Genomic DNA, 56392 nt, shown 5'->3' with positions numbered 1-56392 from the left:
AACATGCAGGAGATGGGCACCACGGTGCAATACCGCCTGCCGGTCAAGCAGTTCATCCTGAACAACGAACGCCTGGGCATGGTGCGCCAGTGGCAACAGTTGCTGCACGGCGAGCGGTATTCGCATTCCTGGAGCGAGGCGCTGCCCGATTTCGTCAAACTGGCCGAGGCCTTTGGCGCCAAGGGCATCATCTGCAAGGACCCGGCGGACTTGGACGACGCGATCATGGAGATGATCGAGCACGACGGGCCGGTGATCATGGATTGCCTTGTCGAGAAGCACGAGAACTGCTTCCCGATGATCCCCTCGGGCGAGCCGCACAACAAGATGCTGCTGGGCGACGCCAAGGCGACCAATGCCATCGCCGGCAAGGGCGCGGTGCTGGTCTGATCCGGCAAGCTCTGAACCAACAGGAACGCGTCGGCCCCGGTGGTCGACGCGTTTTTCTTTGCCCCCTGACCGCACCGCAGGTGACGCGGCGCGATTTCGCCCAAGTTCCGGAATAGCCGAACCCCCATGGCCCCGTCCCGATCATCATACCGCGCGCCGTGGCCCGCAGGAATTGCCAGCCGAAACCGCCGCGTTCGACGGGCCGGACCGAAGACATGCGTATGGGCGGCACGATGAAGGGCGCGGCGGCGCGACTGCGTTGGCTGGACCGAGCCAAGGGCGCGGGCATCATCCTCGTGGTCTTCGGCCATGCCTGGATCGGCGCGCAAGCGGCAGGTCTACTGGCCGCTGGCCCGCTGGTCCGCACCGTCGAGGCGCTGATCTACAACTTTCACATGCCATTGTTCTTCTTGTTGTCCGGCGTCACCTTCGAGGCTTCGGCCCGTCGACGCCCGCTGGTTCGCGGCATGAAGGAGAAGGCGATCCGCCTGCTCTGGCCGCTGCTGCTGTGGACCTATGTCTTTGCCGGTTTCCGTTTTCTGGCCGGAGGCGCGGCGAACACTCCCGGGGGGCCGTCGGATCTCATCGGCTGGCCCCTTCCGCCGCGCGATCACCTGTGGTTCCTCTGGGCGCTTTTCCTGATCCAGATGCTGGGGCTACTCGTGGCGGCGCCCGGGGAAAGGCCGCGTCCCGCCTGGCTCTGGCTTTTCCTTGCGCTTGCTGCCGGCGGGCTGGTCTCTTTGGCCGGCCTGCCGCTGGGTCCCCTGACAGTAAATGCCGCGCTGCACCTGGGGATCTTCCTCCTGGGCATCTGGCTAGCGCGACAACCACCACTGCCCTCGGGCGTACCAATGGCGCTGAGGGCGTTGACCGTCTTCGGCGTCGTGCAACTGGTCAGCTTTTCCCTGCCTCAAACCGTGTTGGGCTTTCAGGTGGTCGCGGCGCTGCTCTCGCTCTGTTTCATAGTGATGATGAACGCCCCGCAGGGAGATGGCGGGCGCCTGGGCCGCATGCTGGAGCGGTTGGGACAGCTCTCGATGCCGATCTACCTGGCGCACACGCTGTTCACGGCTGCCACTCGGATCGTCCTGTTCAAGCTCACAACCGATGTGATGGTCCACCTCGTGCTGGGCACCGTGGCCGGTCTGATTGGCCCTGTCGTACTGTACTATGCGGCGCGCCGCGTTGCTTCCCCAAAGCTCCCGGGGTTCTGAGCGGCGCAAACCAAGTCCCGTGGCCCACCGCTAGCTGCCTGGCGATGGCCCGCGTCCGGGTGGTACTGCGTAAGGGCTTGCTCAGGAACTCGTCCATGTCGACCACCCGGATCTCTACCGTCCATTTCGGTGGCATTGCCAGTCGACTCGATGACCGCGCGAAGGAGCCCGCCCCTTCTGCCCGGTCAGCCGCACCAACAGGTGCCGAAGGTCCTCGAGCAGCGACGTCCGGGCCATTAAATGCCGTGAGAGCGGCGTTTTGCGCCGCTCGCTTCTGGTCAAAGTTGCCGATCTTGGCTAAACCTTCCGCGGCCCGTCGCCCGGCGGGCCGGCACTCCTCAGAAAGGCCCAGAGATGTCAGCACTCAAGATCAAGAAAGGCTCGAGCAAGCACTCCGCCTACAACCTCCGCCCGAACTTCTCGGACGTGCAGGAGACCCATACCGTCGCCGTGCTTGTAGAGAACGAGCCGGGCGTGCTGGCGCGTGTGATCGGGCTGTTCTCGGGACGTGGCTACAACATCGACAGCCTGACCGTGGCCGAGGTCGACCATGAAGGCCACCTGAGCCGGATCACGATCGTCACCAGCGGCACGCCGCAGGTCATCGAACAGATCAAGGCACAGCTGGGTCGGATCGTGTCGGTGCGCGACGTGCACGACCTGACGGTCGAAGGCAAATCCGTCGAACGCGAACTGGCATTGCTGAAGGTCGCCGGATCGGGGGACAAGCGGGTCGAGGCACTGCGGCTGGCGGACATCTTCCGCGCCAATGTCGTCGACTCGACCCTGGAAAGCTTTGTCTTTCAGTTGACCGGCACACCGGACAAGATCGACGCCTTTGCCGATCTCATGCGTCCTCTCGGCCTGATTGAGGTTGCGCGAACCGGCGTCGCCGCCCTGGCCCGCGGGGTCTGACTGCTATTGAAGGCGTGGTCAGGATCCGCAGGGTCCCGACCAGCCGTTTCAGCTGGCGCGACGCGCTTCCGGAAAGCGGACCACATTGCCCGCGGTCGAGGTTTTGCCCGGTCCGCGGGTTTTCAATTCGTGAACGATCGCCGGGGCGAACCCCGCGTCCACCCGGCGCAGGTTACGCGCCCTGCGAACGTCCCGCTCTTCACGCAGGTCGAACTGGATCAGGTCTCCTGCGTCGAGGTCCAGACCGTCGTGCAGGTTTTGCTCCGCTGCCGTGTAATAGGCGAGATTTCCATGGTCTTCGCACCAGATCACAGCTTTGCTGTCACTGGCATCCGCCCACAATACAACGCCAAACATCTGATCTTGCATAAGTACACCCACTGATGGTCGCATGATCAGGGTGAATGAATCCTTGCCGAGCCGACAGATTATTTTCCGTGTCGCCTCCTTGATTTTTGTGGCGCAAGGCGGCACTTTTGGCGCCAATGCGCATCAGCGATGACGCCACCTAGCATCAAATACTATCGCTGGTTGAGGTCAAACGACAAAAATGCTGCACTTCAAAGGCACTATGAGACAGGATCGGAACATCATGGCGGAGAAACGTGCCACAAATGCGACCAAACAAGGCCCGACTCCGTCCGAACTCCGCAGCATGCTTGGCGCCAACCTGAGACAGCTGTCACAACGCGCACCCTCGATCTCGGCCCTGTGCCGTGAATTGGGGATCAATCGCACGCAGTACAACCGCTACCTGGCCGGTGAGAGTTTCCCGCGGCCGGACGTGCTGCATCGGATCTGTACCTATTTCAACGTGGATGCGCGCATCTTGCTGGAACCGGTCGGCGACATCTCCAGCGGCAATAGCAGCATCTTCAACAATCCCGCGATCTCGGATTTCCTTGGCGGGGCAACCCGGCCCGTCGCCGAAGAGGACTTCCCCAGCGGGTTTTATCGCTTTGCACGGCGCAGTTTTCTGGACGAGAACATGTTTGTGCGCGGTCTGATCTATGTCTTTCGCAACCGCCAGGGCACCTTCCTCAAGGGGTTCGAAGCAAAGGATGCCATGCGCCAGCAGGGCCTGAATACAGATCCCGCCACGCGAGAGTTCCGTGGTGCGGTAATTCCACAGGAGGACGGCATTGCTGCCCTGGTCAGCCGTCACGGCTCGATCACCTCGTCCTTCAACTATCTGGCGCGCATTCCTTCGTTCGAGAACAACTTCTGGGCCGGCTACGTCACCCGAACGGTCCGGGAAAACGTTGCCGGGCGGCGGGTTGAGCGCCTGGTCTACGAATACCTCGGAAGCCGGATGAAGGACGTCCTGCCCGCTGCGCGCAGTTCCGGATTCTGCCTTGAATCCGACCTGCTGACCTATCAGCGCAACCTGCTGAAACCGGGCGAACCCTTCGTCTGAACGCGCTCGGCGCCATCCAAGGTCGCTTTGATACAATCCGTGTCGGGTTTGTTCGGGACAAGTGCACATTCTGCAACTAACGCGGAGTCCATTCCACGTCAGCAGAAGGCCCTTCCCCATGACCATTGCCCAGACCGATCTTGACAGCGTCCGCCGTCCCGTCGCCCAGGCCAATGGCCTGCCGAACGCACATTACATCGACCCGGGCGTCTTTGCCGAAGAGCGCGACGCGCTGCTCTTTTCCCAGTGGGCCGGCCTGGCCGTGGCTGCCGACGTGCCGGAAAATGGCGATGCCAAGCCGATCACCTTTCTCGGAATGCCGCTCTTGCTGCTGCGGGGCCGTGACGGCACCGTACGCGTGTTCCAGAACATCTGCCGCCACCGCGGCATGATCCTGGTCGACGAGGCCCGCAAGATCGAGGGCGCGATCCGTTGCCCCTATCACTCCTGGTGCTACGGGTCCGATGGCCGCCTGGTCAGCACGCCACATGTGGGCGGCCCCGGCCACAACACCCACGAGGCGATCGACCGGAGCACCCTTGGCCTGATCGAGGTCCGCAGCCACATCTGGCGCGACATCGTCTGGATCAACGTCTCGGGCGACGCGCCCGCCTTTGAAGAGGCCATGAGCGACGTCATGACCCGCTGGGCGGAATTCGAACAGCCGGTCTACCACGGGGGCGCCGACAGCACGATCACGCTGGAGGTCCAGACCAACTGGAAACTCGCGGTCGAGAACTACTGCGAAAGCTACCACCTGCCGTGGGTGCACCCCGGACTGAACTCCTATTCCCGGCTCGAGGATCACTACAACATCGAACAGCCCGGCGCCTATTCGGGTCAGGGCACGCTGGTCTACCGGCAGGTCACGAACGAGAACGGAGAGCCCTTCCCCGATTTCGAAGGTATCTCGGACAAGTGGGATACCGCCGCCGAATACATCGCCGTCTATCCCAACGTCCTTCTTGGCGTGCACCGCGACCATGCCTTTGCCATCGTCCTCTTGCCCGAGGGTCCGGGCAAGACGATCGAGAGCGTCCATCTCTATTATTCCCAGCCCAAGACCGACAGCGGGCTGCGACAGCGCAACACGCAACTCTGGAAGACGGTCTTCGAGGAAGACATCTTTGTCGTCGAGGGCATGCAGCGCGGGCGCTACGCCTCGGGCTTTGACGGCGGCCGCTTCTCGCCCGCGATGGACAGCCCCACGCATTGTTTCCACGACTGGGTCGCCAGCAAGATCCAGACCCATCGCAGCCTGTCGGAGGCGGCCGAATGAAGGCGCTGGACGACAGGCTGCTCGCAGCGCACGCGGCGGACGACCGCCCCGCGCTGGTGGGCCTGTATGCGCAGGCAGCGGAGACGGTGAACGATCTGGATGCCGCCTGCTTCTACCTGACCCATGCCTATGTCTTTGCGCTGGAGCTGGGTGACACGCGCGCCACGGCACTGCACGCGCGTCTCAAGGCCGAGGGGCGGGAGACCTGACAACATCGCCGAGAGGCGCTGTAAGGTGCCTCTCAGGCCACCACATGCGCCCCGGCCTCGTGCTCGGCGCCATAGGCGATCATGTCATACAGGTGCCAGGTCGCATGCCCCAGGAGCGGCAGCGAGATGAACAGCCCCAGGAACCCCGGCAGCATCGACAGCAAGGTGACCGCCGCCACGAAGACGGCCCAGGCTAACATCGGCACCGGGTGCCTCTGGACGTAGCTGAACGAGGTGATCATCCCGGTCACGAAATCGATGTCCCGGTCCAGCAGCATGGGCAGCGACAGAACCGAGATCATGTAGAGCACGACCGAAAAGACCGCGCCAACCCCCGTTCCCACGGCCAGCATCATCAGCCCATTGGCGGTAAAATAGATGTCCAGCGAGCTGGAGACATTGGTCATTGTCGACAGGCCAAGGAACAGCGCAAAGATCATATGCGCGAGAAAGAACCAGAACAGGAAGATCACCAGCACCACGGCCCCCAGCCAGGGCAGCTGCCCGCCGCCAGAGCGTTTCACCACGCTCAGGATCTCAATCCAGTCCAACGGCCTGTCCTGCTCGATCCTGCGGCTGACATCGTAGAATCCCACCGCCGCAAAGGGCGCGATCAGCGGAAAACCGATGGCCGCGAAGACCAGCCAGTAACTCTGCCCGGTGATCCAGGTGACCCAGGCCATGAACCAGCCGCCCAGGACGTAGACAGAGGCGAAGAGCACGGCAAAGCCCGGCGCGCGCCGCAGGTCGCTCCAGCCGCGCCGCAGCGCCTCGCGCAGCATCTCGACATCGACCGGGCCAAGGTCCGGAACACCTGGCTTGGGTGTGTCGGGCATCGCTTTCCTCCTGCCGATCGTCTCCTCCGGCATTCAGTAAACGAGATATGACCCGCGCAGGCAAGAACAGGTTTGGTGCAAATGCCACTGCAAAACACGCCAGCAGCCGTTCAGGCCGACACATCCTCCCTCGCGCACGCTTTCGTCGCGCCAGGGGCGCGGCGCATGTTCTTGGTTTGAAAACAACACGGAGGCAGCGACGGCACGGGGGCCGCGCACCTTCGCTGAGGGTCAGTCCTCGGCCTGGGCGTCCGCGCGGCTCTTGCCTGCCACGTTCATCGCCAGAGTCGCGGCCATGAAGGGATCAAGGTCACCGTCCAGAACACCAGAGGTGTCGGCGGTCTCGTAGTTGGTCCGCAGGTCCTTGACCATCTGGTAGGGCTGCAGGACGTAGGACCGGATCTGGTTGCCCCAGCCCGCGTCGCCCTTGGCCTCGTGCAGGGCGTTGACCTCGGCGTTCCGCTTGTCGAGCTCCAGCTGGTACAGCCGCGATTTCAGCGCCTTCATGGCGATGTCACGGTTCTGGTGCTGCGACTTTTCCGAAGAGGTCACGACGATGCCCGTCGGCGCGTGCGTGATCCGCACAGCAGAGTCGGTGGTGTTGACGTGCTGACCGCCCGCGCCAGAGGACCGGAAGGTGTCGATGCGGATGTCGGCCGGGTTCACCTCGATCTCGATATTGTCGTCGATCACCGGATAGGCGCCCACGGCGGCAAAGCTCGTCTCGCGCGTGCCCTTGCCAAAGGGCGAAATCCGCACAAGGCGATGCGTGCCGCTTTCGGATTTCAGCCAGCCATAGGCGTTCGGCCCCTTGATCTGGTAGGTGGCAGACTTGATGCCCGCCTCGGCGCCCGCCTGTTCTTCCTGAAGATCGACCTCGAAACCGCGTTTCTCGGCCCAACGGACGTACATCCGCGCCAGCATCTGCGCCCAGTCGCAGGCCTCTGTGCCGCCGGCGCCCGCCTTGATTTCCAGGAAGGCATCGTTGCCGTCGGTCTCTCCGTTCAGGAGCGCCTCGAGCTCTTTCTTGGCCGCCTTGTCCACCAACGAAGCGATCGCCGCCTCGGCCTCGGCGACGACCTCCTGGTCGTCCTCCATCTCGCCCAGCTCGATCAGTTCGATCTGGTCGGCGAGGTCTTGTTTCATGGCCGTATAGGTTTCCATCGCGTCGACCAGCTGCTGACGCTCGCGCATCAGTTTCTGCGCCGCCGCCGGATCATCCCACAGGTTCGGGTCCTCGACGCGGGCGTTGAATTCCTCCAGCCGGTGTTGGGCCGTATCCCAGTCCATGCGCTGGGCCAGCAGGTCGAGTGATTTCTCGATCTTTTCCACGTGGTTCTGGGTCTCTGCGCGCATGTCTTATGGTCCTGTCTCGGTCCTCTCGGGTGATGCGTGATAGCAAGGGGCAGGCGGACGGGCAAGCCGGGGAACCGCCCTGCCCGTCGGACCGGCCAAAGGCGTCAGTAAAGACCGCCCGAGCTGAGCGTGCCAAAGCCGGCCTTGGGGCCCACGATGGCCTTGTCGCCGGTCGAGGTCGTGACCTCCTGCGCGACGGTCGACCCGTCCGGCTGGATCACGTCGAAGGTGCCCGAGATCGCAAAGCCGCCGTCGAACATCACGCCAAAGATCGGCTCTTCGCCCAGACGGAAGCACTCGGACACGACGTTGGGACCGCTGGCATCGGCCGGCAGGCGCGCACCCGAGAAACGGTCGATCTTGATGAACTGGCATTCTTCGGGAACCTTGAAGTTGCCACCGCCGTATTTCTTGACCGCTTCCTGCATGAACTGGTTGAACACCGGACCGCACATGCCGCCACCCGAGGCACCACGGCCCAAGGAACGCGGCGTGTCATACCCGATGTAACAGCCCGCCACGATGTTCGAGGTGAAGCCCACGAACCAGACGTCCTTGGCATCGTTCGTGGTGCCGGTCTTGCCCGCGGTCGGCACGCTGAGGTTGACCGTGCGCGATGCGGTGCCGCGGTCCACGACGCCACGCATCATCGAGGTCAGCTGGTAGGCGGTGACCGCGTTCATCACCCTTTCGCGTTCGTCGGCAATCCGGGGCGCCTGTCCTTGCGGCAGGTCCGGGTTGTCACAATCCACGCAGACCCGTTTGTTGCCAAAGACGGACTCGTGCGAATAAACGGTGCTGCCATAGCGATCCTGCACCCGGTCCACCAGCGTCGGTTCGACCCGTTCGCCGCCGTTGGCGAACATGGCGTAGGCGGCGACCATGCGGAACAACGTCGTTTCGTCCGCGCCCAGCGAGTTCGCGATGGACAGCCCCATCCGGTCGTAGACGCCGAATTTCTCCGCATAGCTGGCGACGATATCCATGCCCACTTCCTGCGCCAGGCGAATGGTCATCAGGTTTCGAGAGCGTTCGATCCCGGTGCGCAGCGGCGTCGGGCCGTAATATTGGTGCGAGGCGTTCTTGGGCCGCCAGACGCCGGCGCCGGTGTCCACCTCGATCGGCGCGTCGACAACGATGGTCGCGGGCGAATACCCGGAATCCAGCGCCGAGGCATAGACGAAGGGCTTGAAGCTCGACCCCGGCTGGCGCATCGCCTGCGTCGCCCGGTTGAAGACCGAGTTCTGGTACGAGAACCCGCCCTGCAGTGCGATGACGCGCCCGGTGTGGGCGTCCATCGCCATGAAGCCGCCCTGCACTTCGGGCACCTGCCGCAGGGTCCAGCGGATGAAGGCTCCGTCGCTGTCCTGGGTCATCTGGCGGACGTGGATCACGTCGCCGGGTTCGAAATTGTCAAAGAGGCTGCCCTTGAACCAGTCGGTATCGGATCGCGGCACGGTCATGCCGCGCGGATCGTCCAGCGCCACGTCCTCGATCCCCAGAAGCAGCGAGTTGTCACGCACCTCGCGCACCACGGCCACATGCCAGGGGTGTTCCAGAACGATGTCGCGGGCCACGCGCAGATCCGCCAGCGCCTCGCGCCATTTGGCCTCGTCGCCCAGCGTGTCGGCCGGTATCGTCTTGCCAGTGCCACGCCATTCCCCGCGCGAACGGTCGTATTTTTCCAGCGCGCTGCGCAACGCCAGGGCCGCCTGGCCCTGCATTTCCGGGTCGAGGGTCGCGCGAACGGAATACCCGCCGGAGAAGAACTGTTCCTCGCCGAAGTCCCGACTCAGCTGGCGGCGGATCTCGTCGGTGAAATAGTCGCGCGGCGGCAAAGATCGCTGGTAGGGTTCGAAATCGCCGTTCTGGACGGATTTCAGCGGCATCGCGACCTCGGCCTGGTACGTGGCCTCATCGATGTAGCCGTTTTCGAACATCTCCTTCAGAACGAAATCGCGGCGTTCCCGCAGGCGGTCCTTGCGGCGGACCGGGTGATAATCGGACGGTGCCTTGGGCAACGAGGCCAGCGTGGCCGCCTCGTGCGGGGCCAGTTCCGACAAGGTCTTGTTGAAATAGACCTGTGCCGCAGCGGTGACGCCATAGGCGTTCTGACCAAGGAAGATCTCGTTCAGGTACAGTTCGAGGATCTTTTCCTTGTCCAGCGCACCTTCGACGCGGCTGGCCAGGATGATTTCCTTGATCTTGCGTTCGACGTGACGATCGCCCGACAGCAGAAAGTTCTTCATCACCTGCTGGGTGATCGTCGAGGCGCCGCGCGTGTTGCCGCGGGCCGTGTCGATGGCCGCCGACACGATGGCGCGCGGATCATAGCCATTGTGGGTATAGAACGACTTGTCCTCGGCGCTGATGAAGGCGTGCTTTACCATGTCCGGAATTTCCCGGGCGGGCGTGAACAGGCGCCGTTCCTGCGCGAATTCGTCGATCACGCGGCCCTCGGCGGAATAGATCCGGCTGATCGTGGGCGGCGAATACTGTGCCAGGTGTTCATGGCTGGGCAGATCGCGCCCGTACATCCAGAAGACGGCCCCGATGGTCAGCGCCACCATCATGGCGCCCATTGTCACGACCGAGAAGATCGCCCCGAAGAAGGAAAAGATGAAACGCAGCACATGCGGCTCCCGCTACCCGAATGAGGCCGTGTTTATAGCGCATAAGGGCATGGGTCAAAACACATCGACGCGCGTCGGGCGGCGGTTTGCCGAAAGGGCGCCTATTGCCGGCGCAGGCGCGACAGGGCTTCGTCCTCCAGCGCCCAGGCCGCGATCCCGTCCCGGAGCCCGCGCGCCATGCCCGCGCGCCAGACCGGATCCTGCAGGTTGCGCAGATCCTGTTCCGTGGACAGGAACCCCAGTTCGACCAGGACGGACGGGATGTCGGCCGATTTCAGAACCGAAAAGGCCGCCTGCCGCAGCGGGTCCTTGTGGACATGTCCCAAAGCACCGTCGATTCCGGCGACGATGTGTTCGGCCAGCGCCTGGCTGCGCGGCGTGTTGTCCAGCCGCGCCAGATCCATCAGGATCTGGGCGACCCTGTCATCGGTTCCGGTCAGGTCCAGCCCCGCCAGCAGGTCGTCGCGGTCATGCCGTTCGGCCAGCGCAGCCGAGGCCGCGTCGGAGGCCTCTTCGGCAAGGGTATAGACCGCCGCCCCATGCGCCACCCCCTCTTCCAGCGCATCCGCGTGCAAGGAAATGAACAGGTCCGCACCAACCTCATGGGCGTATTTCACCCGCCCTTCGAGCGAGACAAAACGATCCTCCTGCCGGGTCAGCCGCACATCGTAGTCACCGGACCGCAACAGAACCTCTCGCAGTTCCAGCGCGAAGGTCAGAACAAGGTCCGCCTCGGTCACGCCATCCCTCTGTGCGCCCGGATCGATGCCGCCATGCCCCGGATCCAGCACGATGGTCAGGGGGCGATCCGGGTCAGGATCGGTGCGGCGCGCCCGGGGGCGGGTCTGGACCCAGGACGGATCTGCCGGCGGCCCGGCGGTGCTGGCGAAACGCTCGGCATCGCCCTGGTCCAGTTGCAGGGTCAGCTCTGCCCCTGCGCCATCGGGCAGCACACGCATCCCGGCGCTTTGCACCAGCATCGGCTCCGCCAGTTCGGCCACCAGCCGGGACCATCCCGGACGAAACAGCCCAATGCGCAAGGCGCTGATCCGGTCACTCTGGTCCAGTTCGGCGGGATCGGCGCCCTGCCAGTCGACCTCGGCGAAATCCAGCACCAGGCGGTCCGGGTCGGTCAGGGTGAACATCCGCCAAGGCACGCCCTGCGACAGGGTCAGGGTCAGTTCCGTGCCGCCGAAACGACGATCCTCGATCCGTCCGTCGATCAGCCGCGCCAGCCCGGCATCCTGGGCGGCCGCACTGCCAGCCCAGAGGCTCAGCGCCAACAGGAGAGTAAATAATCTGCTCATGTGCCCCGGTTCCGGTGTTTGCCGCACTCTATGGGAATCCGGCAAGGTCGTTCAATCCCGGACAGGCCGGCTCAGGCGGCGCCCTTCCCGCGCGCGGCCATGAAGGCCCCGAGCCTTGCAAGGCCTTCCTTGATCTCGTCTGTCGACTGGGCATAGGCAAAGCGCAGCGTGCCGCCGCCCCGCACCGGGTCGAAATCCAGTCCCGGCGTCACCGCGACCCCCGCATGGTCCAGGATCTCGCGGGCAAAGGCCCGGCTGTCATGGGTCAGGTGACTCACGTCGGCATAGACGTAAAAGGCCCCGTCCGGCGGCGCGATCCGGTCGAATCCAATCCGTGGCAACCCGTCCAGCATCAACTGACGATTGCGCGCATAGACGGCAAGGTTTTCTTCCAGCTCGTCCTGTGCATCCAGCGCCGCAAGGGCCGCGACCTGGGCGGCATGTGTCGGACAGATAAACAGGTTCTGGGCCAGGCGTTCGAACTGGCGGACCATGTCCTCGGGCACCACCAGCCAGCCGATCCGCCAGCCGGTCATCGAGAAATACTTGGAGAAGGAGTTGATCACCACGACATCGTCGCTGATTTCCAGCGCCGAGACCGCGCCCTTTTCGTACTCGATCCCGTGATAGATCTCGTCCGACAGGAACGCTGCACCGCGCGCCTGCGCGTCCGCGATAAGCGCCGCAAGTTCCGGCTTTTCCAGCATCGTGCCGCTGGGATTCGCCGGGCTGGCAACCAGGAGCCCCTCGTAGTCGATGTCCGCGAGGTCGTCGGGCGTGGGCTGATAGCGGTTTTCCGCCGAGCACTGCACCTCGACCGTGGTCACGTCCAGCGCCTTGAGGATTTGCCGGTACGACGGATAACCGGGCGCGCCCAGGGCCATGCGGTCGCCCGCATCGAACAGCGCGGTGAAGGCAAGAATGAAGCCGCCGGAGGACCCCGGCGTCACCACCACCCGGCCCGGGTCCAGGTCGATCCCGTACCACTCATCATAGAGTTTCGCGATGCGCGCACGCAGTTCCGGCAGCCCAAGTGCAACGGTGTACCCCAGCGGATCGCTTTCCATGTCGCGCGTCAATGCGGCACGGGCAGCGGCGGGCGCGGGGGTGCCGGGCTGGCCCAGTTCCATGTGGACGATGCTGCGTCCGTTCGCCTCGGCCTGCCGAGCGGCTTCCATCACGTCCATCACGATAAAGGGATCAACCGCACCCCGCCTTGAATTCCGCATGCCCGCCTCTCTACTGTGTCGCCAGTGAGGCTTACGAGCACAAGGAGCAGCCCGTCAATGATCCGCCACACGATCCTGTCCCGTCTGACCGCCTTGGTGATGTCTCTGTCCATTCTGGCAGCAGCTCCGGCCCAGGCGGCCACCACGCTGCTGCGCGACGCGGACATGGAATATGCGCTGCGCCAGCTTGCTTCGCCCATCCTTTCCGCCGCCGGCCTCAGCCCGCAGCAGGTCAAGATCATCGTGATCGACGACGGGTCACTGAACGCCTTTGTCACTGATACGCGGCATATCTTTCTGCATTCCGGGCTGATCATGCGGCTGGACAGCGCCGAGGCCCTGCAGGCCGTGATCGCGCACGAGGCCGCACATATCGCCAACGGCCATATCGCGCGCCGCCTTGGCAACCTGCGGGCTGCGCGCACCGCCGCCGGGATCGGCATGGCGCTGGCCGCCGCTGCCGCCGCCGCCGGTGCCAACAGCCAGGCGGCGGCGGCGGCCGCCATCGGGTCGCAATCCTCGGCCATGCGGCTGTTCATGTCGCATACCCGGGCCGAGGAATCCGCCGCCGACATATCCTCTGTCCGGTTCATGATGCGCGCCGGTGTCGATCCGCGCGGCGCGCTGGAGGTGCAAGAGCTCTTTCGCGGCCAAGAGGCGCTGTCGGTCGGTCGTCAGGACCCCTACATGCGCACCCACCCGATGACCCGTGACCGGCTGCGCGCGCTCGAGGCGCTGGTGGCCGGACAGAAAAGCCCCGGCCGGGATGCCACCGCGCAATACTGGTTCAAGCGGGCACAGGGCAAACTGACCGCCTTCAAGCGCGCGCCTTCGTGGACGCTGCGACGGCTCAAGGACAGCGGAAGCCAGGACATCGCCCACATGCGCGAGGCCGTGGCCTGGCACCGCCAGTCGAACCTCAAGAAATCCCTCGCCGCGATCGACCGCGCCATCGCGCTGCGCCCCAGCGATCCTTACTTGCTGGAGCTCAAGGGCCAGATCCTGCTGGAGTCGCGCCAGTTCGGTGCCGCCGTGCAGGTCTACCAGGCGGCCGCCAATCGCGCCCCGCGCGAACCGCTGATCCTGGGGGGCTTGGGTCGATCGCTGCTTGCCACCGGCAACCATCGGCAGGCGTTGAAGGCGTTGGAGGCCGCCCGCGGGCGCGACTTCACCGATGCCCGCGTGCTGCGCGACCTTGCCGTGGCCTATGCCAAGACCGGCCAGCCGGGCATGGCCTCGGTCGTGACGGCGGAACGTTACGCCCTGCAGGGGCGCCTCAAGGACGCAAGGCTGCACGCGGAACGCGCGGTTGCCACCCTGCCCCGCGGCTCTGCCCCGTGGCAACGGGCACAGGATGTGCTAAGTGCGGCGAAACGGGCCAAATAACAAACAACACCATTGGGAGTCCCCATATGTTCACCTCGACCAAATTCCTTTGCGGCAGTGCCGCTGCCCTCTGTCTGCTTGCGGCCCCGATGGTGCAGGCGCAGGACGACGACGGCTTTGATTTCTCGTCCATGTCGCCCGACCAGCGCGCCGCTTTCGGCGCACAGGTGCGCGAGTACCTGCTGGAAAACCCGCAGGTCATCATGGAGGCCGTCGCCGTTCTTGAAGACCGTGAAAAACAGGCACAGGCCGCGCAGGACGACGCCCTTGTGTCGGACAACATGGCCCGCCTGCTGGACGACGGGTTCTCCTGGGTCGGCGGCAATCCCGACGGCGACGTGACCGTGATCGAGTTCATGGATTACCGCTGTGGCTATTGCCGCCGCGCCCATCCCGAGGTCGAAGAGCTGATCGCCAGCGACGGCAACATCCGCTACATCCTCAAGGAATTCCCGATCCTGGGCGAGGCGTCGATGGTGTCGTCGAAATTCGCCGTCGCCACGCATATCGTGGCTGGGGACGAGGCCTACAAGGCCGTGCATGATGCGCTGATCACGCTGGAAGGCAACCCGGGCAACGGACCTCTGCGCCGGATCGCGCAGACGCTGGGCCTGGATGCCGATGCGATCATGGCAGAGATGGACAGCGACGAAGTCGCCCGCCGCATCGCGGAAACCCGTGAACTGGCGCTGGCCATGAACATCAACGGCACCCCCAGCTTTGTCTTCGGCGAGGAAATGGTGCGCGGCTATGCGCCGCTGCCCACCATGCGCCAGATCATCGAAGACCAGCGCGCCGCCGAGTGATCCGGGCCGCACTCGTCATCATTGCCTTCTGCGCCGGCCCTTCTCTGGCGCAGGAGATGTCGCTGTCGGAGCGTCTCAGGGCGCTCAGCGCGCCGGCGCCAACAGACTTCTATGCAGACGAACGCCAAGACGACCTGGACCTGATCGCCCGCCATGCACCGGCGCTGTTCGGCAAGCAGGGCGCCGTGATCGCCATGTTCAGCGGGCCGGACTGCGACAATTGTGCCGCCGCTTGGGCCGATCTGCAGGACATGGCACGGGCGCAGGGCGTCTCTGCAAGATTGCTGGACACGGCCGAGCCAGAAAACGGCGCGCTGATGCAGGCGCTCACGCTGGACACCTTGCCCTCTTACGTCATGCGCGACAGGCTGATCCGGGGTGAGATGCCGGCCTTCGTCCTGGGCCGGTACCTGACGGAATGAGGCGGGTTACTCCGCCGCCTCGGTCTGTCCGGCCTCGATGACCTCTGCCCGCTTTTCGACCTCTTCGACGATATGGTCGATCATCTGGTCGTTGGACATCTTGTGGCTGGCCTTGCCGGCCAGGTAGACCATGCCGCTGCCCGCACCGCCGCCGGTAAAACCGACATCTGTCATCAACGCCTCGCCGGGGCCGTTCACGACGCAGCCGATGATCGACAGGCTCATCGGCGTCTTGATGTGTTCCAGCCTTTTTTCAAGCACTTCCACGGTCTTGATCACGTCGAACCCCTGCCGTGCGCAGGAGGGACAAGAGATGATATTGACACCGCGATGGCGCAGGCCAAGCGATTTCAGGATCTCGTAGCCGACTTTGACCTCTTCGACCGGATCCGCCGACAGGGACACGCGGATCGTGTCGCCGATCCCCATCCACAGCAGGTTTCCCAGCCCGATGGCGGATTTGATCGTGCCGGACATCAGGCCCCCGGCCTCGGTGATGCCAAGGTGAATCGGCGCATCGGTCTGTTCGGCAAGCTGCTGGTAGGCGGCCGCGGCCATGAAGACATCCGAGGCCTTGCAGCTGATCTTGAACTCGTGGAAATCGTTGTCCTGCAGGATCTTGATGTGATCCAGCCCGCTTTCGACCATCGCGTCGGGGCACGGTTCGCCGTATTTCTCCAGCAGGTGTTTTTCGAGGCTGCCGGCATTCACGCCGATCCGGATCGAGCAATTGTGATCCCGCGCGGCCTGGATCACCTCCCGCACGCGGTCCTGGCTGCCGATGTTGCCCGGGTTGATGCGCAGGCAGGCGGCGCCGGCCTCGGCGGCCTCGATCCCGCGCTTGTAGTGAAAATGGATGTCGGCGACGATCGGCACCGGGCTTTCGCGCACGATTTCCTTCAGCGCGCGCGAGGAATCCTCATCGGGAACCGACACCCGGACAATGTCAGCCCCCGCTTCAGCTGCGGCCTGCACCTGCTTGATCGTACCGGGAATATCCGTGGTGACCGTGTTGGTCATCGTCTGGACGCTGATCGGCGCATCCCCCCCGACGGGGACATTGCCGACCATGATCTGCCGGGATGTGCGACGATAGATGTTGCGCCACGGGCGGACGTGATTGAGGCTCATGCGCTCTGTCCTGTGTTTGCGTTGGTCTCGAGGCGGACACTAGTCGTTGCGCGCGCCACAGACCAGCCCGTGCGCCATCGCGCCGCGTGTCGTTACTGGTCCTGCAGTTGCAGTTCCGCGACGACCTTGGCCAGTGTCTGGTTCCGGGTCAGATCGGCGACCTGCATCTCGCGCTGGATGTCGCCGGCCGACAGGGCAAGATCACGCCCGAACTGACCGCTGGGCCCATAGGGGCCGTAGGTCTCGCCGTTGACGGCAAAGAAGACGCCGCCCGCATTGCCCGAGAAGATCGTCGGCGCCTGGTCGGTCTGCGGCACCTTGTAGGTGTCGCCCGGCTTCAGCAGCCGCGCCAGCAGTTTCTTGCCCGAGGGCGAGGTGATCTCTACCCAGGTTTCCGCCACGGCCACGACGGTGATGCCGGGCGCGGGTTCGGCGGTGACGCGCGGTACGTTGGGCTGCACGGGTTCCGGCGCGGGCGCCGGTTCCGCCACTTCGACGGGGGCGGGCGCAGGCGCGACCGGCTGCGGCGCAGGAACCGAAGGAGCGGGCGCCGCGGCAATGGCAGCCGCCAGCGCGATGCTTTCGGGCCGTGCAACCGGCGGGACGTTCGGCACGTTCCGCGCCAGGTCGGTAGGGATCGGTTTCTGAGCAGCGGGCTGCACCGGCTCTGCCCGGGCCACCTGCGGCGCGGTCAGGTTCAAATCCCCAAGAACGGAGGCCAAATCCCGGTCCTGTGCGGAATCAGCAATATCGTAGCGATCCACCACGTCCGCCCCGGCAAGAGAGATGTTGCTGGTCACACGCCCCGGTCGACCGGCGGGGCCGTAGGTCCGACCGTCGACGTTGAAGTAGACGGCACCGGATTCGCCGACACGGATACGCGGGCTGGAGGCATCACGCGGCACGGCAAAGGTTTCGCCCGCGTTCAAGACACGAGAGACCAGAACGCCATCGTTCTCGGAACGGACCTCGACCCAGGCGGGACGCACGGCGACGACCGTCACGCCGCTGGCCACGGCAAGCGGGCTGGCAGGCGACGGACCATCAGAGGACTCCGGGATGACGCCTTCGGCAACGAGACGATCCGCCAGCGCCGCGGCGGCCAGCGAACTGTCCTGCACATTCGGCAAACCGCGCGGACCGCCACCGCCGGCAAAGACACCGACACGCTCGGGGTCCAGGGTCGAAATCGGGGCATCGCGCGCCACCAGAACCGGAACATCCAGTGCCTGCGGTCGATAAAGACGATCAAAGGCCTCGGTCGTCGGCGGGGTAAAGACGCCGGCCTGCGTGGTTTCATCACCCTCGTCGCGCGCACTGGGGGCGATGGCCGCTTGAAGCGGGTCCAGTTCGCTAAGCACGATAGGGGTCTGGTCGACAGGCGTCACCTGAACGCGCTGCACCTCTTGCAACACGCGGTAACCGCCGTAACCGATGCCGCCGATCAGGGCCAGCAGCACCAACGAGGACCCCAACGCACCCGGTTCGACCCGGGACAGGATGCTGTCATTTGCAGGGGCGAAGGGCATGCGCGGTTCCGCGATGGAATCGCGGTTGCGCGCGCGTGCCTTGTCATTCTTGGGCTTGCGGATGACAGAGGCCTCTTGCGACATGCCGTGCGCAACGGAAAAGCCGCTTTCCGCGCAGAAATGCGCAAATGCCTCGTCCGGGTCCATCCCGAGGTATCGAGCATAAGAACGGACGTAACCGGCGATGAACCCCGGTGTGTCAAAGGCGGAAGGATCGCAATTCTCGATTGCTGCAATGTAGCTTGCCTTGATGCGCAGCTCTCGCTGAACATCCAGCAGCGACTTGCCCATTGTCGCCCGTTCACCGCGCATGACGTCACCCAGCTTCAGGGTGTAGTCATCAAAGCTTTGTGGCGACTGGTCATCGCCACTGTCGTCACGGTGCTGGGATTTGCGCCCGATCATTGCGAGACTGCCCCATTCTACCCATCATTTATGTGCCTGCCCGGTCCGGGCTACACGATTCGTGCAACCCGGTTATTGCGATAAGGCTAACACATCTCAAGCCATTTGACAGGTATTGGCGGGGTTTAGCCGGCGAGTTCAGCGCGATTCAGCGCACAATGGCTCCACAATTCGTCCATCGCGCCCACCAAACGATCCATTTCGTTCGGGCCATGCACCGGCGAAGGCGTAAAGCGCAGACGTTCGGTGCCACGCGGCACGGTGGGGAAGTTGATCGGCTGGACGTAGATGCCGTAGCCCTCTAGTAGCATGTCGCTCAGCTGCTTGGTGTGGACCGGATCGCCGACGATCACCGGCACGATATGACTGCCGTGATCGATGATCGGCAGCCCCATGCCCTTGAGCCGGGTCTTGAGGATCTTCGCACGTTCCTGGTGCAGATCGCGCAGTTTCTGGCCCTCGGAGGTCTTGAGGAAAGCGACCGAGGCCCGCGCGCCCGCCGCCAGCGCCGGCGCCAGAGAGGTCGAAAAGATGAACCCCGGCGCGTAAGACCGCACCGCGTCACACATTTTCGCCGAGGCAGCGATATAGCCGCCCATCACGCCATAGGCCTTGGCCAGCGTCGCGTTGATAATGTCGATACGGTGCATCAGGCGGTCACGTTCGCATACACCGGCGCCGCGCGGACCGTACATGCCGACCGCGTGCACCTCGTCGATATACGTCAGCGCGCCGAATTCATCCGCCAGGTCGCAGATCGCCTCGATCGGCCCGAAATCGCCATCCATCGAGTAGACAGATTCAAAGGCGATCAGCTTGGGGGCCGCGGGATCGTCCGCTTCCAGCTTGGCGCGCAGATCGTCCAGATCGTTGTGCTTGAAGATGCGCTTGGCGCCACCGTTGCGGCGCACGCCTTCGATCATCGAGGCGTGGTTCAGCTCGTCCGAATAAATGATCAGGCCCGGAAAGAGTTTCGGCAGCGTGCTCAGGGTCGCGTCGTTGGCGACATAGGCGGAGGTGAACAGCAAGGCAGCTTCCTTGCCGTGCAGATCGGCAAGTTCTGCCTCCAGAGCCTTGTGATAGACCGTGGTGCCCGAGATATTGCGCGTCCCGCCCGAACCCGCACCGGTGGCGTCGATGGCCTCGTGCATGGCCTCAAGGACAACCGGATGCTGCCCCATGCCAAGGTAGTCGTTGCCGCACCAGACGGTGATCGGAGTCTCGCTGCCGTCCGGCTTGCGCCAGGTGGCATGCGGGAACTGGCCGTTCTTGCGCTCGATGTCGATGAAGGTGCGGTAACGGCCTTCTTCGTGCAGACGGTTCAGGGCGTCATCCAGTTTCGCGGTGTAGTCCACCGGGCTCCTCCTTCTACTTTCGACCCTCGCCAAGGGGCCGGTGCTGCAGTCACACCCTATTCAATTTCATGAATAACTAACGACCGCGAGGTGATGTGTCCACCGTTTAGAACCGGACCATCCGTCGCATCCTTGATCTGAATCAACGGACTGACCATTACAACTTTGATCGTAGTTACATAATGTCGCGTATCGGAAACATGATTCATTGCCTTGACCCGGCCACGTCCTAACCTGCAAGACGTCTTGGCAGAACCGGAGCAGGCATGACAACCCGAAGCGACATCGAGGCCCTGATCGCGCGCGTCGCATTGCGTGACCGCGGCGCCTTTGGGGCCCTCTACGATGCCACCAGCGGCAAGCTGCTGGCGATTTGCCTGTCGGTGCTGAAAGACCGCGAAGAGGCCGAGGATACCCTGCAGGAGGTCTTTCTGCGCATCTGGAACAAGGCTGACCGCTATGCCGTCACCGGCCACAGCCCGATGACCTGGCTGATCACCATCGCCCGCAACATCGCCATCGACCGCCTGCGTGCGCGCCAGCGCTCGCAATCCGGCCAGGACAGGACGGAAACAGACGCGCTGCCCGATTCCCGCCCCGGGCCCGAGGCCTCGACCATTGCCGCCTCCGAAAGCCAACGCATCGTCAGCTGCCTTGATGAACTGCCGGACCAGCGCGCAAGAGCGGTGCGCGGGGCCTACCTCGAGGGGGCCAGCTATGCCGATCTCGCCGCGCGGTTCGAAGTGCCACTCAACACCATGCGGACCTGGCTGCGCCGGAGTCTGCAGAGCCTCAGGGAGTGCATGTCCCGATGAGCTCTGATCTGCCCGAAATGCCCGAAGACGACGACGATCTGCTCGCCGCGGAATATGTCCTGCGCCTGCTCTCGGCGGATCTCGAAGGCGTGGCCGCGCGCCGCGTGGACGAGGATCCGGAATTTGCCGCCCGTGTCCACCATTGGGAATCCCGCCTTGCGGACCTGGCCGATGAACTGGACGAGGTGAGACCCTCGCCACGGGTGCGGCGTGCGCTGCTGGCCTCTGTTGGCGGGGCGCCGGAATCGCGGGCCCGTCGCTGGTGGCTGGGCGCAGGGCTGGGCGTCGCGACGCTGGCCGCGCTGGCCTATGTCGCTCCCCTGCCCTTCCTGACCCGCGGTCCGGATCTTGGGGCTGAACTGGCCTCTGCCGACGGCGCCTTGCGTTATGAGGCTCAGGTGACCGGTGACGAACTGGTGCTGGCCCGGCTCGAAGGTGGCCCGCGCGAAGGCCGGGCGCTGGAACTCTGGCTGATCGCCCAGGACGATCCGGCACCGGTTTCGCTGGGTGTGCTGCCGGATGCGGATGTGGCCGAGGTCGCGCTGACGCCGGCGTTGGCAGCCCGGATGGCCGGCGGCACACTTGCCGTTTCGGACGAACCGCCCGGCGGTTCGCCCACCGGAGCCCCCACCGGAGAGGTTCTGGCCGCCGCGCCGCTTGTCGAACTCTGATCCCGCTGGACAGTCCCAAGCGGTCTGTTAGCCTCGCCGAAAAATCAGGAGTTCCCATGTCTCTCGACGCCACGCTTGCGCGCATCGACGCCGATCTTCCCGCTGCCCTGGACCGCCTCATGGCGCTCTTGCGGATCCCCTCCATCTCGACCGACCCGGCTTATGCCGACAAGTGTCGGCAGGCGGCGGAGTGGCTGGTCGAGGACCTGAAAAGCCTGGGCATCGCCGCCGAAACCCGGACCACGCCAGGTCACCCGATGGTTGTGGGCCATGTCGAGGGCGATGGCCCGCATGTCCTGTTCTATGGCCATTACGACGTCCAGCCGGTCGACCCGCTAGATCTTTGGGACCGCGATCCCTTTGATCCGGCGATCGAAGAAACGGCCAAGGGCAAGGTCATCCGCGGACGCGGCTCCTCGGACGACAAGGGCCAGCTGATGACCTTTGTCGAGGCCTGCCGGGCGTGGAAGGCGGAACATGGTTCGATGCCTTGCCGCATCACCTTCTTCTTCGAGGGCGAGGAAGAAAGCGGCTCCCCGTCGCTGATCCCGTTCCTGAAGGAAAACAAGGAAGAGCTGAAAGCCGACATCGCCCTGATCTGCGACACCGGCCTGTTCGAAAGCCGCGTGCCCGCGATCATGACCCAGTTGCGCGGGCTGCTGGGCGAGGAAATCACCCTTACAGGCCCGGACAAGGACCTACATTCCGGCATGTACGGCGGCGTTGCGCGCAACCCGATCCGCGTGCTGTCGCGCATTCTGGCCAACCTGCACGACGACAACGGCCACATCCAGGTGCCGCATTTCTACGACGGGGTGCCGGAACTCTCGGACGAGATGAATGCGCAGTGGGAGGCACTGAAATTCGACCACGGCACATTTCTGGGCGACGTCGGCCTGTCGAAACCGGCCGGGGAACAGGATCGCAGCGCTCTGGAAATGATCTGGTCGCGCCCCACGGCCGAGATCAACGGAATCATCGGCGGCTATACCGGCGACGGTTTCAAGACGGTGCTGCCGTCACAGGCCTCGGCCAAGGTCAGCTTCCGGCTCGTCGGCCAGCAGGATCCCCACGCCCTGCGCGAACATTTCCGGGCCTGGGTCCGCGCGCAGTTGCCCGAGGATGTCACGGTCGAATTCCATGGCCACGGCGCCTCGCCCGCCAGCCAGATGCAGACGACGCATCCCGCTTTCGAATCCGCGCGCAGCGTCTTGGGCGCCGAATGGGGGCACGATGCGGCCTTTACCGGCTGTGGCGGTTCGATCCCCGTGGCAGGGTATTTCAAGTCGATCCTCGACATGGACACGATGCTGGTCGGCTGGGGCAAGGACGACGACCAGATCCATTCCCCGAACGAGAAATACGACGTCGAGAGCTTTCACAAGGGCATCCGCAGCTGGGCCCGTATCCTGGACGCGATCCGCTGACGGCGCGCCGCGCCCCCGGTCGACCGGGGGCGCGAACCGGCGGACTTCTTGCGTACCTCGCGAATTGAACGCGAAAGCCCGGTTCTCGCCACATTCCGACGCCAATCCTGCCCGAAAGTTCCGTTAACGATAAATGCATGACCATGCCTTATCGCCCCACCGTCTTCCGCAAGCAGGATCACAGCGACTTCAGCCGCCGCGTCCGCCGTATCGACCCCGAGGCACAGGCCCGCGGCATCGCCGGGCGAGCCCGAGCACAGCCCAAGATGCTGACAGCCGGTCTGACCGGGTTCGGCGCCGCCTATGCGACCGCGGCCATCGCCACCAACCGCGACCGGATCGAATTGGCCCTCAGACAGGAAGGTCTGGCGGCGGACACCCAGCACCTTGTCCTTGCGGCCCTGACTGCGGCATTGGCGGCCACGCTGGTCATGCTGACCTTCCAGGTCTTGCGCGCGGCCCTGACCGCCGGCGTGGCGCGCAAGAATGGACGTGCCTTTTTCCTCGGGGCCGTGGCTGCCTTTGGCATGTTCTATACGCCCGACTTTGTCTGGCAGTTCGGTTTTGACCTGATGGACGGGCGGTCGCAAAATGTCCTTGCCAGTGCCGGATCCTTCTTCGAAGACAAGTTTCCCGGCCTGAACATCGACCAGATCAGCTTTACCTCCTCACGCGCCTTCTAGGTCAGATCAGCCCCATGAACCGGTCGGGCAGCAGGTACTGCTGCGCGTATTCCGGACGCTTGAAGGCATGGAATCCCGTCTCGCCACGCGGTCCCCAGGTCCGCGCCATGCGCTTGCGCACCCAGCCAAGGTCAAAGCCGTTTTCCATCGGCAACTCGGTGAAAGTCTCGAACAGAGCCCTGTCCTCTCCCCGTGCCTCGGCGAACCAGTGACGCCCGATGGCGGTCTCCTGCACGTCGGTCCCGATCTCCTGCGTGACGGAATTCCGGGCGTTCATCGTCTGCACGTAAGTGCCGAAATCGCAGAACTTCAGGTGAAAGAGATACAGCTCATCCGGCGTGATCAGCTTGTCATACTGGGTGAAATGCCCGCCGCGCGCGATCTTGACGCCCCGGCTGATGATGCAGGGCTTGGAATAATGCGGGGCCAGCCGCACATGGCGGCGCGGGCCTAGAATTGGGCCGGTGATTTCGTCGCGTTCGACGTCGATCCGGTGGATGACTTCCAAGCCCAGCGGCGTCAGCACGCGCCGGGGTTTCTGGGTCCGAAGGTAGTCCAGCAACGAACCGCCATGTGCGGGATCCACCACCACCAGCTCATCCACGTCGCCCACGACCACATGCGTGTAGTAGCAACGCAACCCCTGGACAAGATTGTTGAGAAGTCGCCAGCGCTTCATGTCGAAATTTGGATGAGGGTCGCCGGGTATCCCAATGATATTGCAACCTTCTGCAAGCTCCTCCACATCCGCGCCGCGACCGTGATTGACGATGTAGCAATTCTCGCGCCCGAAGGTCTCACCGTAGTGTCGCACCCAGGCCTTCAGGAAAAAGGCATCTCCGCGCACCATAGTCAGCGCCGCCGCCACCGATTGCATCTGCCCTGGCCTCTTTGTCGTTGTTTTGCCGCGCAGACTACCGCAACGACGACGATATGAGAATCGCATTCTCGGCAATGGGCGGCTAGGTTTGCCTCGGGATCAGCACGAGGCGGACATGATCGGACAGGCAGTCGCGAACACCGGGTGGCAGATGGCGAAGGGACCGATCCAGCCCCGGCGGCTCCAGGTGTTCGGCGAACGCTCTTCCGGTACGAATTTCGTCAAGCGGCTGGTGGCACGCAACAGCGCCCTGACCCCGACCGAGGATATGGGCTGGAAACACGGTTTTCCCCACATGACCGCGATCCCGGGCGACATGCTGGTGATCTGCTGCATCCGCGACGCTCGCGCCTGGTCGCTGTCGATGCATGCGAAACCCTGGCATTGCCCGCCCGCAATGCAGCTCTTGCCCTTTGCCGATTTCCTGCGCGCGGAATGGGGCACGATCGCGGATCGCAAACGCTATTTCCCGCAGGTGGCCGAACACGGCGGGATCGGGCAACCCCTTCAGCATGACAGGCATCCACTCACGGGACGCCCCTTTGCCAATCTTCTCGCCCTGAGACAGGCGAAACTGACGGGCCTGTTGTCCTTTTTCGAGCGGGAGTGTTCGGTCGTTTTCTGCCGGCTCGAGGCCGTGCAAGCCGACCCGGAGCATTTTGTCACCGCGCTGTCAGAGAGCTTTGACTTGCCGGTCCATGCGCAGCCATTCCGGCCGGTGGTCAAACGCCTGGGATCGAAGTTCCTGCCCGCCGTGCCCGAACGCCCCGAAACCCCGCGCCGGTTTCCCGAGGCAGACCTTGCCTTCCTGCGGGCGGAACTGGACCTCGCCACCGAAACCGCCCTTGGGTATGACTATGCCTGAGGAAAGATCAGTACGGCCCTGAAATCATTGACGTTTGTCCCCGTGGGCCCGGGGGAAAAGAGATCACCAAGAGCCTCGAAGGCGCTGTAGGGATCCTGCCCCTGGATATAGCCCATCGGATCCTTGCCCTGCGCCCGAAGCCGGTCAAAGCTGCCGCCATCGACAAAGGCCCCTGCGTTGTCCTCGGTCCCGTCGATGCCGTCGCTGTCCGCCGCCAGGGCGGTGATCCCGGTGAGTCCCTCGATGCCCTCGGCGAACCCCATCAGAAAGGCCGTGTTCCGCCCACCGCGCCCGGGGTTCTGCCCCAAGGTCACGGTGGTCTCGCCCCCGGACAACAGAACCACCGGCGCGCGGAATGGCCGGTTGTGCAAGGCGATTTCGCGGGCCATTGCCGCGTGCACGCGCCCCACGTCATAGGCCTCTCCCTCGATCGCGTCAGACAGGATCGCGACCGTCAAACCCGCGGCTTCGACCTGCTCCGCCGCCGCTTCAAGCGACAGGCGCGCCGAAGCGATGACGTGCACGGCATTCCCGTCGAAACAGGCGTCACCCGGCCTTGGCGCGGCGCTTGCTTCACTTGAGATGTGCCTCATAACATTTTCTGGCAAAACAATATTTCGCGCCTTTATCATGGCAAGCGCATCCTGCCGGGTCACCGCATCCGGTACGGTCGGCCCGGATGCGACCTGTGCAGGATCGTCGCCAGGAACATCCGACACCACCAGAGAGACCACTCTTGCCGGATGCGCTGCGGCGGCCAGCCGCCCTCCCTTGATGCCGCTGACATGCTTGCGGATGGCATTCATCACGCCAATCGGCGCACCGGATGCCAGCAACGCCCGGTTCAGCGCCTGCTCATCTTCCAGGGACAGCCCCGCAGGTGGCGCGGGCAGCAGAGCCGAACCACCACCACAGACCAGTGCGACCACAAGATCATGCTCTGTCAGCCCCTCGACCGCGCGAAAGACCGCCTCTGTCGCCCTCAGGCCGGCCTCGTCCGGCACCGGGTGCGCGGCCTCCATAACCGGCAAATGGCGGCAGGGGGTGGCATAGCCATAACGCGTGACCACGACGCCCTCGACCGGATCCTGCCAGAGCTCCTCGAAGGCGGCCGCCAGCTGCGCAGCCCCCTTGCCCAGAGCAACGACCACGGTCCGTCCTTTTGGCTTGTCCGGCAGCACCCCGGCAAGAGCCCGTTTGGGATCCGCCGCAGCCACCGCGACCTCGAACAGGTCGGTCAGAAAGCGTCGTTCGTCCATGTTCTGTCCTTGTTTCTTTCCTGTCGCGTCAAGGGGTTTGGCCGTCAGCCTTCGGCGTGCATCCGCGCGAGGCGTTCGACGTTTTCACGCACATGATCCAGCGGCGGGCAACTCCGGCGCGTCTCCAACGAGACATGCAACATGAACTGATCACCGGTGGCCAGCACTTCTCCGTCCGACGCACGTTTCATCTCGTGCCAGAGGCGCAGCTTTTTGCCCTCGCCCAAGGTTATGCGCGTTTCGACAAAAATCTCTTCTCCGGCAAGTGTTTCCGCCAGGTACTTGATGTTGGTTTCCGCGGTGAAATAGCTGTTGCCCGCGTCGATATAGGCCTGGTCGGCGCCGACATGCGTCATCAGTTCCTCGGAGGCGTCCGAGAAGACCTGCCCATAGCGCCCTTCGTTCATGTGACCGTTCAGATCGGTCCAGTCCACCGGCACGATCCGCCGCACGGTCACCATTGGCACGGTTTCCTCCAGCGGGCCACGCATCCGGTCGTCCTGCGCCCGGATCAGCCTGCCCGCCGCAGCGCCCTGCATCTTGAGCGCCCGCAGGATCGCCACGAGGTTGTCGTCCCGCAGCCGTTCCAGTTCACGGATCGACAGATGCCCGGATTGCGCGTCCGACTGCTCGGCGATCAGGTCGACCAGCTCGTCGGTGAACTCGGGCACATCCATCAACTTGGTCCAGGGCCAGGACAGGCACGGCCCGAACTGGGCCATGAAATGCCGCATCCCGGCCTCGCCACCGGCCACGCGGTAGGTCTCGAACAGGCCCATCTGCGCCCAACGCAAGCCAAAGCCATAGCGGATGGCGTTGTCGATCTCTTCGGTGGTGGCGATCCCGTCCTTGACCAGCCACAGCGCCTCGCGCCAGACCGCCTCAAGGAAACGGTCCGCGATATGGGCGTCGATCTCGGCCCGGACATGCAGCGGGTACATGCCGATATCGGTCAGGATCTCGCCCGCCTTTTCGACGAAATCAGGCGCTGCCCCCTCACCCGGGACCAGTTCCACAAGCGGCAAGAGGTAGACCGGGTTGAAGGGATGCGCGACGACGATCTGGCCGGGGCGTGCCGCGCCCTCCTGCAGCTGCGAGGGTTTGAACCCGCTGGTCGAAGAGGCCAGCACCGCGCCGGGTGCGCAGGCGGCCTGGATCTCGGCATAGACCCTGTGTTTCAGGTCCAGCCGTTCCGGGACGCTTTCCTGAATGAACTCGGCGCCTTCGACGGCCTCGGCAAGGCTGTCGTGGAAACTGATCGGGCCCGGCGCCGGCATCGGCGCCTCGAACAGCATGGGCAGGGCGCGCGCGGCCCCGGCCATGACCTCATCGATCTTGCGCGCGGCCTCGGGGTCGGGGTCGTAGACCCGCACCTCCCAGCCCATCAGCGCGAAACGCGCCGCCCAGCCGCCGCCGATGACACCACCGCCGATGATCGCTGCCCGTCTTGCCACGTCACACTCCCTGTTTGATTTCGTTTCCACCCTAAGCGGCCCTTTATCTGACCGAAAGTGCCCCGCGCCCTCTGCGCGCTCTCAAGGCGCCAGTGTTTCCGTATGCCCGTCGATCGCCAGGATCTGCCCGGAAATCTTGCGGGCCGCGGGCGAAGAGAGCCAGAGAACCGTCTCGGCGATTTCTTCTGCGGTGACCCAGCTGCGCAGCGAGACACCGCGCACATAGAGCGCACGCACCTCCTCGGGGCCAAGGCCCGACGCCGCGCTTTCCATCGCGACAACCCTGTCCATCCGGTCGCCCTCGACCGCGCCGGGGCAGATCGCGTTCACCCGCACGCCCGCCGGGCCCAGTTCCATCGCAAGCGTCTTGGTCAGCCCGACGATGGCCCATTTGGCCGAGGCATAGGGCGCGCGCAACGGGTAGCCATGCAGGCCGGCGGTCGAACTGGTCAACACGATCAGCCCGTCGCCCTGCGTGCGCATGACCCGCGCCGCCCAGCGGCAGGTCAGGAAGGCACCCGTCAGGTTGACGTCGATACAGGCCCGCCAGGCGTCCAGGTCCAGCGTTTCGATCCGGCCCGCCTGCCCGGCCGTTCCGGCATTGGCACAGACCACGTCCACCCCGCCAAAGCTCTCTTCGACCCGGGCAAGAAAGGCGGTCATGGCGACCTCGTCGGTCACATCGACGACCTCTGCCAGGGCCTTTGGATGCGCGGCGCGAAACTCGCTGACCACGGATGGATCGATGTCGCAGACCGCCACCCGATCGCCCCGGGCCAGAAATCCCTCGGCCATGGCCCGGCCAAGCCCGGCGGCCCCTGCGGTGATCAGAACCCGGTTCATCCCTGCTCCAACCGTTCGAGGTCATAGCCATACCAGACCAGGATTTCTCGCGCGGCACGCAAACGCTCACCGGGCTTGCCGCTCCGGTCCATGATCCAGACCCTTCGTCCGTCGGGATCGCCAAGGACCGCCGTCCTGTTGTCGGCGTCGATCCAGTAGACCCAAACCGGCGCACCATCGAGTGCCAGCCGTCCCTGCCCCTCATCCCTGACCGGCATCGCGCGCCCACCAATCACCGCTTGTCGTGCATCGAACCGCACCCGCGTGCCGGGTGGCAGCCCCGCGCCCTGCACAACCAGCCATTCCCCGCTGAGACGCCCCAAAGCCGCATCCGCCTGCGAGGCCACGGGCGCCGTGGGATTGCGCAGGGGCAGATCGCCTCTGGGCGGGGCGGCAGCGCATCCGGCCAGCGCGAGGACAAGACACAAGGCCCTCACGCCAAACGCTCCGCGACGACCCTAGCCAGAACCTTGCCAAAGCGGTGATGCGCCTCCGGCTCCCAGTGGACACCGTCCTTGGGCGATACGGTGACGTGATCTCCGGCGCGCAGGAAGCCGCACCCCTGCCGCTCGGCCGCTGCCGCGATGAACGCTTCGATCCCGTCCTGCCGCGCCTCCGCTCCGGCAAAGACCTCGCGCAGGGTGCCGGTTTCCTGCACCGGAGCAGGTGAGACAAGGACAATATCGCCCACCACACCTTCGGCGCGCGCCATGAGCGTCAGCCGTTCGACAGAGCGTGCGATTTCCCAGGCACTGACGGAAAAGCGGATCTTCAGGTCGTTGGTGCCCAGCATCAGCACCATCAGGTCGATCGGCTTGTGACTGTGCAGGATGGCAGGCAGCACCGTGGCCCCGTTGCGCATCCCGCCCTCGACCACGTCGTCATGCACGGTGGTACGTCCGGGCAGCCCCTCGTCGATGACGCGAAAACCGGCCCCCAGCTCGGCGGCCAGAACATCGGGCCAGCGATCGCCGGGCGGATGGCGCAGGTCGACCCCGGGCGCCGGAAGGGGCGCCGTACCGTGGGTGTTGCTGTCGCCGTAACACAGGATCGTCTTCATGCCGCCCTCCCCGCTTTGCGCCCATCCAGACGGCATCGCAAGGGGGCGTCAATCCCTCAAATGCAGGGTTTCAGCTTGTTTCTTGCGCTGCGACAAGGCACAACACCTGATGTTGACCCTGCGTCCGCACCCCAAGGCCCGCTGCCACACGAGAGGCCCATGCGCGACAGCGATGACCAAAATGCGTCCTTGCGCGGGGCGCGGCACGCGCGGCTGTTCGCGTTGTACCAGCAGGAACACCTGCCGGATGACGACGTGCCTGCCCCCATCGCGCGGGAACCGGCCCTCACGCCTGAAGAGGCGCGCCGCCTGCAAGAGACGGCCATTGCCTCTCTCAGCCGCGGAACCCCGTGGCGACAACGAATTTTTCGCTTGAATCGGACCGGCTCGCCGGCGGCTTGAAATTCGCGACTTTCCCGAACCGGCGCTTGAGTTCGGCCTGAAGGCTGCCTTCGGCCCCGCCCTGCAACACCTTGGCGACAAAGGTGCCGCCCTCCTCCAGCACGTCGAAGGCCAGATAGGCCGCCGCTTCGCACAGGGCGATGATCCGCAAATGGTCGGTCTGTTTGTGCCCTGAAGAGGCCGCGGCCATGTCCGACATGACCACATCGGCCTTGCCGCCCAGCCAGGCCTTGACCTTGTCGTCGGCACCGTCCTCCATGAAGTCCAGCTGATGGATCTCGGCGCCCGGGATCGGCTCGACCTCTTGCAGGTCGACACCCAGGACAAAGCCCTGCGCCTTGCCCTGCTTTTCCCCCAATGCATTGACCCGAGGCACCGCCACCTGGCACCAGCCGCCGGGCGCACAGCCCAGGTCGACCACCCGTGCGCCGGGCACGAGGAACCGGTACTTGTCGTCGATTTCCAGGATCTTGAAGGCCGCGCGGCCGCGGAACCCCTCGTCCTTGGCGCGTTTGACGTAAGGGTCGTTCAGCTGCCGTTGCAGCCAGCGCGTCGAGGAAAGCTTGCGCCCCCGCGCGGTCTTGACCTTGACCTTGAGGTCACGCTGCCCGCGCCCCGAGCTGTTCTTGCCGCCGGAATTACTGCCTGTGGGTTTCTTCGCCATCTCACCGCGACCTTGCTTTGGGAACCCCTTGCATACGCCAATGTGGCGCCACTCGAAAGACCGTTCCCATCCGCGACAGGCCTGTTGCCTTTTCAAGGCGAACGCGACCAAATGACGGTGCGATACCGCGACAGGAGAGCCCCATGGCATACTACGACATTTTCCTTGCCCCGATCCCGGATGCCAAGAAAGCCGCCTACGGCGATTTCGTCAAATTCACCCAGGACATGTTCATCGGTCTCGGCGCGACGGATGTCGTCGATCTCTGGCCCAGCGATGTGCCCGATGGCGAGGTCACGTCGCTTCCGCTGGCGGTCAAGCTGCAAGAGGGCGAAAGCGTCGCCGCCGGATACATCGTCTGGCCGTCGAAAGAGGTCCGCGATGCCGGCTGGGGCAAGATGATGAGCGACGAGGACCCCTTCGACATGCCCTTCGACGGCAAGCGCATGATCTTTGGCGGGTTCGAAGAGCTGTTGCGCACCACCGCCTGAGCGGTGCGCCCGTCAGAGCGGGCCGTCCTCCAGCACGCCATCGGCGGACATCTGGGCGTATAGCAGCCCCTCGCGCAGGCCCCGGTCGGCCACCGACAGCCGGTCGGTCGGCCAGAGCCGGAGCAGCGCCTGCAGGATCGCCGACCCGCTCATGATCAGCGCATGACGGTCCGGGCCGATGCGCGGGTCCTTGCGGCGGCCCGCCGGTCCCATCGCAAGGTACCGCTGGATCACCGCCTCGATCTGGTCCGAGGACATGCGCAGCCCGTCCACCTTGGTCCGGTCGTAACGGCGCAGTCCCAGGTGAGAGGCGGCGACGGTCGTGACCGTGCCAGAGGTGCCGACGATCTGGAACCCCTCGCGGGCCTGTTCATCCTGGTAGGGCGCGAACTCGGCCAGATTCTCTTCGAAATACCAGCTCATCAGCGCATATCGCGCGGCATCGTCCATGACGTCGGAAAACTGGTCACGCAGCGTCGCCACACCCAGAGGCACGCTGATCCAGTCCACGACCTTGGCCGAGGGGAACGGGCTGTCGGGCGGATGAAATCCCGCGTGCAGGCGCATGATCGCGCGCGGCCTTTCGCGGGGCGCGACCTTGCTGAGATCGATCCAGACAAGTTCCGTCGATCCGCCGCCGATATCCACCACCAAAAGCTGTTCAGTCTTGGTCGAGACCAGCGGCGCACAGGAAATAACCGCAAGCCGCGCCTCTTCCTCGGGCTGGATGATTTCCATCTTCAGCCCGGTTTCCCTTTGGATGTGACGGATGAACTCACGTGCGTTGCGTGCCCGCCGACAGGCCTCTGTCGCGACCAGCCGCATCCGCGTCACCTTGTGGCGTTCGATTTTCTGACGGCAGACGTGCAGCGCCGACACCGTACGCCCCATCGAGGCGCGGCTGAGCCGCCCAGTCTTTTCGAGCCCGTATCCAAGCTGGACGGACTTCGAGAAGCTGTCGACCACATGGAACTGGCTGCCCTTTGGCTGGGCAATCAGCATGCGGCAACTGTTTGTACCCAGATCCAGCGCCGCGTAGAGCGCGTTGGGATCTGGCCGTGACGGCGCGGGGCTCTCGACCGGTTTCGGGAAAGCGCCCGCAGCCTTGGGACGCTTTGGCGCCATGACGTCGCGCCTTTTCCGAGATCAACTTGCCCTCACGATACGCGCCGATCCCCTATCGCGCAAGCATCATGTATCCGGGGTCCCAGCGGATTGACAAAGTAATCGCGCAGGTAGTCGTACTGGGCGTCCAACAGCGGGCGCAGCCGGTCGAGCGTGCGCCCCTCCAGGTCGAAAATCGACAGCTTTGCGCCGCTGGAATTGGCATGCGGCATCCGGACCGTCACGCCGGTGCGCCGGCTCAGGTCCGCCGCCAGGTCGTCCAGCTCACCGGTGCGGTAGACCCGGTCGTAATCGCTGCGCAGGTCGGGCCCCAGGAACAGCTCGGCCCCAAGGACGTGGTGCTTTACGATGGATGACTTGCGCCGGTAGCGCGGCAAGCGGCAAAAGAAAGTGTCGGGATCCGGGGCCACCGGCAGGCCGCCTGCCGCGCGCACCCTGGGGCTGTCCTTGAGCGCCCGCCGTTTGACCACGATGTCCGTATAGCAGGACATCAGCCGCCCCGCCGGATCCCGCACCACGCAGAACCGAAAGAAATCGGCGTGTTCGGACCAGCGACCGGGATGAAACCGCCGTGTCTGGTAGATCCGGTGCCAGGTCTGGAAATCAAGCTTGTCCGGAACGGCCACGCAGGGGTCCAGCATCGCCAGCGCCATTTTCACCGATGAACACCCCGCCTTTGGCAAGGCGGCATAGGCCAGCTTCCAGGCGTCGATTGCAATGACCAAGGCGCGTCCCCTCCCCTTGCCTGCCCTGCGGCCGTCAGGGCCACGCGGCAAGAATCGGAGGCAAACCTTAATTTTCCTCATCTAGATGGTGAGAACTTCTGACCTTTGTTGCGGTTGGAACCCGGACGCACCCGGCATAAGCTGTCGCGCATGGTGCGGGACAAGTCGAAAATCGACCCGTGCCCATGTCGTACCGCGCGTAAAGAAGCAAGAAGAAGCAAGGGAATCGGACCTATGGCAGAGCTGACCATCGTCTACTGGCGCGACATCCCCGCCCAGGTCATCGTGGGCAAGGGCCGCCGTGGCGCCAAGGTCCAACTGCCCGAACGGTTCGAGCAGGCCATCGACCGCGCTGCCATGAAAACTGGCGCCGCCGAGACGGATGCCTATCTTGCAGAGTGGCGCAAGGTGGCCTCCGGCACGGTCGAGGGCGACCCGCAGGAAGCCGCAAACGCCGAAGCCGCTCGGCTCGAGGCGGAGTTCGATCAAGAGCGCATCAAGGCGCTTATCGCCAACGACGGCTGGGCCTGAGGCCCGGTTCACGACATGACCCTTAAGGAGACGCTCATGGCCCTCTTGAACTTCCGCAAGCGCGACGAGGCCCCCAGGACCGGCAACCCCGACATGGAGGCCTTCCTGCAGAATTACTCGATCGAGGTCATGCCGCGCACGGCCTCCAAGGTCGAGGATTTCCGCGCGCTCCTGCCCGAGGGCACCCGCGTCTACATCGCCCACATCGAGGGCACTCCGATCGAGGAAATGGTCGCCACGGCCAAGCGCCTGTCCGGCGAGGGCTACAACGTCATGCCGCATTTCCCGGCCCGCATCATCAAGGATGCCGCGACGCTGGAAAACTGGATCGCCATGTACCAGGGCGAGGCGGGCGTCGAACAGGCGCTGCTGCTGGCCGGTGGCGTGGCAGAGCCGCACGGCGACTTCCACAGCTCGATGCAACTGATGGAGACAGGTCTCTTTGACAAGGCGGGATTCAAACGCCTGCACGTCGCCGGCCACCCCGAAGGCAACAAGGACATCGACCCGGACGGCGGCGATGCCACCGTGATGGAGGCGCTGCGCTGGAAACAGTCGTTCAGCGAACGCACCGACGCGCAAATGGCCCTGGCCACCCAGTTCGCCTTTGACGCCGGTCCGATCATCACCTGGGCCAACCGCCTGAAATCCGAAGGCATCGACCTGCCCGTGCACATCGGCATCGCGGGCCCGGCCAAGCTGCAGACGCTGATCAAGTTCGCCATCGCCTGCGGTGTCGGCCCCTCTCTCAAGGTCCTGCAAAAGCGCGCGATGGACGTGTCCAAGCTTCTGCTGCCTTACGAGCCGACCGAGGTCCTGTCGCAGCTTGCGGCACACAAGGCGGCCAATCCGGATTTCAACATCGAACAGGTCCACTTTTTCCCGCTGGGCGGCATCAAGACGAACGCCGAATGGGCCATCGCCAATGGCGGCGCCGCGACCCTTCCCGCAGCGGCACACGGCTGAGGCATGACACGACCCGCCCTGCTGTTCGACCTGGACGGCACAATGCTGATGACCGATGACATTCATCGGGAGGTCTTCGTCGACCTGATGGTGCCCTATGGCATCGAGGTGACCGAAGAGTTCTACATGGCAAATGTGCACGGCCGGCTGAACACGGATTTCTTTGCCGAGTTCCTGCCGGATCTCGAAGACCCGCAGGGCCTGTCGGACCTCAAGGAGGCGCGGTTCCGCGACCGCCTGCCGCGTCCCTACCCGGCCATGCCCGGGGCCGAAACACTGATCGACCGGGCGCGCGCCGAAGGCTGGGCGCTGGCGGTGGTGACCAATGCCAACCGCCTCAACGCCGAGGCCATGCTCGAGGCCGTGGGCCTGCGCGACGCCTTCGAGGTCGTGGTGATCGGCGAGGAATGCACCCGGGGCAAACCCGACCCCGAGCCCTACCTGGCGGCGATGCGTGCGCTGGACATCGCGCCCGACCACGCCGTCGCCTTCGAGGATAGCCCATCGGGGCTGCGCGCCGCCGCTGCCTCGGGGGCCTATACCGTGGGGCTCCGGTCGGGGCTTGCGGATGCAGACCTGCGTGCCCACGGCGCACAGGAGACGATACAAGATTTCAACGACCCCGCGCTCGAGCTGATCCTCGGGCGCCTGACAGGAGAGCCAGCTCAATGACCCGCACCATCGTCGAGTCGAAAACAAAAACCGCCGTCATCGGCTTTGACGAACCGTTCTGCGTGATCGGCGAGCGGATCAACCCCACGGGCCGCAAGATCCTGAACGTCGAGCTGGAAGCCGGCGATTTCAGCCGCGTCGAGGCCGACGCCATCGCCCAGGTCGCCGCCGGCGCCACCGTTCTGGACATCAACTCGGGCGCCGTCTTCTCCAACAAGATGGCAGAGGACCCGCGTTACGCCGACAACAACTTCGTCGAGCCGACCCTGATGAAACAGCTGGTCGAAGTCGTCCAGAACGTCGTCGACATCCCGCTCTGCATCGACAGCTCTGTGCCTGGCGCGCTGGAAAACGGTCTGGCCGCAGCCGAAGGCCGCCCGCTGCTGAACTCGGTCACCGGCGAGGAAGAGCGGCTGGAACTGGTGCTGCCGCTGGTCAAGAAATACAACGTGCCGGTCGTGGCGATCTCGAACGACGACACGGGCATCTCCGAAGACCCCGAGGTGCGGTTCGCCGTTGCGAAAAAGATCGTCGAGCGCGCCGCCGATTACGGCATCCCCGCGCATGACATCGTGGTCGACCCGCTGGTGATGCCGATCGGCGCGATGGCCACCGCCGGCCTGCAGGTCTTTACGCTGGTCCGTCGCCTGCGCGAGGAACTGGGCGTCAACACCACCTGCGGCGCGTCGAACATCTCTTTCGGCCTGCCGAACCGTCACGGCATCAACAACGCCTTCCTGCCGATGGCGATGGGCGCCGGCATGACCTCGGCCATCATGAACCCGGTTGCCTTGCCGGTGAACGCCACCAAGATCGCCGAGAAAAAGGCCGAGGTGGCCGCCGCCGGGATCATCCTGCCCGAGGACATCGACGACGAGACCTTTGTCACCCTCTTCGGCATGGGCTCGACCAAGCCGCGCGCCGGCAAGGAGATGGAGGCCATCCGCGCCGCCAACTTCCTGACCAACAACGACGACGGCGGCGCCGCCTGGATCGAGTTCAACCGCCAGGCCCCCAAGGCCGGCCAGGAAGGCCGCGGCCGCGCCGGCCGCACCGGCGGACGTCGTCGGCGGGCCTGAGCCCACGGATCAAAGGCCCGGCTGGCCGCCGGGCCTTTTTTCTAGCAACGTCGTGAACAGAGGTTCTCGCAGGGGATCCCGTCGTTGTCCCCGTCGCGCACCTTTTGCCCGCATTGAACCAGCTTGAAACACGCTTCTTCGCAAGAGCGCAGGCGCTTGCAGCTCACGTTTCTGCAATCAAAAGCCTGTGCTGTCCGAAACTGTTCAATGCGCTCTGTCGGGGTTGGTTTGTGCGGATCGGCAAGGCCGGAACCTGCGGCAAAGACCATCGACAGAAAGAGCAATCGCCCCATAATACCACCATCAATCGTTAACGAATTGTTAACTTTTGACGCGACACGCTCAGCTAGGCAACGGGAAATATCTCCGAACCGTTGCCCGCTCGTCCGGCGGCCAGACGAAAAAATCGGTCAGAGAGCCAGCCCCAACTGGCGCAGCTTGGTGTTTTCCGCCGCACAGTAAAGCCCGTCCCGCAGCCGATCCGGCGTCAAGGGCAGTCGCAAAGAGGCGTCCGCGATGGCACTGCGCTCCAGAGAGGTATCGTCGCGCACGAACTCGGACGACATCACAAGGATTGTCAGCTTGGGGTTCGTGCGGCGCAAGGACAACAGGACATCCACCGCCTGTTCCAAGGGTCCGAAGACGTCGATGTTCACCAGAAAGGCGGCGCTGTCGCCGTCCACGCGTTCCGCGATCCGCAACGCATCGCGCACCTGGCCAAAGACCGTCACCGAGGCCACCCACTCTCCGAGTTCGCCAAGTTGGTCCGCAATGCCGTCCCGGGGCGCCTGCAAAATGAACAGGTCCAGATCCCAGATATCCAGTGCCCGCTCATCTACGGAGAGATCGGTCAGCGTGTCATAGGTGGCGAATGCCTGGTCCGCCTGGGCGGCCGTTCCTCTGCGGGTCCGAAGGAAATGAACTTCTGCACTTTCCGTCCAGAGCTCTTTGGAATTAATTCCCACCGGCAAAACCTCTCCCTGCGGGCCAAAGCCCGTTATTTCGTCTATGCAGGCTGTCGCCTTCTTTCAACTTAGTGGTGTGGAAACGATCCCAAAGCTGACCTTCGCGGTCAAGCTTCAGACTATCCGGAAGGCTAGTTTCCGCCTATCGCCCGCGTGCGGTTCCACATCACTTAAGGCTTAGTAAGCAGACCGAATCCGGAAAACAAGCATCCACCAGGCATGTTCTGAAACGCGACGAGTTAACTAAAAACAATGACTTCAAAGCATTAATCCATGTATCGAAAGACATTTCACCATTTAGGACCAAACCGAATCAGGGGGCCGCAGCCCTGAACCGGCCGGTGGCGGGATCCCGCCCATACGCGCCCGGCGCTGCGCAGCAAACGGCCATTTGTCCGGACGTTGGTCTAAAGTCGGGCCCTTGCCATATCCAGCACAACCCCCGCGTGATCGCTGGCATGTGGCCGGTGATGGCCGGTTTCCGGCAGACGCCTGGCCCCTTCCGGTCCAGCCTCGCGCCCCATGCCGGCCCGCAGAATCCGTGGCACAACCCCATCGAGCCGCGCGGCGAGCCTGGGAGAGGCGATCAAGGCATCCGGCGCGCCGTATCTCTGCTCATCGGGTTGGAAATAGGTCCACCGCTCTGCCGCAGGCAGCCGCCGCATCAGGTTTTCGCCAAGCACCTCAAGCGGCGCCACCGCCCTTTCCGTCGAACCGCCCGGTTCATTCAGATCCCCCGCCACCAGCCACAAGGACCCGGCCCCGGCCACCAGCCGGGCAAGCGCCTGCGCCTCCAGCCGCCGCACCGCCCAGGCCCGTGCCGCATCCGGACATGGCGCCTTGAAATGCACCACGAAGAGCGTCAGTTCGCCAAAATGCACCTCCAGCGCGTCGCGTCGAAAGATCGGTGCGTCTGCGGCCATGCCTTGGGGCGGTACAAGCCCCAGATCATCGGCCGTCAGCGCCGCATGGCTGGCAGCGTGATCCCAGGGGACGCGCGACATGATCGCCACGTCCAGCCCACGGCCATCATTGCCCGGCAGGCACAGCCGCCAGGGATAGGCCCGACAGACAGGCACCAGGTAACGGTCGTGAAAGGCATCCAGGCTGGCCCGGTCAAAAACCTCTTGCAAGGCCAGGACATCCGCATCCGCCTGCGCAAGCAGTGCCGCCGTCAACCGCCGGTCTGCCTGGTCCAGCGCCGGGCTTTCGTCATCGTCGCGGTCGCGCGCCCCAAAAACCGTGCCATCCGGCATAAGCCGCAGGTTCTGCATGTTCAGGGTCGCGATCCGCATGACACAGTGTCAGACCGCCCCACCACCGCGGTCAAGTCCGCCCGTGCCTCCGCGTTTGACCGGAATCGCCCGCGACGGAATACTGAGGATGCAATTTCGGAGCATGCCCATGAAACATCTTGTCCTGGCACTTTTCGGTCTGTTCGCCCTGCCCGCACATGCGGCCGAGCTGCGGGTGATCGGCATGACGAACGATGCCTTCGACATCCAGAGGCCTGACCCGAACATAGCCTGCACCCACCGGATCACCGGCCAGTTCGCGCCGGGCGATGCCGACCGCATGGCCCACGGCCTGCGCAGCTCGATCGAAGGCTGGCGGGACCAGGGCCAATACGGCGTCTCCGTCATCTGCCTGGACAGTCCCGGAGGCGCCATTTCCGAAGCGCTGAAACTGGGCGCGGTGCTGCGCGAGATGGCCATCGGGACCCGGCTGGAGGCGGGCGCGCGCTGTGAAAGCGCCTGCGCCCTGCTGTTCATGGCGGGCAGTTTCCACGCCCACGAAAGCGGATACTACAAATGGCGGGTGATGCATCCGACCGCGCGGCTGGGATTTCACGCGCCCTCGCTGCAGGTCGGGCGCGGCGATTACGACGCGGCAACCGTGACCCGCGCCTACGCCCTCGCGATGGAAACGCTGGCCCGCACCATCGAGGACCTGATGCAGAACCGTGGGTTCCAGGACGGCGAGCACCTGAAACCCTCGCTGATCGCCACGATGCTGCGCACGCCGCCCGACCGCATGTTCCACGTCGAAACGGTGGATCAGGCCGGCCGCTGGGGCATTCGGGTCGGGCCGTTGCGCGCCACGTCCCGAACGATGACAGAGATGGATTTCCGGCGCGCCTGTGCCAACCAGAAAGCCTGGGAGGCGGATGAAAGCGCCACGGCGAACATCTACTGGCAACAGAATTTCGTCAACTGGAAGACGGATCAATGGGGCGATACCGTCGAGGTCATCACCAATGACATGACCGGCGAGGGCTGCGAGTTTCCGGTCCCCAAGGGCGCCTCGCGCAGCAAGCGCGTACCCGTCTCGCAGGTGCAATACGGATATTTCTCGATCGTCGATGCCGAGGATCCGGAGATGCGCCTTGACCGGCTGCCCCATTGACGCGACCGGACAAGAGGCCCGCCGCATGGCCGGGAAAGGCCATGACAGTCGTTCAGCCCTCACCGCTCAGCGTCCTCGATCCCCGCGGGGAGACGTAAAGCCCGGCCCCGGTTTCAGGCCTTGGCCTTCTTCTTTTCGGCAACCACCTTTTCGGCCAGGTCACGGGCAATGGCAAAGGCGCCCTGGATCTTGTCCTTGTCGCGCTTCCAGTCGCGGCGCACCACGATCTTGTTCTCGCGCACCTTGGCAAGTCCGTCCTGCGCCTTGATGAATTCCACCAGCCCCTGAGGCGAGGCGAACTTGTCGTTGTGGAACTGGATCGTGGCGCCCTTGGGGCCGCCGTCCAGCTTGGCGATGCCCGCCTTCTTGCACATGGCCTTGATCCGCACCACCAGAAGCAGGGTGTTCACCTCGCGCGGCAGCTTGCCGAAACGGTCGATCAACTCAGCGGCGAACCCTTCCAATTCCACCTTGGTGGTCAGCCCCGACAGGCGCCGGTACAAGCCCAGGCGCACGTCCAGATCGGGCACATAATCCTCGGGGATCAGCACCGGCACGCCAAGGTTGATCTGCGGCGCCCATTGATCGTCCGCCTCGGCCAGACCGTCCATCTCTCCGGCGCGGATCTTGGCGATCGCCTCTTCCAGCATCGACTGGTACAACTCGTATCCCACGTCGCGCATCTGTCCCGACTGTTCCTCGCCCAGCAGGTTGCCTGCCCCGCGAATGTCGAGGTCCTGCGACGCCAGGCTGAACCCCGCGCCCAGCGTGTCGATGCTGCCCAGCACCCGCAGCCGCTTTTCCGCCGTCTGGGTCAGCTTCACGCGGGGTTTCGTGGTCAGGTAGCAATAGGCACGAGTCTTGGACCGGCCGACACGCCCGCGGATCTGGTAAAGCTGGCTGAGGCCGAACATGTCGGCACGGTGCACCACCATCGTGTTGGCGGTGGGAATATCCAGCCCGGATTCCACGATGGTCGTGGCCAGCAGCACGTCGTAGCGCCCGTCGTAAAAGGCGTTCATGCGGTCGTCCAACTCTCCCGCCGCCATCTGGCCATGCGCCACGACATAGGACACCTCGGGCACCTGTTCCTTCAGAAACTCCTCGACCTCGGGCAGATCGCTCAGGCGTGGGACGACAAAAAAGCTCTGCCCGCCCCGGTAATGCTCGCGCAACAGCGCCTCGCGGATCGTCACCGGGTCGAATTCGGACACATAAGTGCGGATCGACAGGCGGTCGACCGGCGGCGTTCCGATGACCGACAGGTCCCGCACGCCGGTCAGAGACAATTGCAGCGTGCGCGGAATCGGCGTGGCGGTCAGCGTCAGAACGTGGATGTCCGAGCGCAGCTGTTTCAGCCGTTCCTTGTGCTGGACGCCGAACCGCTGTTCCTCGTCGATGATCAGCAGGCCCAGGTTGTTGAACCGGATGCCCTTGGCCAGCAGCGCATGGGTGCCCACGGCGATGTCGACGGTGCCCTTGGAAATCCCGTCGCGGGTCAGCGCGGCCTGCCGGGAGGACACGAAACGCGACAGTGGATTGACCTCCAGCGGAAAGCCCCGGAACCTCTCGGCAAAGCTGTTGTAGTGCTGGCGGGCCAGCAGCGTCGTCGGGGCGATCACCGCAACCTGAACGCCGGACATGGCCGCGACAAAGGCCGCGCGCATCGCAACCTCGGTCTTGCCGAACCCCACGTCGCCGCAAATCAGCCGATCCATCGGCTGACCGGAGTGCATGTCCTCCATCACGTCCTCGATGGCGCGCAGCTGGTCGTCGGTTTCCTGGTAGGGGAACCGCGCGGCAAAGGATTCATAGGCCCCCGCCGGCGGGTCCATGATCGGCGCCTTGCGCAGGGCGCGTTCGGCGGCAATCCGGATCAGGCGGTCGGCCATCTCGCGGATGCGCTGTTTCAGCTTGGCCTTCTTGGCCTGCCATGCGCCGCCGCCCAGCTTGTCCAGCAGACCCTCGTCATGGCCATACTTGGACAGCAGTTCGATATTCTCGACCGGCAGGTACAGCTTGGCCCCTTCGGCATATTCCAGCGTCAGGCATTCATGCGCGGCACCGGCGGCGGTGACGACCTCCAGCCCAAGGTAACGACCGATGCCGTGATCGACGTGCACCACCAGGTCGCCGGGGCTCAGAGACTGGTGCTCGGTGATGAAATTCTCGGCCTTGCGGCGCTTCTTGGGCTGTCGGATCAGCCGGTCGCCCAGAACGTCCTGTTCCGAGATGACGGTCAGCCGCCCCTTGTCGCCCGCGGGGTCCCAGGGCGCGACAAAGCCCGCCTCCAGAGACCAGACCGCCAGGTGCAGCCCGCGCTTGTCGATCCTCGTGCCGTTGGCAACGGGGATCGCCTCGGCCAGACCCTCGTCCTCGATCAGCCCGGTCAGACGTTCCCGCGCGCCCTCCGAGTAGGAGGCGATGACCACCGGCCCATCCTGCAGACATTTCTGAACATGATCGGCCAGCGTCTTGAAGAGGCTGATGTTTTCCTGCTGGCGCTCGGGCGAGAAATTGCGTCCGATGCGCCCGCCCGCATCCACCACGCCCGGCCCGCTGGCCTGCGGCAGCGGATGGAACTGCACCTGACGCTTGCCTTCCAACGCCGCTTCCCAGGCGCCATCGTCCAGGTAGAGGGTTTCGGGCGGGATCGGCTTGTAAACCGTGCTGCCCAGGGTCTTTTTCTGGCTCAGGGCGTGGCGGCGTGTCTCGTACTGGTCGGCGATACTGTCCCAGCGCGACAGGCGCGAGGGCGTCAGCTGATCGTCCATCAGAACGGGCGCAGCGGGCAGGTAATCGAACAGGGTTTCCAGCCGCGCGTGGAAGAAGGGCAGCCAGTGTTCGACGCCTGCGTGCTTGCGCCCGGCGCTGACCGCCTCGTAAAGCGGATCGTCGGTGCCCGCCGCGCCGAATTCGATCCGGTAGTTCTGCCGGAACCGCGTGATCGCCGCCTCGTCGAGGATGACCTCGGACACGGGAGCCAGTTCGACCACGTCCAGTTTCTCGGTCGTGCGCTGGCTGACCGGATCGAACCGTCGCGCGCCGTCCAGGACGTCCCCGAAGAAATCCAGCCGCACCGGCCCGCCGTCGCCCGGCGGGTAGATGTCGATGATGCCGCCCCGCACCGCGTAATCGCCCGGTTCGGTCACCGTGGGCGCCTGGCTGAACCCCATCCGGACCAGGAAGGCGCGCAGGCCGGCCTCGTCCACGCGATCGCCGACACGGGCGGCAAAGGCCGCCTCGCGCAGGACCTCTCGCGCTGGCAGGTACTGCATCGCTGCGGAAAGCGTCGTCAGCAGGACAAATCGCGACGGCCCGCCATGCACCAGTCCCGCCAGCGTCGCCATGCGGGCGGCGGAAATATCGGCATTGGGCGACACCCGGTCATATGGCAGGCAATCCCAGGCCGGAAAGTGCACCGCCGGCATCTCCGGCGCAAAGAAGGCCAGCGCATCGCGCATGGCCGCCAGCCGCTTGTCGTCGCGCGCGATGTGGATGACCGGCCCCTTGGCCCGCTCCACTTCGCGCAGCACCAGCCGGGCGTCGTAACCCTCGGGCGCACCGCCCATGATGATCCGCTGCTCTGTCATGGAGGCTCAAATGGCGCGCTGTGCGGGCGCCGTCAACCTGCGCTTTGACCGGATCAGAAGGGCAAGACCGTCAGGTTCATGTACATCCCCCACAACGCGGTGACAAAGATCGACACCATCCCGATCAGCTGCGTCAACATCCGGTGGATGCGCAGCCGCCGCCACAGCGCCTCTCCCTCGCCCTCGCCTTCACGGATCAGGCGGGCCGACCGCACGCTGAGCAGCCCCACCAGCGTCATCGGAAAGGCCAGCAGGAACACGGCCTGGGCGAACTCGATCCAGTAGCCGGGGTAGAAGCCCAGGATCGCCACACCCGACAGGAAGGCCGAGCCGATGGCCACGATCCACAGCCCCGATTCCTCGGCGATGAACAGCAGGCGGTTGGTGTTGATCCGCACCAGGTCCTCCAGGTCCTGCGCCGCCTGCCCGCCGTTGCGCCGGGCGCGCGCGACCATGTCATAAGGCACGCCCATGACCCAATGGCTGGTCGAGGACCACAGAACGGCAAGCACGATCCAGAACCACAGGTTCGAAAAGCTGCGAAGGTCAATCAGCTCGAATACGGTGTCGTGCCAGTCCATATGCCCTGTCCTTGCCTGTGACCCGCCTCATAGCGCGGGCAAATCCAAATGCCCAGAGGGGGCTGGACAAGCCCGCGCGCGCGGGTGCATCCCTTGTCCCGACCAATGACGGAGCGCCCGATGCAGCCGACCTTTGCCCCCTTCCCCGCCACCCGCCTGCGCCGCCTGCGCCGCACCCCCGCGATCCGCGCATTGGTGCAGGAAACCACGCTTTCCCCGGCGGATTTCATCTGGCCGGTCTTCGTGCGCGACGGCGAGGGCGTGGTGGAACCGATCCACTCGATGCCCGGGGTCAACCGGCTGTCGGTGGACAAGGTGGCAGAGGCCGCCGTCGAGGCGCAGGCGCTGGGGATCCCGGCAATCTGCCTGTTTCCCTACACCGATCCCGCGCTCAAGACCGAGGATTGCGCCGAGGCCTGGAACCCGGAAAACCTCAGCAACCGCGCCACCCGGGCGATCAAGGCGGCGGCGCCGGACATCGCCGTGATGACCGACGTGGCGCTGGACCCCTACAACATCAACGGCCACGATGGCTTTGTCGAAGGTGGCGAGATCGTCAACGACCGCACGGTCGAGGCGCTGGTGAAACAGGCGCTCAGCCAGGCGGACGCCGGTGCCGACATCATCGGGCCCTCCGACATGATGGACGGGCGCATCGGCGCATTGCGCGGCGCGCTCGAAGGGGCGGGACACCAGAACGTGCTGCTGCTGAGCTATGCCGCGAAATACGCCAGCGCCTTTTACGGGCCGTTCCGCGACGCGGTCGGCGCCTCGGGCGCGCTGAAAGGCGACAAGAAGACCTACCAGCAGGACCCGGGCAATTCCGACGAGGCCATGCGCCTGATCGCCCGCGACCTGGCCGAGGGCGCGGACATGATCATGGTGAAACCGGGCATGCCCTACCTCGACATCTGCCGCCGCGCGCACGAGATGTTCGGCGCGCCCACATTCGCCTACCAGGTGTCCGGCGAATACGCGATGATCGCGGGTGCCGGCGAACGCGGCTGGGTCGATGGCGAAAAGGTCATGATGGAAAGCCTGGTGAGCTTCAAGCGCGCCGGCTGCGACGGCGTGCTGACCTACTTCGCCCCGGCGGCGGCCCGGCTGCTGAACGGGTGATCCCGCCCATGTCGGCAAGAGCCTTGCGTGCGGTCTCTTGCCGATTTGCCACAAGATGTCGTGACATCTCTTGCCCCTATGCCTATATTGCGCCGCAACCGGCGAAACAGTCGGAATTGAGGCTAATCGAGGAACAGGCGGACCCATGACACTCAACAGACGTAATGTGACCTTCGGGCTTGGTGCTACCCTGGCACTGGGCGCGTGCAACGGCGTCGGCAGCGGCGGCGATGCGCGCATCGACGCGCGCGTCGACCAGACCCTGTCGCGCCTCTACAGCGACTACCCGGCCACACGTGATCTTGCGGCGAAATCCGTCGGCATGCTGGTGATGCCGGTGGTGACCGAGGCGGGCCTCGGCTTTGGCGGCGGCTATGGCCGAGGCGCGCTGCGGATCAACGGTGCCTCGGTGGACTACTATTCGGTGGCCAAGGCCTCGGGCGGTCTTCAGATCGGCGCGCAGCAGTATTCGCACGTCCTCTTCTTCATGACCAACAGCGCGCTGGAAACCTTCCGCCGTTCGCCGGGCTTCGCGGCTGGCGCGAACTTGGAATACGCGGTGCTGGAACGGGGCGAGACGCTGGCGGCGGAAACCACCACCTCGCTGGCGCCGGTGATCGCGGTGATCTTTGGCCAGGCCGGTCTGCGCGTGGGCGCAACGCTGGAAGGCGTGAAATACACGCGCATCATTCCCTGACGCCCGGGACAGGGGCGGCCCTTCCCGGACCGCCCATTTTCCCATTTCTTTCCTAAATCCTAACGCTTTGTACGTTTTGCCGGAATCGACGTACAAAACGTACGTTTTGTACAAAGTTCACGGCCTCCGGCGCCGGCTCAATGGTAGCGGAATTCGCCCACCACGTTGCGCCATTCCCCGGGCGAGATCATCTTGCGATGGGTGAACCGCACAGAGTGCAACGGCCCTTCGATCTCATCGTGCCAGAACTCGATGAACTCGAACAGCCGGGGATGATCCGGCGCCAGGTCGTATTCCTGCCAGATAAAGGTGTTCAGGACGTGGGCATAATCGGGCATGTGATAAAAGAACTCGGCCGTGGTCAGACCATACCCCTTGAGCATCAGCTCGGTCTCGGACTCCTGCATCGTTTTTACCTCGATTGACAACTCGTAGGTAAATGCTGCCAAGCAAATCTTTACTTATCAATAAAAACAGTGTGTTAGCAGACAGGGTCGCTGGCTGCCAAAATGCTGCCCCGGGCTGCCATTGCACCCCACAGATAGTCTCTGATATACCCTCTCCAACAAGATATGGCAGATCAACTGACAGGCCCCTGACGTGAGCGATACGCCCGAACCCCCTGAAAACGAAGACGAAAATCGTCCGGCACCGCGCGGCCCCTCGATCTCGATCGAAAACGAGATGAAGTCGAGCTACCTCGACTACGCCATGTCGGTCATCGTCAGCCGCGCGATTCCGGATCTGCGCGACGGCCTAAAACCTGTGCACCGGCGCATCCTCTACGCCATGTACGAGGGCAATTACACGCCCGACAAGGCCTATCGGAAGTCGGCGAAATCCGTCGGCGAGGTGATGGGCAACTATCACCCGCACGGCGATTCCGCGATCTACGACGCGCTAGTGCGGATGGCGCAGGACTTTTCGATGTCGCTGCCGCTGATCGACGGCCAGGGCAACTTCGGCTCGATGGACGGCGACCCGCCCGCCGCCATGCGATACACGGAAAGCCGGCTGGCGAAATCCGCGCTGGCCCTGTTGACCGACATCGACAAGGAAACCGTTGATTTCCAGGACAACTACGACGGCAAGGAAAGCGAGCCCACGGTCCTGCCCGCGCGCTATCCCAACGTGCTGGTCAACGGTGCCGAAGGCATCGCCGTCGGCATGGCAACCCGGATTCCGCCCCACAACCTGGGCGAGGTGATCGAGGCCACGCTGGCATTGATCGAAAACCCGGACATGTCGACCGAGGAACTGATCGAATACATCCCCGGACCTGACTTCCCCACCGGGGGCGTGATCCTTGGCCGCTCGGGCGCGCGCAAGGCCTACCTGGAATGCCGTGGCAGCGTCATCATCCGCGCCAAGACCCGGATCGAGGAGTTGCGCAAGGACCGCTATGCCATCGTCATCGACGAGATCCCCTACCAGGTGAACAAGGCGACGATGATCGAGCGCATCGCCGAGGCCGCGCGCGACAAGAAGATCGAGGGCATCGCCCACGTCCAGGACGAATCCGACCGAGACGGCGTGCGGGTGGTGGTCGAACTCAAACGCGACGCCACCGCCGAGGTGGTCCTGAACCAGCTTTTCCGCTTTACCCCGATGCAGGTCAGCTTTGGCTGCAACATGTTGGCGCTGAACGGCGGCAAGCCGGAGCAGCTGACGCTGTATGGTTTCCTCTCGGCCTTCATCGACTTCCGCGAGGACGTGGTGGCGCGGCGCACGGCCTACCTGCTGCGCAAGGCACGCGAACGGTCGCACATCCTGTGCGGTCTGGCCGTGGCGGTTTCGAATGTCGATGAGGTGGTGGCCACCATCCGCTCCAGCGCCGACGCCCCCGAGGCGCGGCAACGCCTGATGGAGCGTCGCTGGCCGGCGGAAGAGATCCTGCCCTATATCGCGTTGATCGACGATCCGACCCATAAGGCCAACGAGGACGGCACCTACAACCTGTCCGAAACCCAGGCCCGTGCCATCCTTGAACTGCGCTTGCAGCGCCTGACCCAGCTGGGCGTCAAGGAAGTCACCGACGAACTCGAAGACCTTGCCGCCAAGATCAAGGACTACCTCGACATCCTGTCGTCGCGCGAACGCATCATGGGCATCATCAAGGACGAGATGATTGCCATCCGCGATGAATTCGCCGTGCCGCGCCGGACCGAGATCACCGAATGGGCCGGCGACCTCGAGGACGAGGACCTGATCGAGCGCGAGGACATGGTCGTGACCGTGACCCAGTCCGGCTATATCAAGCGCACCGCCCTGGCCGATTTTCGCGCCCAGAAACGGGGCGGCAAGGGCCTGTCCGGCATGGCGACCAAGGATGACGACGTCGTCACCACGCTGTTTGTCGCAAACACGCATACGCAGCTTCTGTTCTTCACCACCGACGGCATGGCCTACAAGCTCAAGACCTGGCGCCTGCCGCTGGGCGGTCGGACTTCCAAGGGCAAGGCCATCGTCAACATCCTGCCGATCCCTTCGGGCGTCTCGATCGCCGCAATCATGCCAGTCGACCGGCCAGAGGCGGACTGGGACGACCTCCAGATCGTGTTTGCGACCAACAAGGGCAGCGTTCGGCGCAACAAGCTGTCGGATTTCACCAACGTGAAGTCGAACGGCAAGATCGCGATGAAGTTCGAAGATGAGGACATGCGCCTGATCAATGCGCGCATCTGCTCCGAGGACGACGATGTCATGCTGGTGACGGATTCCGGCCGTGCGATCCGCTTCCCCGTGCCAGAGGTGCGTGTCTTCAACTCGCGCAATTCCACCGGGGTGCGCGGAGTGCGCCTGTCAAACGGTGACGAGGTCGTTTCGATGTCGGTGATCCGTCACTTCGAGGCCAGCTCGGACGAACGCGCCTCGTACCTGAAGATGCGCCGCGCCATGGCCGGGCTGATCGACGAAGGTGAGACACCGGAGGAAGAAGAGGGGAATGCCGACAGCGCCATCACACAGGAACGCTATGCGCAGATGTCGGCGGCGGAAAACCTGATCCTGACCATCACCGCCAAGGGCCTGGGCAAGCTGTCGTCCAGCCATGACTACCCGGTTCGGGGTCGTGGCGGCATGGGCGTCACCGCCTGGGAGAAGTCCATGCGCGGCGGCGAAATTGTCGCTTCCTTCCCCGTCGAACTTGACGACCAGATCATGTTGGCCACCTCGACCGGGCAGTCGATCCGCGTGCCGGTGGATGGCATTTCCTTCCGGTCGCGCAGCGCGGGCGGCGTCAAGGTCTTCAACACCGGCGCGGGTGAGACAGTGGTTTCCGTGGCCTGGATCGCCGATCAGGGCGAGGCAGACAACGAGACCGACCAAGACTAGGACAGACTGAGGATTTCCGGCGCCATGCGCATCATTTCACTTCTGATTACGCTCGTCGCTTTCGGCGTCGGTGTCTTTTTCATGTACGGGCGCTACGAACGCTACCAGCAGAACCAGCGGATCGAGGCTCAGAACCACCGCAAGAATGACGCCAACCGGGTCATCAAGCTGATCAACTCTTTCGACGGTCGGTCGCGTGAGTGCACCGATTGGTTTGTCGGTCTGGCCAGCGGGAGCTTCGATCTGCCGACGACCACGCCCAGAAACGCGCTCATGTTCAGCGAATCCTGCGGCGAGAGCATGGTCGAACGTGCCGATGAGGCCAGCGACCTGGTCAACAGGCTTGCGGCCAAGGAAGATACGCAACCGGGTCGGACGGAGTTCCTGACCGAAGCACGCGCCCTGATCGAAGCCTATCGCAGCCAGTCCGACGATTTCTCGCAGGCGTACAGGATCCTGAATGCGGCGCCGGACCAGGACGCGCGATCGGCCCTGCGCCCGCAGGTGGCCCAACTGGTCAACCGGGCCATCCCGGCGATCAATCGCGGCCTGGGCAACGTCGAATCCGCGCGCAAGGCATTCATCTACCCCAACAGCTGATCCGCGTTCATATCGAATGCACGGGGGCGGGGCCGCGATTGCGGCGCCGCACTTTTTTTTCGATGCGGGTGGTCAATCCGTGCCCGAGGCAGATCCAACGGCAAACACGGCCAGGACCGCGCCCGTCAGGACCATCGGAGCCAGCGCAAACGGGTCACCGTTGGCAACTGCCGCGCCCTTGACCCGCCGGCAATAGCGCAGGACTTGTCCGTCGCGCTCTTCGGTGTCGGGGCGGCAATTGTAGGTGACGCCGTTGGTCCCCAGAACCTGCAACGAATAGACGGGCAAGCCCGACGGGCCGATCACCCGTGCCTCTGTCGTGGTCTGAGCAAGGGCGGGTTGCGCAAGCCCGGCGCAAAGGCCGGTGGCCAAGAGAATTTGCTTCATGATTGCTCTCCGCTCGCTGGATCATCAGTCACGGTGCTACCAAAGCCCCCGCAGCGGCCGAAACGGGAAAACCGCCGGACTTGCATCATGACGCGCGGGCGTCTGCTCACACCCACGCGGCCGGATCCGACTCTGATTTACAACCCGTAGATCGCGCCGAACTTCTCTTCGAGGTAGTCCAGCAGCGGTGCCTCTGACGGCGCCGTTCCACTGGCCTTCTCGATCACCTCACGCGGTGTGTAGAGGCCGCCGTGCTGCTGGAGGTTGTCGCGCAGCCAGCCCGTCGCGCCCGAGGTATCGCCCTGCGCCAGCTGCCCGTCCAGCTCCGGCACCGCATCGCGCAGGGCCTTGTAAAGGCAACCCGCATAGACATTGCCCAGAGAATAGGTCGGGAAATAGCCAAACAGACCGGCTGACCAGTGCACGTCCTGCAGCAGCCCGTCCGAGGGCTTGTCGACCGCAAAACCGAAATCGGCCAGGAACCGGTCATTCCAGGCGGTTTCAAGGTCATCGACCTGCAGGTCGCCGGAAATCAGCGCGCGTTCCAGGTCAAAGCGCAGCAGGACGTGAAGGTTGTACTGGAGTTCGTCCGCCTCCGTCCGGATATAGCCGTTGCGGACCTTGTTCACCGCCGCATAGAACCCGTCCTCGTCCGCGATGCCGATATCGCCGAAAGTGTCGCGCATCTGGCCATAGAGCCAGCCGGTGAAGGCCCGCGAGCGCCCGATCTGGTTCTCGTAGATCCGGCTCTGGCTTTCGTGCACGCCCATCGACGCGCCCGCCCCCAAAGGCGTCAACCGGTACGTCGGGTCGATGTTCTGTTCATAGCTGCCGTGGCCAACCTCGTGGATGGTCGAGTAGAAACAGTTGAACGGTTCCAGCGGCATGGTGCGCGTGGTGATGCGCACATCGTCTCCCGAGCCGGAACTGAAGGGGTGCACTGCCTTGTCCACCCTGCCCCGTCTCATGTCGTAGCCGAAGGTCTTGGCCAGAAGGCGCGCCAGTTTCATCTGCCCCGCCTCGTCAAAGGTGCCCGTCAGGCCCTGTGGCGCGGGCTTTGACAGCACCGCTTCGCGCAGCGCCACCAGTCGCGGCCGCAGGGCACCGAACATCGCCTCGAGGTCCGCCGCCTTGGCGCCGGGTTCGTAGTCGTCCAGCAGTGCGTCATAGACATCGCCACCCGCCGCCAGCGCAGCCCCCTCTTCCTGCCGGAGGGCGATCAGCTCTTTCAGCACCGGGGCGAAGGCCGCGAAATCGTCGTCCGCACGCGCCTCGGCCCAGATAACGTGGCTGCGGCTGACCAGGCGGGCGATTTCCGAGGCAAGCCGTTCAGGCACGCGCACACTGCGGTCGTGGCTGCGGCGGATGTGGCGCAGTTGGGCACGGGCGACCGGATCAAGGTCCTTGTCTGCTATGGCCGCCAGCCAGTCTCCGACGCGCGGGTCGGTGCGGCGCTGGTGCAGGATCGCCTCCATGGCGGCGCGTTCATCACTGCGCTGGTCCGCCGCGCCACGCGGCATCATGGTTTCCTGATCCCAGCTCAACCGGCCTGCAACCTGCGCCAGCGCCTCTGTGTCACGCTGGAACGCCATCAATTCGTCATATGCGCTCATTCAATTCGTGCCTCTTATGCTTTGTGGTGCGGGATAGCGCGCGGCAAACCGCGCCCGCAATATCAGTGCCAAAAGTGCAACCGCCCCCAGTTGGTGCACGATGGCAATGTGCCAGGGCGCGGCATAAACAACCGTAACGATACCCAGCACAATCTGCAGCAACAAGACGGCAAAGACGGCGTTGAACCGAAAGCGCGTGTCGCTGTTGGCTGACCGCCGCGCGCGCAGCCAGACCACGACGCCGAATGCAAACAGCAGGTAGCCGGTCACTCGGTGCATGAATTGCACAAGGCCCGCGTTTTCAAAGAAGTTCCGCCAGAGCGGCTCAAAATCGAACGCGTTGGAGGGAAAGATCTCTCCGCCCATCAGCGGCCAGTCGTTGTAGCTCCGGCCCGCGTCGATGCCGGCCACCAGTGCGCCCAGCAGGATCTGCAGGAAGGCGAAGTGCATCAGCCCCGTGGACATGGAAAACAGCTTGGGCTCGGCGCTGCGCCGGGCCTGCATCAGCGCGCGTTCCTCATAGGTCAGGTGATACACATACCACGCGATCAGCCCCAGGATGACAAAGGCCAGTCCAAGGTGCGTGGCCAAGCGATAGGACGCCACGTCCAGCATCTCGCCACCAAGGCCCGAGGAGACCATCCACCAGCCGATGGCCCCCTGAAGGCCGCCAAGGGCCCCCAGGCCCAGCAGCCGCCCGGTCCAGCCCGGCGGAATTGCCTTGGCCAGCAGGAACCCGAAGAATCCCAATGCCCAGACCAGGCCGATCACCCTGCCCAGCTGGCGATGCCCCCATTCCCACCAGTAGATCGTCTTGAACTCGGACAGCGACATGCCCTTGTTCTGCAACTGGTACTCGGGGATCTGCTTGTATTTCTCGAACTCGGTATCCCAGTCGGCCGCATTCATCGGCGGCAGCGCCCCGGTGATCGGTTTCCACTCGGTGATCGACAGTCCGGAATCCGTCAGCCGTGTCAGCCCGCCGACCGCGATCATCACCACAACCAGCAGGAAAAGCACCATCAGCCACAGGCGCACCGCTCCGCGCGCGCCTCGTTTTCCTGCGTCGATCATGCCGCCTGCCGGGCCCGCCGGTTTCGGCGCGCCCTCGCCCACTTCCTCGAACAGCTTGCGTTTCTCTGCCATCCCAGCCTCCGCATTTTGAACGGACAGTAGAGCGCCCGACGAGGGCCTTCAAGCGGCGCCCCTGCGGCATGTCGCGGGGTCCGGAATACCTCCGTCTGGAATGCCTGACTTATGAAATCGGGGGGCAAACCGTAAATTATGGGCACAGGTTAACGAAGACGACAGACCCCGCCAGATCATCGACCCAAAGGACCAGACCCATGAAAAAGCTCATTCTTTCCGCCATCGTCGCAGCAACCGCCATGACCGCCTCGGCCGCCTCGGCCACCCAGGCCTGGATCGGCCACAACCACCTGAATGCCCGTTCCGGACCCGGTGTCCAGTATCACAAGCTGGGCGTGTTCAAGCCCTGCACCCCGGTGCACGTGGTCAAGTTCACCCGCGACTACTATGGCAACCCGACCTGGTACAAAGTCTACTTCAACCACAACTACTACTGGGTGAAGGCCGACTACGTGCGGGGCCACGCCTGCCACTGGACCCCGAAAAAGCATCACTGGGGCCACAAGAAGCAGCACTGGGGCCACAAGAACCACTACTACAACTACTGATCTCTTCCCCTGGGGCGCCGGATCCTCCTCCCTGTCCGGCGCACCTCCCCCTCGCGGACCGATCCCCCACGGATCGGTCCGTTTTTTCTTGTCCGGATCACCGACAGATCTCGGGGACTGAAACCAGGCTCATGTCACGCCGCAGGGTCGGGAATACCTCCGTCAGGAATGCCTGACTTATGCGCGGGCCTCGAAAGTCATAGGTTGGTGTCACGGAACAAGACGACCACCCAGACCAGCAAGCACTACAGATCAAAGACTTAGTTCAAAGGACCAGACCGATGAAAAAGCTCATTCTCTCCGCCATCGTCGCTGCAACCGCCATGACCGCCTCGGCCGCTTCGGCCACGCAGGCCTGGGTTGGCAAGACCCCCCTGAACGCGCGTTCGGGTCCCAGCACGCATTACCAGGTGCTTGGTGTATTCAATCCCTGCACCCCGGTCCACATCGTCGCTTACAAGCACGGCTGGGCCAAGGTGAAATTCCAGCACAACTACTACTGGGTTTCGGCCAAGTACCTGAGCAAGCATTCCTGCCACTGGGCCCCCAAGAAGAAGAAGTCCTGGGGCCACAAGAAGAACCACCACTACAACTACTGATCCTTTCCTCCCTTCGGCGCCGGTCTCCTCCTCCCGGACCGGCGCCCCTCCTCCCTGACCGATCCCTGCGCGGATCGGTCTTTTTTTGTTTCCAGTTGGACAATGCCTACCCCAAGCAGACCGCCAGGGCGGTCAGGAATGTCTGACTTATGCGCGGGGCAGCCGAGGTTTACCTTGGGTCCACAGGTTAACGAATATCCGATCACCGGCTCTTGTCAGACAACCATAGCCCCCAAAGGACCTATCCCATGAAGACTTTCCTCATCTCCGCCGCCGTCGCCGCCGCAACGCTCGCCGCCTCCGCCGCCTCGGCCGGGCAGGCCTGGGTCGGCCAGAACCACCTGAACTACCGCACCGGTCCGGGCCAGAACTACCCGGTGGTGGGCACCTTCAGCCCCTGCACGGCACTCGACACCTACGACACGCAGTACGGCTGGGTGCAGATCCAGTACCAGGGCCAGTACTACTGGGTCCATGGCGACTACATCCTGAACTACGCCTGCACCTACACCCCGCCGAAGAACACCTACACGCCGCCCAAGAAGAAGGGCTACTCGGGTGGGTATTCCGGCGGCTATTCGGGCGGCGGCAACTACTGACGCGGCCCAACCCGGCGCCGGTTCTCCTCCCTGGCCGGCCCGGCCTTCTGGCGGACTGATCCCCCACGGATCAGTCCGCTTTCTTGTTTCTCCAACGCACCATCTGGCGCATCATACCATGCAGCATCTGCACCTCGGCCCGGGTCAGCGGCAGGCGGGACCACATGTTGCGCAGGTTGACCTTCATGCTATCGGCCTTGTGCGCCGGAAAGAAGAAGCCAGCCTCTTCCATGCGTTCCTCGTAGTGGCGCGCAAGATGATCGACCTCGTGCTGCAGGGCCAGTTCCGTTCCGGCCAGGGACTCGGCGACCTCGGGCATCTCTGCGCTGGCCCTGCGCCATTCGTAGGCACAGAGCAAAACGCATTGCGCGAGGTTCAGCGAGGCAAACTCGGGATTGACCGGGACCGAGATGATGCCGTTGCAGGGTGCGATGTCCTCGTTTTCCAGTCCTGCGCGTTCCGGGCCGAAGATCACCGCCACCTTCTCTCCCCCCGCGATTCGGCGCGCGCATTCGGTCATCGCCGCTTCGGGCGTCCAGATCGTCTTGGTCAGATCGCGGGGCCGGGCAGTGGTGGCCAGAACGAACGAACAATCCCCGATTGCCCCCGGCACATCCTCGGACAACTGCGCCTCGTCCAGCAGGCGCCCGGCGCCGCTCGACATGGCCACAGCCTTGGAGTTGGGCCAGCCGTCGCGCGGATCGACGATCCGCATCCGGTCGAGACCGAAATTCCACATCGCCCGCGCCGCCGCGCCGATATTCTCGCCCATCTGGGGCCGCACCAGCACAAAGGCCGGTTGGGGGGTGCCTGTCGCCATCTCGCTCTCTCCGTCCGATCGGCGGAGGGGTAATGCCCCTCCGCCCCGGGGGCAAGCCTTGGCGAGAGGTGAAAAACCCGGGTGCAAAGGCTGCAAAGCCGCGTTATGAGAACCTTCGGTTCAGGAGAACACCATGACGACCCAAGACCCCGATGCCCCGCAGATCTATCTGGTCACGCCACCAGAATTCGACCTGGGCACGTTTCCCGACCGGTTGGCGCGCGTGTTGGACGGGATCGAGACCGCCTGCCTGCGCCTGAGCCTGGCCACCCGCGACGAAGACCGGCTGATGCGCGCCGCCGATGCCGTGCGCGAGATCGCGCACCGGGTCGACGTGGCGCTGGTGATCGACACGCATGTGATGCTGGCCGACCGGCTTGGCCTGGACGGTGTCCACCTTGTCGACGGCGCTCGGTCCGTGCGCACGGCACGCAAGACACTTGGCCCCGATGCCATCGTCGGCGCCTGGTGCACCCAGTCGCGCCATGACGGCATGACCGCCGGCGAACACGGCGCCGACTACGTTGCCTTCGGCCCCGTCTCTGGCGCCTTGGGCGATGGCGAAGTGGCCGAGCATGAGCTCTTTGCCTGGTGGACCGAGATGATCGAGGTCCCTGTCGTCGCCGAAGGCGGGTTGACGCCCGAACTCGTCCGCAGCCTGGCCCCGGTCACGGATTTCTTTGCCGTCGGCGAGGAAATCTGGCGCGAGGAAGATCCGCTGGAAGCCCTGCAGTCCCTGCGCGACGCCATGCGCGGCTGACACGGCCCGGCTGTCGCGGCCAAGGCACCTGTTTCGTGGTGACACATCGGCCGACCATCGCGCCCAGACCATCGCTTTATCGCGCAAATCGAAAGGAGGCGGGCGAGCTCCCGAATGTGAACCGGCGTGCAATTTTGACCCCGTAGAGGGGTGATCGGCGTCCAAAAATGACCCCCTTACACTGATGTGGAT

The 56392-nt window shown here is 64.3% G+C and carries 55 protein-coding genes (1 of these 55 cut by a window edge); 28 read left to right on the top strand and 27 right to left on the bottom strand.

Going from position 1 to position 56392, the window contains the following annotated elements; genetic code table 11:
* From RBB42_RS12850 to ilvN, 3 genes are all read left to right on the top strand, one after another.
* Positions 1–390 carry the final stretch of an acetolactate synthase 3 large subunit gene (locus tag RBB42_RS12850; RefSeq protein WP_305969821.1) on the top strand. 1365 nt of this gene lie to the left of the window's left edge, so the window shows 390 of its 1755 coding nt (coding positions 1366–1755); the start codon falls outside the window, past its left edge; it ends in the stop codon at positions 388–390.
* Positions 391–605: 215 nt separating this feature from the next.
* Complete coding sequence (locus tag RBB42_RS12845) at positions 606–1604, top strand: acyltransferase family protein (RefSeq protein WP_305969820.1); 999 nt, start codon at positions 606–608, stop codon at positions 1602–1604.
* Between the two features lie 354 nt (positions 1605–1958).
* Positions 1959–2519, top strand: a complete 561-nt coding sequence (gene ilvN / locus RBB42_RS12840; protein ID WP_305969819.1) for an acetolactate synthase small subunit — start codon at positions 1959–1961, stop codon at positions 2517–2519.
* Between the two features lie 48 nt (positions 2520–2567).
* Here ilvN and RBB42_RS12835 read toward each other — a convergent pair whose 3' ends face one another.
* Complete coding sequence (locus RBB42_RS12835) at positions 2568–2888, bottom strand: hypothetical protein (protein WP_305969818.1); 321 nt, start codon at positions 2886–2888, stop codon at positions 2568–2570.
* Positions 2889–3111: 223 nt separating this feature from the next.
* Between RBB42_RS12835 and RBB42_RS12830 the strand changes: the two genes are divergently transcribed.
* The 3 genes from RBB42_RS12830 (at position 3112) to RBB42_RS12820 (ending at position 5424) form a co-directional block, all read left to right on the top strand.
* Positions 3112–3936, top strand: a complete 825-nt coding sequence (locus tag RBB42_RS12830) for a helix-turn-helix domain-containing protein (RefSeq protein ID WP_305969817.1) — start codon at positions 3112–3114, stop codon at positions 3934–3936.
* 118 nt (positions 3937–4054) lie between these two features.
* Positions 4055–5215 carry an aromatic ring-hydroxylating oxygenase subunit alpha gene (locus RBB42_RS12825; RefSeq protein WP_305969816.1) on the top strand — a complete coding sequence of 387 codons (1161 nt, stop codon included), beginning with the start codon at positions 4055–4057 and terminating at the stop codon, positions 5213–5215.
* The gene (locus RBB42_RS12820; RefSeq protein WP_305969815.1) at positions 5212–5424 is read left to right on the top strand and encodes a hypothetical protein; all 213 of its coding nucleotides are present in this window, start codon (positions 5212–5214) and stop codon (positions 5422–5424) included. Before RBB42_RS12825 ends, RBB42_RS12820 begins: the two co-directional genes overlap by 4 nt.
* Positions 5425–5456: 32 nt before the next feature.
* Here RBB42_RS12820 and RBB42_RS12815 read toward each other — a convergent pair whose 3' ends face one another.
* The 5 genes from RBB42_RS12815 to RBB42_RS12795 form a co-directional block, all read right to left on the bottom strand.
* Complete coding sequence (locus RBB42_RS12815; RefSeq protein ID WP_305969814.1) at positions 5457–6260, bottom strand: DUF2189 domain-containing protein; 804 nt, start codon at positions 6258–6260, stop codon at positions 5457–5459.
* Between the two features lie 231 nt (positions 6261–6491).
* Positions 6492–7616, bottom strand: coding sequence for a peptide chain release factor 2 (gene prfB, locus RBB42_RS12810; protein WP_305969813.1), 1125 nt, complete (start codon positions 7614–7616; stop codon positions 6492–6494).
* Positions 7617–7720: 104 nt separating this feature from the next.
* Complete coding sequence (locus RBB42_RS12805; protein WP_305969812.1) at positions 7721–10249, bottom strand: penicillin-binding protein 1A; 2529 nt, start codon at positions 10247–10249, stop codon at positions 7721–7723.
* 101 nt (positions 10250–10350) lie between these two features.
* Entirely contained in the window at positions 10351–11556 is a 1206-nt protein-coding gene (locus RBB42_RS12800) for an N-acetylmuramoyl-L-alanine amidase (RefSeq protein ID WP_305969811.1), read from the bottom strand.
* A gap of 71 nt (positions 11557–11627) precedes the next feature.
* Positions 11628–12785, bottom strand: a complete 1158-nt coding sequence (locus RBB42_RS12795) for a pyridoxal phosphate-dependent aminotransferase (RefSeq protein WP_305969810.1) — start codon at positions 12783–12785, stop codon at positions 11628–11630.
* A gap of 57 nt (positions 12786–12842) precedes the next feature.
* Here RBB42_RS12795 and RBB42_RS12790 point away from each other — a divergent pair, with 57 nt between their 5' ends.
* Genes RBB42_RS12790 through RBB42_RS12780 form a run of 3 tightly spaced genes read left to right on the top strand, consistent with a single transcriptional unit; the run spans position 12843 to position 15399 of the window.
* Entirely contained in the window at positions 12843–14171 is a 1329-nt protein-coding gene (locus RBB42_RS12790) for a M48 family metalloprotease (RefSeq protein ID WP_305969809.1), read from the top strand.
* A 26-nt stretch (positions 14172–14197) separates the two neighbouring features.
* Entirely contained in the window at positions 14198–14977 is a 780-nt protein-coding gene (locus RBB42_RS12785) for a DsbA family protein (protein ID WP_305969808.1), read from the top strand.
* Positions 14974–15399: a hypothetical protein gene (locus RBB42_RS12780; RefSeq protein WP_305969807.1), complete on the top strand. Its 426-nt coding sequence runs from the start codon at positions 14974–14976 to the stop codon at positions 15397–15399. Before RBB42_RS12785 ends, RBB42_RS12780 begins: the two co-directional genes overlap by 4 nt.
* A 6-nt stretch (positions 15400–15405) precedes the next feature.
* Here the strand turns inward: RBB42_RS12780 and ispG are convergent, their stop codons facing one another.
* The 3 genes from ispG to hemA all read right to left on the bottom strand — a co-directional run bounded on the left by ispG (position 15406) and on the right by hemA (position 19819).
* A complete protein-coding gene (gene ispG, locus RBB42_RS12775) occupies positions 15406–16530 on the bottom strand; it encodes a flavodoxin-dependent (E)-4-hydroxy-3-methylbut-2-enyl-diphosphate synthase (RefSeq protein ID WP_305969806.1) in 1125 nt (374 codons plus the stop codon).
* 92 nt (positions 16531–16622) lie between these two features.
* Entirely contained in the window at positions 16623–18464 is a 1842-nt protein-coding gene (locus tag RBB42_RS12770; RefSeq protein WP_305969805.1) for a helix-turn-helix domain-containing protein, read from the bottom strand.
* Positions 18465–18589: 125 nt separating this feature from the next.
* Positions 18590–19819: a 5-aminolevulinate synthase gene (hemA, locus tag RBB42_RS12765; protein WP_305969804.1), complete on the bottom strand. Its 1230-nt coding sequence runs from the start codon at positions 19817–19819 to the stop codon at positions 18590–18592.
* Between the two features lie 266 nt (positions 19820–20085).
* Between hemA and RBB42_RS12760 the strand changes: the two genes are divergently transcribed.
* The 4 genes from RBB42_RS12760 (at position 20086) to RBB42_RS12745 (ending at position 23415) form a co-directional block, all read left to right on the top strand.
* Positions 20086–20634: a sigma-70 family RNA polymerase sigma factor gene (locus tag RBB42_RS12760; RefSeq protein ID WP_305969803.1), complete on the top strand. Its 549-nt coding sequence runs from the start codon at positions 20086–20088 to the stop codon at positions 20632–20634.
* Positions 20631–21305 (top strand): anti-sigma factor, encoded by a 675-nt coding sequence (locus tag RBB42_RS12755; protein ID WP_305969802.1) that lies wholly within the window; start codon positions 20631–20633, stop codon positions 21303–21305. The genes RBB42_RS12760 and RBB42_RS12755 overlap by 4 nt, the downstream gene beginning before the upstream one ends.
* Before the next feature lie 56 nt (positions 21306–21361).
* Positions 21362–22732, top strand: a complete 1371-nt coding sequence (locus RBB42_RS12750; RefSeq protein WP_305969801.1) for a M20/M25/M40 family metallo-hydrolase — start codon at positions 21362–21364, stop codon at positions 22730–22732.
* A gap of 143 nt (positions 22733–22875) precedes the next feature.
* On the top strand, positions 22876–23415 hold the full coding sequence (locus tag RBB42_RS12745) for a hypothetical protein (RefSeq protein WP_306043387.1): 540 nt from the start codon (positions 22876–22878) through the stop codon (positions 23413–23415).
* Between the two features lies 1 nt (position 23416).
* On the opposite strand, the gene RBB42_RS12740 is transcribed toward RBB42_RS12745, so the two are convergent.
* On the bottom strand, positions 23417–24292 hold the full coding sequence (locus RBB42_RS12740; RefSeq protein WP_305969799.1) for a glycosyltransferase family protein: 876 nt from the start codon (positions 24290–24292) through the stop codon (positions 23417–23419).
* A 118-nt stretch (positions 24293–24410) separates the two neighbouring features.
* Between RBB42_RS12740 and RBB42_RS12735 the strand changes: the two genes are divergently transcribed.
* Entirely contained in the window at positions 24411–25160 is a 750-nt protein-coding gene (locus RBB42_RS12735; RefSeq protein ID WP_305969798.1) for a hypothetical protein, read from the top strand.
* Here the strand turns inward: RBB42_RS12735 and RBB42_RS12730 are convergent.
* The 6 genes from RBB42_RS12730 to RBB42_RS12705 form a co-directional block, all read right to left on the bottom strand.
* The gene (locus RBB42_RS12730; protein WP_305969797.1) at positions 25151–26419 is read right to left on the bottom strand and encodes a glycerate kinase type-2 family protein; all 1269 of its coding nucleotides are present in this window, start codon (positions 26417–26419) and stop codon (positions 25151–25153) included. The two genes, RBB42_RS12735 and RBB42_RS12730, sit on opposite strands and share 10 nt — an antisense overlap.
* Before the next feature lie 44 nt (positions 26420–26463).
* The gene (locus RBB42_RS12725; RefSeq protein WP_305969796.1) at positions 26464–27873 is read right to left on the bottom strand and encodes a carnitine 3-dehydrogenase; all 1410 of its coding nucleotides are present in this window, start codon (positions 27871–27873) and stop codon (positions 26464–26466) included.
* An 81-nt stretch (positions 27874–27954) separates the two neighbouring features.
* Positions 27955–28716, bottom strand: coding sequence for an SDR family oxidoreductase (locus RBB42_RS12720; protein ID WP_305969795.1), 762 nt, complete (start codon positions 28714–28716; stop codon positions 27955–27957).
* The gene (locus tag RBB42_RS12715) at positions 28713–29153 is read right to left on the bottom strand and encodes a lipocalin family protein (protein ID WP_305969794.1); all 441 of its coding nucleotides are present in this window, start codon (positions 29151–29153) and stop codon (positions 28713–28715) included. The genes RBB42_RS12720 and RBB42_RS12715 overlap by 4 nt, the downstream gene beginning before the upstream one ends.
* The gene (locus RBB42_RS12710; RefSeq protein WP_305969793.1) at positions 29150–29776 is read right to left on the bottom strand and encodes a GDSL-type esterase/lipase family protein; all 627 of its coding nucleotides are present in this window, start codon (positions 29774–29776) and stop codon (positions 29150–29152) included. The genes RBB42_RS12715 and RBB42_RS12710 overlap by 4 nt, the downstream gene beginning before the upstream one ends.
* Positions 29777–30110: 334 nt before the next feature.
* The gene (locus RBB42_RS12705; RefSeq protein ID WP_305969792.1) at positions 30111–30842 is read right to left on the bottom strand and encodes an RlmE family RNA methyltransferase; all 732 of its coding nucleotides are present in this window, start codon (positions 30840–30842) and stop codon (positions 30111–30113) included.
* Between the two features lie 143 nt (positions 30843–30985).
* Here RBB42_RS12705 and RBB42_RS12700 point away from each other — a divergent pair, with 143 nt between their 5' ends.
* A complete protein-coding gene (locus RBB42_RS12700) occupies positions 30986–31333 on the top strand; it encodes a DUF1428 domain-containing protein (protein WP_305969791.1) in 348 nt (115 codons plus the stop codon).
* Between the two features lie 12 nt (positions 31334–31345).
* Here RBB42_RS12700 and RBB42_RS12695 read toward each other — a convergent pair whose 3' ends face one another.
* Both RBB42_RS12695 and RBB42_RS12690 read right to left on the bottom strand, forming a co-directional pair.
* Complete coding sequence (locus tag RBB42_RS12695; RefSeq protein WP_043138673.1) at positions 31346–32458, bottom strand: Ppx/GppA phosphatase family protein; 1113 nt, start codon at positions 32456–32458, stop codon at positions 31346–31348.
* A gap of 32 nt (positions 32459–32490) precedes the next feature.
* A complete protein-coding gene (locus tag RBB42_RS12690) occupies positions 32491–33183 on the bottom strand; it encodes a sulfotransferase family 2 domain-containing protein (RefSeq protein WP_305969789.1) in 693 nt (230 codons plus the stop codon).
* A 234-nt stretch (positions 33184–33417) separates the two neighbouring features.
* On the opposite strand from RBB42_RS12690, the gene RBB42_RS12685 reads away from it, so the two are divergent.
* From RBB42_RS12685 to RBB42_RS12670, 4 genes are read left to right on the top strand one after another with little or no spacing between them, the layout of a single operon-like run.
* Positions 33418–33714, top strand: coding sequence for a virulence factor (locus tag RBB42_RS12685; protein ID WP_300436932.1), 297 nt, complete (start codon positions 33418–33420; stop codon positions 33712–33714).
* Positions 33715–33750: 36 nt separating this feature from the next.
* A complete protein-coding gene (locus tag RBB42_RS12680) occupies positions 33751–34680 on the top strand; it encodes a methylenetetrahydrofolate reductase (RefSeq protein WP_305969788.1) in 930 nt (309 codons plus the stop codon).
* A 3-nt stretch (positions 34681–34683) separates the two neighbouring features.
* Complete coding sequence (locus tag RBB42_RS12675) at positions 34684–35352, top strand: HAD family hydrolase (RefSeq protein ID WP_305969787.1); 669 nt, start codon at positions 34684–34686, stop codon at positions 35350–35352.
* Positions 35349–36431 carry a methyltetrahydrofolate cobalamin methyltransferase gene (locus tag RBB42_RS12670; protein WP_305969786.1) on the top strand — a complete coding sequence of 361 codons (1083 nt, stop codon included), beginning with the start codon at positions 35349–35351 and terminating at the stop codon, positions 36429–36431. The genes RBB42_RS12675 and RBB42_RS12670 overlap by 4 nt, the downstream gene beginning before the upstream one ends.
* Positions 36432–36841: 410 nt before the next feature.
* On the opposite strand, the gene RBB42_RS12660 is transcribed toward RBB42_RS12670, so the two are convergent.
* The gene (locus RBB42_RS12660) at positions 36842–37396 is read right to left on the bottom strand and encodes a hypothetical protein (RefSeq protein ID WP_305969785.1); all 555 of its coding nucleotides are present in this window, start codon (positions 37394–37396) and stop codon (positions 36842–36844) included.
* Positions 37397–37803: 407 nt separating this feature from the next.
* Positions 37804–38691, bottom strand: coding sequence for an endonuclease/exonuclease/phosphatase family protein (locus tag RBB42_RS12655; protein WP_305969784.1), 888 nt, complete (start codon positions 38689–38691; stop codon positions 37804–37806).
* A gap of 109 nt (positions 38692–38800) precedes the next feature.
* On the opposite strand from RBB42_RS12655, the gene RBB42_RS12650 reads away from it, so the two are divergent.
* Entirely contained in the window at positions 38801–39802 is a 1002-nt protein-coding gene (locus tag RBB42_RS12650) for a COG3904 family protein (RefSeq protein WP_305969783.1), read from the top strand.
* A 113-nt stretch (positions 39803–39915) separates the two neighbouring features.
* Here the strand turns inward: RBB42_RS12650 and mfd are convergent, their stop codons facing one another.
* Positions 39916–43395, bottom strand: a complete 3480-nt coding sequence (gene mfd, locus RBB42_RS12645) for a transcription-repair coupling factor (protein WP_305969782.1) — start codon at positions 43393–43395, stop codon at positions 39916–39918.
* A gap of 53 nt (positions 43396–43448) precedes the next feature.
* Positions 43449–43976: a component of SufBCD complex gene (locus RBB42_RS12640; RefSeq protein WP_305969781.1), complete on the bottom strand. Its 528-nt coding sequence runs from the start codon at positions 43974–43976 to the stop codon at positions 43449–43451.
* A gap of 120 nt (positions 43977–44096) precedes the next feature.
* On the opposite strand from RBB42_RS12640, the gene hemB reads away from it, so the two are divergent.
* The gene (gene hemB, locus RBB42_RS12635) at positions 44097–45095 is read left to right on the top strand and encodes a porphobilinogen synthase (protein WP_305969780.1); all 999 of its coding nucleotides are present in this window, start codon (positions 44097–44099) and stop codon (positions 45093–45095) included.
* 145 nt (positions 45096–45240) lie between these two features.
* Positions 45241–45792, top strand: a complete 552-nt coding sequence (locus tag RBB42_RS12630; RefSeq protein WP_305969779.1) for a lipid-binding SYLF domain-containing protein — start codon at positions 45241–45243, stop codon at positions 45790–45792.
* 137 nt (positions 45793–45929) lie between these two features.
* Here RBB42_RS12630 and RBB42_RS12625 read toward each other — a convergent pair whose 3' ends face one another.
* A complete protein-coding gene (locus RBB42_RS12625) occupies positions 45930–46199 on the bottom strand; it encodes an usg protein (RefSeq protein ID WP_305969870.1) in 270 nt (89 codons plus the stop codon).
* A 193-nt stretch (positions 46200–46392) separates the two neighbouring features.
* Here RBB42_RS12625 and gyrA point away from each other — a divergent pair, with 193 nt between their 5' ends.
* Both gyrA and RBB42_RS12615 read left to right on the top strand, forming a co-directional pair.
* Positions 46393–49125 (top strand): DNA gyrase subunit A, encoded by a 2733-nt coding sequence (gyrA, locus tag RBB42_RS12620; protein ID WP_305969778.1) that lies wholly within the window; start codon positions 46393–46395, stop codon positions 49123–49125.
* 24 nt (positions 49126–49149) lie between these two features.
* A complete protein-coding gene (locus tag RBB42_RS12615) occupies positions 49150–49725 on the top strand; it encodes a hypothetical protein (RefSeq protein ID WP_305969777.1) in 576 nt (191 codons plus the stop codon).
* Positions 49726–49797: 72 nt separating this feature from the next.
* Here RBB42_RS12615 and RBB42_RS12610 read toward each other — a convergent pair whose 3' ends face one another.
* From RBB42_RS12610 to ctaA, 3 genes are all read right to left on the bottom strand, one after another.
* Positions 49798–50112 carry a hypothetical protein gene (locus tag RBB42_RS12610; protein ID WP_305969776.1) on the bottom strand — a complete coding sequence of 105 codons (315 nt, stop codon included), beginning with the start codon at positions 50110–50112 and terminating at the stop codon, positions 49798–49800.
* A 137-nt stretch (positions 50113–50249) separates the two neighbouring features.
* Positions 50250–51725: a carboxypeptidase M32 gene (locus RBB42_RS12605; RefSeq protein ID WP_305969775.1), complete on the bottom strand. Its 1476-nt coding sequence runs from the start codon at positions 51723–51725 to the stop codon at positions 50250–50252.
* The gene (gene ctaA / locus RBB42_RS12600) at positions 51726–52871 is read right to left on the bottom strand and encodes a heme A synthase (protein WP_305969774.1); all 1146 of its coding nucleotides are present in this window, start codon (positions 52869–52871) and stop codon (positions 51726–51728) included.
* Positions 52872–53071: 200 nt separating this feature from the next.
* Here ctaA and RBB42_RS12595 point away from each other — a divergent pair, with 200 nt between their 5' ends.
* From RBB42_RS12595 to RBB42_RS12585, 3 genes are all read left to right on the top strand, one after another.
* Positions 53072–53422 (top strand): SH3 domain-containing protein, encoded by a 351-nt coding sequence (locus RBB42_RS12595; protein ID WP_305969773.1) that lies wholly within the window; start codon positions 53072–53074, stop codon positions 53420–53422.
* A 281-nt stretch (positions 53423–53703) separates the two neighbouring features.
* Positions 53704–54021 (top strand): SH3 domain-containing protein, encoded by a 318-nt coding sequence (locus RBB42_RS12590; RefSeq protein WP_305969772.1) that lies wholly within the window; start codon positions 53704–53706, stop codon positions 54019–54021.
* Positions 54022–54269: 248 nt separating this feature from the next.
* Positions 54270–54620, top strand: coding sequence for an SH3 domain-containing protein (locus tag RBB42_RS12585; protein WP_305969771.1), 351 nt, complete (start codon positions 54270–54272; stop codon positions 54618–54620).
* Between the two features lie 70 nt (positions 54621–54690).
* On the opposite strand, the gene RBB42_RS12580 is transcribed toward RBB42_RS12585, so the two are convergent.
* Entirely contained in the window at positions 54691–55440 is a 750-nt protein-coding gene (locus RBB42_RS12580; protein ID WP_305969770.1) for an RNA methyltransferase, read from the bottom strand.
* 133 nt (positions 55441–55573) lie between these two features.
* Between RBB42_RS12580 and RBB42_RS12575 the strand changes: the two genes are divergently transcribed.
* The gene (locus RBB42_RS12575) at positions 55574–56200 is read left to right on the top strand and encodes a thiamine phosphate synthase (RefSeq protein ID WP_305969769.1); all 627 of its coding nucleotides are present in this window, start codon (positions 55574–55576) and stop codon (positions 56198–56200) included.
* The last annotated feature ends 192 nt before the right edge of the window (positions 56201–56392 follow it).

Origin of the sequence: Mameliella sp. MMSF_3455 (assembly GCF_030733205.1) — a bacterium.
In the GTDB taxonomy this organism is placed as follows: Bacteria; Pseudomonadota; Alphaproteobacteria; order Rhodobacterales; family Rhodobacteraceae; genus Antarctobacter.
The sequence above is the reverse complement of the archived record's forward strand: the minus strand, read 5'-3'. Positions and strand labels throughout refer to the sequence as shown.

Bases quoted from the DNA above. Each gene is read 5' to 3' on its own strand.
- RBB42_RS12845 (WP_305969820.1), top strand. From the start codon at position 606: ATGCGTATGGGCGGCACGATGAAGGGCGCGGCGGCGCGACTGCGTTGG.
- ilvN (WP_305969819.1), top strand. From the start codon at position 1,959: ATGTCAGCACTCAAGATCAAGAAAGGCTCGAGCAAGCACTCCGCCTAC.
- RBB42_RS12835 (WP_305969818.1), bottom strand. From the start codon at position 2,888: ATGCAAGATCAGATGTTTGGCGTTGTATTGTGGGCGGATGCCAGTGAC.
- RBB42_RS12830 (WP_305969817.1), top strand. From the start codon at position 3,112: ATGGCGGAGAAACGTGCCACAAATGCGACCAAACAAGGCCCGACTCCG.
- RBB42_RS12825 (WP_305969816.1), top strand. From the start codon at position 4,055: ATGACCATTGCCCAGACCGATCTTGACAGCGTCCGCCGTCCCGTCGCC.
- RBB42_RS12820 (WP_305969815.1), top strand. From the start codon at position 5,212: ATGAAGGCGCTGGACGACAGGCTGCTCGCAGCGCACGCGGCGGACGAC.
- RBB42_RS12815 (WP_305969814.1), bottom strand. From the start codon at position 6,260: ATGCCCGACACACCCAAGCCAGGTGTTCCGGACCTTGGCCCGGTCGAT.
- prfB (WP_305969813.1), bottom strand. From the start codon at position 7,616: ATGCGCGCAGAGACCCAGAACCACGTGGAAAAGATCGAGAAATCACTC.
- RBB42_RS12800 (WP_305969811.1), bottom strand. From the start codon at position 11,556: ATGAGCAGATTATTTACTCTCCTGTTGGCGCTGAGCCTCTGGGCTGGC.
- RBB42_RS12795 (WP_305969810.1), bottom strand. From the start codon at position 12,785: ATGCGGAATTCAAGGCGGGGTGCGGTTGATCCCTTTATCGTGATGGAC.
- RBB42_RS12790 (WP_305969809.1), top strand. From the start codon at position 12,843: ATGATCCGCCACACGATCCTGTCCCGTCTGACCGCCTTGGTGATGTCT.
- RBB42_RS12785 (WP_305969808.1), top strand. From the start codon at position 14,198: ATGTTCACCTCGACCAAATTCCTTTGCGGCAGTGCCGCTGCCCTCTGT.
- ispG (WP_305969806.1), bottom strand. From the start codon at position 16,530: ATGAGCCTCAATCACGTCCGCCCGTGGCGCAACATCTATCGTCGCACA.
- RBB42_RS12770 (WP_305969805.1), bottom strand. From the start codon at position 18,464: ATGATCGGGCGCAAATCCCAGCACCGTGACGACAGTGGCGATGACCAG.
- RBB42_RS12760 (WP_305969803.1), top strand. From the start codon at position 20,086: ATGACAACCCGAAGCGACATCGAGGCCCTGATCGCGCGCGTCGCATTG.
- RBB42_RS12755 (WP_305969802.1), top strand. From the start codon at position 20,631: ATGAGCTCTGATCTGCCCGAAATGCCCGAAGACGACGACGATCTGCTC.
- RBB42_RS12750 (WP_305969801.1), top strand. From the start codon at position 21,362: ATGTCTCTCGACGCCACGCTTGCGCGCATCGACGCCGATCTTCCCGCT.
- RBB42_RS12745 (WP_306043387.1), top strand. From the start codon at position 22,876: ATGCCTTATCGCCCCACCGTCTTCCGCAAGCAGGATCACAGCGACTTC.
- RBB42_RS12740 (WP_305969799.1), bottom strand. From the start codon at position 24,292: ATGCAATCGGTGGCGGCGGCGCTGACTATGGTGCGCGGAGATGCCTTT.
- RBB42_RS12735 (WP_305969798.1), top strand. From the start codon at position 24,411: ATGATCGGACAGGCAGTCGCGAACACCGGGTGGCAGATGGCGAAGGGA.
- RBB42_RS12730 (WP_305969797.1), bottom strand. From the start codon at position 26,419: ATGGACGAACGACGCTTTCTGACCGACCTGTTCGAGGTCGCGGTGGCT.
- RBB42_RS12720 (WP_305969795.1), bottom strand. From the start codon at position 28,716: ATGAACCGGGTTCTGATCACCGCAGGGGCCGCCGGGCTTGGCCGGGCC.
- RBB42_RS12710 (WP_305969793.1), bottom strand. From the start codon at position 29,776: ATGAAGACGATCCTGTGTTACGGCGACAGCAACACCCACGGTACGGCG.
- RBB42_RS12705 (WP_305969792.1), bottom strand. From the start codon at position 30,842: ATGGCGAAGAAACCCACAGGCAGTAATTCCGGCGGCAAGAACAGCTCG.
- RBB42_RS12700 (WP_305969791.1), top strand. From the start codon at position 30,986: ATGGCATACTACGACATTTTCCTTGCCCCGATCCCGGATGCCAAGAAA.
- RBB42_RS12695 (WP_043138673.1), bottom strand. From the start codon at position 32,458: ATGGCGCCAAAGCGTCCCAAGGCTGCGGGCGCTTTCCCGAAACCGGTC.
- RBB42_RS12685 (WP_300436932.1), top strand. From the start codon at position 33,418: ATGGCAGAGCTGACCATCGTCTACTGGCGCGACATCCCCGCCCAGGTC.
- RBB42_RS12680 (WP_305969788.1), top strand. From the start codon at position 33,751: ATGGCCCTCTTGAACTTCCGCAAGCGCGACGAGGCCCCCAGGACCGGC.
- RBB42_RS12675 (WP_305969787.1), top strand. From the start codon at position 34,684: ATGACACGACCCGCCCTGCTGTTCGACCTGGACGGCACAATGCTGATG.
- RBB42_RS12670 (WP_305969786.1), top strand. From the start codon at position 35,349: ATGACCCGCACCATCGTCGAGTCGAAAACAAAAACCGCCGTCATCGGC.
- RBB42_RS12655 (WP_305969784.1), bottom strand. From the start codon at position 38,691: ATGCGGATCGCGACCCTGAACATGCAGAACCTGCGGCTTATGCCGGAT.
- RBB42_RS12650 (WP_305969783.1), top strand. From the start codon at position 38,801: ATGAAACATCTTGTCCTGGCACTTTTCGGTCTGTTCGCCCTGCCCGCA.
- mfd (WP_305969782.1), bottom strand. From the start codon at position 43,395: ATGACAGAGCAGCGGATCATCATGGGCGGTGCGCCCGAGGGTTACGAC.
- RBB42_RS12640 (WP_305969781.1), bottom strand. From the start codon at position 43,976: ATGGACTGGCACGACACCGTATTCGAGCTGATTGACCTTCGCAGCTTT.
- hemB (WP_305969780.1), top strand. From the start codon at position 44,097: ATGCAGCCGACCTTTGCCCCCTTCCCCGCCACCCGCCTGCGCCGCCTG.
- RBB42_RS12630 (WP_305969779.1), top strand. From the start codon at position 45,241: ATGACACTCAACAGACGTAATGTGACCTTCGGGCTTGGTGCTACCCTG.
- RBB42_RS12625 (WP_305969870.1), bottom strand. From the start codon at position 46,199: ATGCAGGAGTCCGAGACCGAGCTGATGCTCAAGGGGTATGGTCTGACC.
- RBB42_RS12615 (WP_305969777.1), top strand. From the start codon at position 49,150: ATGCGCATCATTTCACTTCTGATTACGCTCGTCGCTTTCGGCGTCGGT.
- RBB42_RS12610 (WP_305969776.1), bottom strand. From the start codon at position 50,112: ATGAAGCAAATTCTCTTGGCCACCGGCCTTTGCGCCGGGCTTGCGCAA.
- RBB42_RS12605 (WP_305969775.1), bottom strand. From the start codon at position 51,725: ATGAGCGCATATGACGAATTGATGGCGTTCCAGCGTGACACAGAGGCG.
- ctaA (WP_305969774.1), bottom strand. From the start codon at position 52,871: ATGGCAGAGAAACGCAAGCTGTTCGAGGAAGTGGGCGAGGGCGCGCCG.
- RBB42_RS12595 (WP_305969773.1), top strand. From the start codon at position 53,072: ATGAAAAAGCTCATTCTTTCCGCCATCGTCGCAGCAACCGCCATGACC.
- RBB42_RS12590 (WP_305969772.1), top strand. From the start codon at position 53,704: ATGAAAAAGCTCATTCTCTCCGCCATCGTCGCTGCAACCGCCATGACC.
- RBB42_RS12585 (WP_305969771.1), top strand. From the start codon at position 54,270: ATGAAGACTTTCCTCATCTCCGCCGCCGTCGCCGCCGCAACGCTCGCC.
- RBB42_RS12580 (WP_305969770.1), bottom strand. From the start codon at position 55,440: ATGGCGACAGGCACCCCCCAACCGGCCTTTGTGCTGGTGCGGCCCCAG.
- RBB42_RS12575 (WP_305969769.1), top strand. From the start codon at position 55,574: ATGACGACCCAAGACCCCGATGCCCCGCAGATCTATCTGGTCACGCCA.